The 57,671-nt window shown below is 62.2% G+C and carries 33 protein-coding genes, 4 tRNA genes and 1 riboswitch (1 of these 38 cut by a window edge); of the genes, 28 read left to right on the plus strand and 9 right to left on the minus strand.

Annotated features, from left to right (window positions below; translation table 11 throughout):
* Window positions 1-122: 122 nt before the first annotated feature.
* The gene (locus tag JZY06_RS04620; RefSeq protein WP_207118655.1) at window positions 123-1,301 is read left to right on the plus strand and encodes a glycosyltransferase family 4 protein; all 1,179 of its coding nucleotides are present in this window, start codon (window positions 123-125) and stop codon (window positions 1,299-1,301) included.
* 30 nt (window positions 1,302-1,331) lie between these two features.
* Window positions 1,332-2,024 carry a demethylmenaquinone methyltransferase gene (locus JZY06_RS04625; protein WP_207118657.1) on the plus strand — a complete coding sequence of 231 codons (693 nt, stop codon included), beginning with the start codon at window positions 1,332-1,334 and terminating at the stop codon, window positions 2,022-2,024.
* 27 nt (window positions 2,025-2,051) lie between these two features.
* On the opposite strand, the gene JZY06_RS04630 is transcribed toward JZY06_RS04625, so the two are convergent.
* On the minus strand, window positions 2,052-3,389 hold the full coding sequence (locus tag JZY06_RS04630; protein WP_207118659.1) for a geranylgeranyl reductase family protein: 1,338 nt from the start codon (window positions 3,387-3,389) through the stop codon (window positions 2,052-2,054).
* A 430-nt stretch (window positions 3,390-3,819) separates the two neighbouring features.
* Here JZY06_RS04630 and JZY06_RS04635 point away from each other — a divergent pair, with 430 nt between their 5' ends.
* From JZY06_RS04635 to JZY06_RS04690, 12 genes are all read left to right on the plus strand, one after another.
* The gene (locus JZY06_RS04635; protein ID WP_207118661.1) at window positions 3,820-4,857 is read left to right on the plus strand and encodes a polyprenyl synthetase family protein; all 1,038 of its coding nucleotides are present in this window, start codon (window positions 3,820-3,822) and stop codon (window positions 4,855-4,857) included.
* 102 nt (window positions 4,858-4,959) lie between these two features.
* Window positions 4,960-5,044: transfer RNA gene (locus JZY06_RS04640), tRNA-Tyr, on the plus strand.
* A gap of 543 nt (window positions 5,045-5,587) precedes the next feature.
* A tRNA-Thr gene (locus JZY06_RS04645) sits at window positions 5,588-5,660 on the plus strand.
* Window positions 5,661-5,702: 42 nt separating this feature from the next.
* Window positions 5,703-5,774: transfer RNA gene (locus JZY06_RS04650), tRNA-Met, on the plus strand.
* Between the two features lie 157 nt (window positions 5,775-5,931).
* Window positions 5,932-6,004 (plus strand) — tRNA-Trp (locus tag JZY06_RS04655).
* An 89-nt stretch (window positions 6,005-6,093) separates the two neighbouring features.
* A complete protein-coding gene (gene secE / locus JZY06_RS04660; protein ID WP_207118663.1) occupies window positions 6,094-6,441 on the plus strand; it encodes a preprotein translocase subunit SecE in 348 nt (115 codons plus the stop codon).
* A 334-nt stretch (window positions 6,442-6,775) separates the two neighbouring features.
* Window positions 6,776-7,771 (plus strand): transcription termination/antitermination protein NusG, encoded by a 996-nt coding sequence (gene nusG, locus JZY06_RS04665; RefSeq protein ID WP_207118665.1) that lies wholly within the window; start codon window positions 6,776-6,778, stop codon window positions 7,769-7,771.
* A gap of 246 nt (window positions 7,772-8,017) precedes the next feature.
* Window positions 8,018-11,281 carry a hypothetical protein gene (locus JZY06_RS12550; RefSeq protein WP_207118667.1) on the plus strand — a complete coding sequence of 1,088 codons (3,264 nt, stop codon included), beginning with the start codon at window positions 8,018-8,020 and terminating at the stop codon, window positions 11,279-11,281.
* Between the two features lie 318 nt (window positions 11,282-11,599).
* Window positions 11,600-12,031 carry a 50S ribosomal protein L11 gene (gene rplK, locus JZY06_RS04675; RefSeq protein WP_207118669.1) on the plus strand — a complete coding sequence of 144 codons (432 nt, stop codon included), beginning with the start codon at window positions 11,600-11,602 and terminating at the stop codon, window positions 12,029-12,031.
* 195 nt (window positions 12,032-12,226) lie between these two features.
* On the plus strand, window positions 12,227-12,931 hold the full coding sequence (rplA, locus tag JZY06_RS04680; protein ID WP_207118671.1) for a 50S ribosomal protein L1: 705 nt from the start codon (window positions 12,227-12,229) through the stop codon (window positions 12,929-12,931).
* Window positions 12,932-13,165: 234 nt separating this feature from the next.
* Complete coding sequence (locus tag JZY06_RS04685; RefSeq protein WP_207118673.1) at window positions 13,166-14,161, plus strand: GIY-YIG nuclease family protein; 996 nt, start codon at window positions 13,166-13,168, stop codon at window positions 14,159-14,161.
* 94 nt (window positions 14,162-14,255) lie between these two features.
* On the plus strand, window positions 14,256-14,516 hold the full coding sequence (locus tag JZY06_RS04690; protein ID WP_330617156.1) for a hypothetical protein: 261 nt from the start codon (window positions 14,256-14,258) through the stop codon (window positions 14,514-14,516).
* 328 nt (window positions 14,517-14,844) lie between these two features.
* On the opposite strand, the gene JZY06_RS04695 is transcribed toward JZY06_RS04690, so the two are convergent.
* The 4 genes from JZY06_RS04695 to JZY06_RS04710 form a co-directional block, all read right to left on the minus strand.
* Window positions 14,845-15,696 carry an ABC transporter ATP-binding protein gene (locus JZY06_RS04695; protein WP_207118676.1) on the minus strand — a complete coding sequence of 284 codons (852 nt, stop codon included), beginning with the start codon at window positions 15,694-15,696 and terminating at the stop codon, window positions 14,845-14,847.
* Between the two features lie 106 nt (window positions 15,697-15,802).
* On the minus strand, window positions 15,803-16,888 hold the full coding sequence (locus JZY06_RS04700; protein ID WP_330617121.1) for a FecCD family ABC transporter permease: 1,086 nt from the start codon (window positions 16,886-16,888) through the stop codon (window positions 15,803-15,805).
* Between the two features lie 85 nt (window positions 16,889-16,973).
* Window positions 16,974-18,023: a FecCD family ABC transporter permease gene (locus tag JZY06_RS04705; protein ID WP_207118678.1), complete on the minus strand. Its 1,050-nt coding sequence runs from the start codon at window positions 18,021-18,023 to the stop codon at window positions 16,974-16,976.
* 213 nt (window positions 18,024-18,236) lie between these two features.
* Window positions 18,237-19,304: an ABC transporter substrate-binding protein gene (locus JZY06_RS04710; RefSeq protein WP_207118680.1), complete on the minus strand. Its 1,068-nt coding sequence runs from the start codon at window positions 19,302-19,304 to the stop codon at window positions 18,237-18,239.
* A gap of 1,614 nt (window positions 19,305-20,918) precedes the next feature.
* Between JZY06_RS04710 and JZY06_RS04715 the strand changes: the two genes are divergently transcribed.
* On the plus strand, window positions 20,919-30,842 hold the full coding sequence (locus tag JZY06_RS04715) for a hypothetical protein (RefSeq protein WP_207118682.1): 9,924 nt from the start codon (window positions 20,919-20,921) through the stop codon (window positions 30,840-30,842).
* 561 nt (window positions 30,843-31,403) lie between these two features.
* Here the strand turns inward: JZY06_RS04715 and bcp are convergent.
* Window positions 31,404-31,898 (minus strand): thioredoxin-dependent thiol peroxidase, encoded by a 495-nt coding sequence (bcp, locus tag JZY06_RS04720; RefSeq protein WP_207118684.1) that lies wholly within the window; start codon window positions 31,896-31,898, stop codon window positions 31,404-31,406.
* A gap of 380 nt (window positions 31,899-32,278) precedes the next feature.
* Between bcp and rplJ the strand changes: the two genes are divergently transcribed.
* From rplJ to fusA, 12 genes are all read left to right on the plus strand, one after another.
* Window positions 32,279-32,797, plus strand: coding sequence for a 50S ribosomal protein L10 (gene rplJ / locus JZY06_RS04725; protein ID WP_207118685.1), 519 nt, complete (start codon window positions 32,279-32,281; stop codon window positions 32,795-32,797).
* A gap of 176 nt (window positions 32,798-32,973) precedes the next feature.
* Entirely contained in the window at window positions 32,974-33,360 is a 387-nt protein-coding gene (gene rplL / locus JZY06_RS04730; RefSeq protein ID WP_207118687.1) for a 50S ribosomal protein L7/L12, read from the plus strand.
* 282 nt (window positions 33,361-33,642) lie between these two features.
* Window positions 33,643-34,329: a hypothetical protein gene (locus JZY06_RS04735; protein ID WP_207118689.1), complete on the plus strand. Its 687-nt coding sequence runs from the start codon at window positions 33,643-33,645 to the stop codon at window positions 34,327-34,329.
* A gap of 189 nt (window positions 34,330-34,518) precedes the next feature.
* Window positions 34,519-35,487, plus strand: a complete 969-nt coding sequence (locus tag JZY06_RS04740; protein WP_207118691.1) for a porin PorA family protein — start codon at window positions 34,519-34,521, stop codon at window positions 35,485-35,487.
* Window positions 35,488-36,031: 544 nt separating this feature from the next.
* On the plus strand, window positions 36,032-39,526 hold the full coding sequence (rpoB, locus tag JZY06_RS04745; RefSeq protein ID WP_207278747.1) for a DNA-directed RNA polymerase subunit beta: 3,495 nt from the start codon (window positions 36,032-36,034) through the stop codon (window positions 39,524-39,526).
* 253 nt (window positions 39,527-39,779) lie between these two features.
* Window positions 39,780-43,784 carry a DNA-directed RNA polymerase subunit beta' gene (locus JZY06_RS04750; protein ID WP_207118693.1) on the plus strand — a complete coding sequence of 1,335 codons (4,005 nt, stop codon included), beginning with the start codon at window positions 39,780-39,782 and terminating at the stop codon, window positions 43,782-43,784.
* Between the two features lie 301 nt (window positions 43,785-44,085).
* Complete coding sequence (locus JZY06_RS04755; RefSeq protein ID WP_207118695.1) at window positions 44,086-45,213, plus strand: oxidoreductase; 1,128 nt, start codon at window positions 44,086-44,088, stop codon at window positions 45,211-45,213.
* A gap of 353 nt (window positions 45,214-45,566) precedes the next feature.
* Window positions 45,567-46,952 carry a PAS domain-containing protein gene (locus tag JZY06_RS04760; protein WP_207118697.1) on the plus strand — a complete coding sequence of 462 codons (1,386 nt, stop codon included), beginning with the start codon at window positions 45,567-45,569 and terminating at the stop codon, window positions 46,950-46,952.
* 418 nt (window positions 46,953-47,370) lie between these two features.
* Window positions 47,371-48,015, plus strand: coding sequence for a hypothetical protein (locus JZY06_RS04765; RefSeq protein WP_207118699.1), 645 nt, complete (start codon window positions 47,371-47,373; stop codon window positions 48,013-48,015).
* A 580-nt stretch (window positions 48,016-48,595) separates the two neighbouring features.
* Window positions 48,596-48,967, plus strand: coding sequence for a 30S ribosomal protein S12 (gene rpsL / locus JZY06_RS04770; protein WP_112768809.1), 372 nt, complete (start codon window positions 48,596-48,598; stop codon window positions 48,965-48,967).
* Between the two features lie 6 nt (window positions 48,968-48,973).
* Window positions 48,974-49,441 carry a 30S ribosomal protein S7 gene (gene rpsG, locus JZY06_RS04775; RefSeq protein ID WP_207118701.1) on the plus strand — a complete coding sequence of 156 codons (468 nt, stop codon included), beginning with the start codon at window positions 48,974-48,976 and terminating at the stop codon, window positions 49,439-49,441.
* Between the two features lie 354 nt (window positions 49,442-49,795).
* Window positions 49,796-51,919, plus strand: coding sequence for an elongation factor G (gene fusA, locus JZY06_RS04780; protein WP_207118703.1), 2,124 nt, complete (start codon window positions 49,796-49,798; stop codon window positions 51,917-51,919).
* Between the two features lie 142 nt (window positions 51,920-52,061).
* Here the strand turns inward: fusA and JZY06_RS04785 are convergent, their stop codons facing one another.
* Entirely contained in the window at window positions 52,062-53,156 is a 1,095-nt protein-coding gene (locus JZY06_RS04785; protein ID WP_207118705.1) for an ABC transporter substrate-binding protein, read from the minus strand.
* 24 nt (window positions 53,157-53,180) lie between these two features.
* Complete coding sequence (locus JZY06_RS04790) at window positions 53,181-53,942, minus strand: ABC transporter permease (RefSeq protein WP_207118707.1); 762 nt, start codon at window positions 53,940-53,942, stop codon at window positions 53,181-53,183.
* A 282-nt stretch (window positions 53,943-54,224) separates the two neighbouring features.
* Window positions 54,225-54,351, minus strand: a riboswitch (FMN riboswitch).
* A 501-nt stretch (window positions 54,352-54,852) separates the two neighbouring features.
* Between JZY06_RS04790 and tuf the strand changes: the two genes are divergently transcribed.
* Window positions 54,853-56,046, plus strand: coding sequence for an elongation factor Tu (gene tuf / locus JZY06_RS04795; protein ID WP_207118709.1), 1,194 nt, complete (start codon window positions 54,853-54,855; stop codon window positions 56,044-56,046).
* A gap of 571 nt (window positions 56,047-56,617) precedes the next feature.
* Here the strand turns inward: tuf and JZY06_RS04800 are convergent.
* On the minus strand, window positions 56,618-57,671 hold the final stretch of the coding sequence (locus JZY06_RS04800) for a CAP domain-containing protein (protein ID WP_207118711.1). 1,061 nt of this gene lie beyond the right edge of the window; only the last 1,054 of its 2,115 coding nucleotides appear in the window; its start codon lies beyond the right edge, outside the window; it ends in the stop codon at window positions 56,618-56,620.

Raw genomic sequence — 57,671 nt, forward strand, 5'->3', positions numbered from 1 at the left:
CCGCCGCGGCTGCCGCCGCCTGGGCGCTGATCACCGCCGCCCGGCGGCGGTGGGGGAAAAGTTCAGCAAAACGTCACTGATCAGATGGGTTGCCGTCATATGCGGCAGGAAGGATGGGCAGCATGAAAGTCGCCATCATCGCGGAATCATTTTTGCCCAACATCAACGGGGTCACCGGATCGGTGCTGAAAGTGCTCGACCACCTGGCCGCCCACGGCGACCGGGCGGTGGTCATCGCCCCGGCGGCCCGGCAGGGCGAAAAACAGCACACCCACTACCGGGGTTTTCCGATTGTGCGGGTCCCGGCGGTGATGGTTCCCCGCATCGATTCGCTTCCGGTGGGGGTGCCGGTACCGGCGATTATCCGGGTGCTGAAAAGCTTCGGCCCCGACATCGTGCACCTGGCAAGCCCCTTTGTGCTGGGCGGGGCGGGTGCTTTGGCCGCCCGGCAGCTCAAACTGCCCAGCGTGGCTGTCTACCAGACCGATGTGGCCGGTTTCGCCACCCAGTACCGGCTGTCGGCACTGGTCAACGCCGCCTGGGAATGGACCCGGGTGGTCCACAATGCCGCCACCGTGACCCTGGCGCCATCCACCCCGGCGCAGCAGGCCCTGGCCGCCCACGGAGTGCAGAGAATCCACCGCTGGGGGCGCGGGGTGGATACCGAGCTGTTTAGCCCGGACAAACGCTGTGCTGCGCTGCGCCGCAGCTGGACCCGGGGCACAGCAGAGACCGTGGTCGGATTCGTCGGGCGGCTGGCGGCGGAAAAAAAGGTCCACCGGCTCGCGGCGATCGACGCCGATGACCGCTACCAGCTGGTTATTGTCGGCGACGGGCCGAAAAAAGACGAGCTGGCCGCCCAGCTTCCCGGGGCAGTGTTCACCGGGGCGCTGTCCGGGGAAAAGCTGGCCCGTGCCTACGCCAGCTTCGATGTGTTCTGCCACCCCGGGGAGCACGAAACCTTCTGCCAGACCATCCAGGAGGCCCAGGCCAGCGGGGTGCCGGTGATCGGGCCGAACGCCGGGGGGCCGATCGACCTGATCGCGGGCACCGGCACCGGCCTGCTGCTGGATCCGGACAGCTACGGCGACCGCATCATCGGTGCCGTGGACACTGTCACCGCCGACCGTGCGGCCATGTCGGCGGCCTGTCTCGAGCGTATCGCCACCTGCACCTGGCCACAGGTGACCGGTCGGCTGCGGGGATACTATTCGCAGGCCATTGCCGCCCACGCGGATGCCGCGGCCGGCCGCAGGTGGGGCAAACGCCGCCCCGGCTTGGGGATCCTCAGCTTACGGTGACCGGTGGTTGTGGGGTAGACTACCGGGCTTGTGGCCACCGCTGATCTTGACAAAAACCCCGCCGATGTAGCCCGCATGTTCGACGAAGTCGGCCGGCGCTACGACATCGCCAACACTGTGCTGTCGTTGGGGATGGACGCCCGCTGGCGCAGAAAATCAGCGGCCCGGCTCAACGTCTGCCCCGGTGAGGTGATTGTTGACCTGGCCGCCGGTACCGCCGTGTCCACCGAGGCGATCAAAGAAGAGGGCGCCTTCCCGGTGGCGGTTGATTTCTCCCGGGGGATGCTGGCGGCCGGGCACATGCGCGATGTGGTCAAAGTCTGCGGCGACGGGATGAACCTGCCCTTCGGCGATGACACCTTCGACGCGGTGACCATCAGTTTCGGGCTGCGCAACTTCCAGTCGCTGCCCGCCGCCCTGGAAGAGATGCTGCGGGTGACCAAACCCGGCGGCCGGGTGGTGATCACCGAATTTTCCACCCCCACCAACCGGGTGTTCGCGAAAGTCTACGACCTGTATCTGTCCCTGGTGCTGACCAATGCGGCCACCATCGTCTCCTCCGACCCGGAGGCCTACGTCTATCTCGCCGAATCCATCAGGGCCTGGCCCGACCAGGAGGAGCTGGCCCACGCCATGTGGCAGGCCGGGTGGATCGATGTCGGCTGGCAGAACCTCACCGGCGGCATCACCGCCATCCACTCCGGGAAAAAACCCGCCGCATAACCCCCGGCGCACAGCCGGTTGCCCCCGCTAGGTTGTGTCCCACAGCTGACGGCCCCCGGTCAGCGCGACAGCGCCGCGCCCGGCGGCCCGCCACACCCGGGAGACAATGTCCCGGTCCGCTTCGTCGACCAGGTTGCCCATCAGCCGGGCGGCGGTGGACATCACCGGCTGTGCCTGCGGGCCGCGCATCGCCAGCGGGCCGGTGAGGGGAAGAAACCTCGGGTGTGTCAGCGCCCGGGCCAGCAGCCGCGCCAGGGTGAACGCCCGCCCGTAGGTGGCGCCCAGCAGGGCCGGCCACGACCCGGTGAACCCGGCGCCCGGTTGCCCGTCGAGCAGGCGCACCGCCAGCTCGGCGGTCTCCAGGGCGTAGTCGATGCCCTCCCCGTTGAGCGGGTTGACGCAGGCCGCCGCATCACCGATCAGCATCCAGTTGTCTCCCGCAACATTGCTGACCGCCCCACCCATCGGCAGCAGGGCGCTGGTTGTGGCGGTCAACTCCCCGAGCCGCCAGTCGGCGCTGCAGCGCGCGGCGTAGCCGCGCAACAGCGCGGTGGTGTTCACCCCGGCCGGACGGTCCGCCGTCGACAGCGCACCACAGCCGATGTTGACATGCCCGTCCTCCCCGCCCAGCGGGAAGATCCATCCGTAGCCGGGATGAACCGTGCCGGTGTCATCGGTGAGTTCCAGATGGGAGTGAATCCACGGCTCTGCCGCCCGGCCGGTGGCGGCATAGGCCCTGGCGGCGGTGCCGAACACCTGCTCCCGGTGCCAGATGCGGCCCAGTTTTTTGCCCACCGGTGAGCGCACCCCGTCGGCGACAATGACATATTTCGGCCGGACCGTCACCGGGGGGGACCCGGGCCCTGGAACCACCGCCCCGGGCACCGGGCTTCCCGGCAGCTGTGTTTCGGGCCGGGGGCTGTGCGGCAGGAGCGTGACCCCGCTGACCGCACCGCCGGTAACTGTCACCTCGGCGGCTTTGAACCCGCAGGCCATCTGCACCCCGTCGCGGGCGGCCGCCCCGGCGGCAAGCAGGGCGTCCAGGCGGCTGCGCCGCATGGCCGACCCGATCGGCGGGAAGGCGGCCGACTCCGGCCAGGCGGCGGTGATGTGGCCGCCGAAACCGTGCAGCTTCAGCCCGTTGGAGCGGTAGCCGTCACCGATGGCGTCCCCGACACCCAGCTTCCCCAGCTGGGCCATCGCCCGCGGGGTCAGCCCGTCGCCGCAGGTTTTGTCCCGCGGGAACACCGCCGCATCAACGGCCAGAACCGCGTACCCGCGGTCGGCGGCCAGGGCGGCCGCGGCGGAACCGGCGGGGCCGCATCCGATAACGAGAATCTCCGGGTCGGCAATCAGGTGGGTCACGGGGTGTCATTGTGGCAGCTGCCCGCCGGGCAGTACCACCCCGGGGTGTGCCACCGGATGCTGGCAACTTGTAAGGTTGATGCGGGAATGCACGCCGCCTGCGGGTTGACGGGCACCGCCGCCGGTGGTCCACACCACCGGATGCGTGACCGGTTGTTCGGTGTGACCAGGATGAATTCCCCGCGGCCGTCCTCTGTGCGGCCGGTGGGGCCACCACCACAGCCCGCGGCGCGGCCTGCGGTGCGGGTACACCACCTGTGGTGCGGTATCGTGCTTTACCGTTGAGGATTTTTCGTTATCTTTCCCGCCGGGTTTTTCCCGGCCCACCGCAGACACAGCGTCACCCGCCACGACCACCGGCTGCGGCCCCGGGCCGAACACTATCCCGGCTTTTCCCGCACGTCCGACAATCAGTGAGGTCGACCACGGCATGAGTAACGGCAGGCCCCGTCCCGGGCGAAGGGACCCAGACGTCCACGGCCCGGACCGCCCCAGCATCGGCTTTGACGACCCTGCTCTCCAGCAGGCCGTCACCGCCGGCATCGACGCCGTCGAAGAGCTGATCATCGCCGAGATCTCCGGCGGAAAAGACTTCATCACCGACAAAGTCCGCCACCTGGTTCACGCCGGCGGCAAACGCTTCCGGCCCATGTTCGCCATGCTGGCCAGCCAATTCGGTGACAATCCCTGCTGCGAGGAAGTGGTGCAGGCTGCGGTGGTGGTGGAACTGACCCACCTGGCCACCCTCTACCACGACGATGTGATGGATGAAGCCGACAAACGCCGCGGCGTGGTCTCCGCCAACGCCCGGTGGAACAATTCGGTGGCCATCCTGGCCGGCGACTACCTGCTCAGCTGCTGCTCCCGGATCATGGCCCGGCTGGGCAAACCCACCGTGGAACATTTCGCCCACACCTTCGGCGAACTGGTCACCGGACAGATGCGGGAAACCATCGGCCCCGGCGACGGCGACACAATCGAGCACTACATGAACGTCATCCGGGAAAAAACCGGGGTTCTCATCGGCTCTGCCGGATACCTGGGCGCCCTGCACTCGGGGGCGGATGAGCGCACCGTTGACGCGCTGCAGAAACTCGGCATGGAAATCGGCATCGTCTTCCAGATCGTCGACGACATCATCGACATCTGGTCCGATACCGAACAGTCCGGCAAAGTGCCCGGCACCGACCTGAAAGAGGGCGTGTTCACCCTGCCGGTGCTCTACGCCCTGGCCGACGAGTCCCCGGCAGGTGACGCCCTGCGCGCCACCCTCACCGGGCCGGTGGCCGACGAGGATGTCGATGAGGTGCTGGCCCTGATCAAACAGACCAACGGCCGGGACAAAGCACTCGAGGTGGTGCGCTCCGCCATGGCGGAAGCCACCAACCAGCTTGACCGGCTGCCCGACCTGCCCGCCAAGCAGGCGCTGCAGTCGGTGATGGCCTACACGGTCTCCCGGGTAGGGTAAAAACAGCCCTTGTCCAGCCGGTTTGCTTTTCGGCACCGGTGTCATAGTAAAGTGTTTAACCGCACCGCACCACGCAGTTTCGCACTGCCTGGTCGACTGCACGCCAGGTTGCCCGAGCGGCCAAAGGGAGCGGATTGTAAATCCGTCGGCTTCGCCTACGTAGGTTCGAATCCTTCACCTGGCACCACATCACCGCCGCCGTGAACCCCACAGGGTTCCCGGCGGCGGTTGTGTTTTCTCCGGTCCCCGCCGCACACCAGTCTTTCCGGGGGCGGGACAGGGGCACACGGGGACGTATCACCCCCGGCACCACCCCACGGGCCCGCCCGGCTGCCGGGCCCCTCCCGGCGGCCACACGCACAGCGCCGCACAGACCGCACCCGCGCCCCGGTTCCGCCGACACGGCCACCACACGCCCGGAACGCGTGCGCGCCCCGCCGCGGCAGTGTGAGCGGCCGGACAACCACACCACACCGCAGCCCTGAGTGGCCCGCGGGCCTGCGGGCGGGGTCGCGGAGCGTTGTGCCGGTTGTGGCCCCGGGGGCTGCGGCAGGAGGGGACACAGGGATCCGGCAAGATGGATTCGCTGCCGTGCGGGGGTAAAAAAACCCTTTGTGAGCTGCTGATTTGTGTTCGTGTGGTTGCCGGGTTAATCTTTTCAAGGCTTCAACGGAAAGCAACGCCGGATAAACATCGCAATTTATCCGGAACAGTTTTTCTTTGTGGCTGTGCCCCCTTAGCTCAGTCGGCAGAGCGTTTCCATGGTAAGGAAAAGGTCGACAGTTCGATTCTGTCAGGGGGCTCTGTTGCTATGATCACCCATATCGCCGGTGTTTATGGCGCATGGCGGTGTAGCTCAGTGGTAGAGCAAGCGACTCATAATCGCTGTGTCGAGAGTTCAATTCTCTCCATCGCTACGGGATAAGAAAAGTTCCGCCGCCGTCACCCACAGTGGCGGCGGCGGAGACATTTCTCCCGACAACCGGGCACCCTCCGGCCGGGTGGTGGACAACCACCCCGCCCGTTTTGGTAGTCTTGTCCGGGTACTGCCGGTGGCAACACCGCGGTGTCAATAGGGGCGTAGCTCAATTGGTAGAGCATCGGTCTCCAAAACCGAAGGTTGCAGGTTCAAGTCCTGTCGCCCCTGCAGTCTCCCCCTCCCGCGGGTTCTTTCCACAAAGAGCCGCGGGCGGGGTCGAGAGAAAAGTACAGCAATGTTTTGCGTGAAGGAGAGCCGTGGCCGACGAACACAAGCCAGAACCGGTGGGAGCCGCACGCCCCGCCGGTAAACGGCAGGTCTCCGGTGTGTCCACCACATCCTCCGACGCCTACACCGCCAAAAATGCGGTCCCGGCCGCGAAAGCCGCCGAAGAAGAAAAAGAAAAGTCCCTCGGCAAACGCGCCGTCGACTACATTCCGGAAACTGTGCAGGAAATGCGCAAGGTCATCTGGCCGACCGCCCGCCAGATGGTCGTCTACACGCTGATCGTGTTCGCCTTCCTGATCATCCTCACCGCACTGGTGTGGGGCGTGGACACCTTGACCGGTATCGGCGTCGAGAAAGTCCTCACGATCAACAAGTAGGACCCGCGGCCCGCGCGGCGCAGAGGCAGGCACAACCCGCACCGTGTTTGCGGATGACCCGCACCGGCCACTACAATCAGCGACACACAAACTTCTCCCGTCTGACCCGCCGGTCAGGCGGGATAAATTTTTGACCCACTCCCGGTAGTAGCATGGGAATTCGATGCACGGTGTGCGCCGCCGGCACGTGAGCACCTCACGTCACGTGGCTTCCGGCCGCGGGAGCAGACCATCCGGCCCGCGCACAACCACCCTCCGACGGTCACCACACCACCGGCTATTTGATTCACCCGGCGCCCGGGACCGGGACGCCTGACATGGAAAGCAAGCGAAGATGAGCGACGAGACAACCGACGAGACCACCAGCACCACGATCCGAACCGGTGATGCCACCCACCAGCTTGACGAGCAGCCCGTGCAGGACGCCGATATCGCGATCGCCGGCAACGACAATCCGAAAACCGACGCCGCCGAGGAAGTCAAAGAAGAAATCGCCGGGGCCGACCAGTCCGCCGAATCGTCCGACGGCCCGGCCGACTCCGGCAGTGAAGCGGCCACCGACGGGGCAGCTGACGCCGCCGCTGACGCCGGGAAATCCGAGGTGCAGAAAGCCGCGGAAGCACTCGGTGATGTCAGCGAGGAAGACAAAGCCATGGAGGACTACAAAAAACGCCTCCGGGAGTTCATGCGGGAGCTGCGGCGCCTTCCCGGCACCTGGTACATCATCCAGTGCTACTCCGGCTACGAGAACAAGGTGAAAACCAACCTCGACATGCGCGCCCAGACCCTGGAGGTGGAAGATTCCATCTTCGACGTGGTGGTGCCGATTGAAGAGGTCATGGAAATCCGTGACGGCAAACGCAAACTGGTCAAACGCAAACTGCTGCCCGGCTACGTTTTGGTGCGCATGGACATCAACGACCGATCCTGGTCGGTGGTGCGCGACACCCCCGGTGTGACCAGCTTCGTCGGCAATGAGGGCCACCCCACCCCGGTCAAGCCCCGCGATGTGGCGAAATTCCTCATGCCGCAGGAAACCACCCCGGTCGAGGGCGGGGAAACCGACGGCGACGGCGCCGACAAGGCCCCGAAGAAGAAAGCCTCCGGCGACCAGGTGGTCGCCCAGCCGCAGACCGCCGCCAAACAGCAGATCGAAGTCGATTTCCAGGTGGGCGAAGCCGTCACCATTCTCACCGGCCCGCTGGCCAGCGTGTCGGCCACGATCTCCGAGATCGATGCCGAAAACGGCAAGCTGAAAGCCCTGGTGAGTATCTTCGGCCGTGAAACCCCGGTCGATTTGACCTTCGACCAGGTCGAAAAGATCAACTAGGTTTCCCCTTTTTCCGGGCACCCGCCCGGGAGGACAATATAAACAATCCGCGTATCCCGGCCGGGGTGCAGGCGGCGGTGGCGCCCCGGCGTGCCGTGACATCCCGGCCGGGATTTTTCCATCCCCCCACAACACCCTGCTGCGGGGCCGGAGCCCCGGCAGGACGCCACCTGCGGGGTGCGGATCCGCGGGGTGCGGGTGGCCGACCCGCCTGCGCAACCGTCGCATGCGTGCGATGATGGAACAGTGACACGCACCATTGTGGGCAAGAACCTTCGCCGCCGCATGATCGCTTTTTCCGCCGCGGTGGCCACCGCCGCGGCACTGTCGGTGGCGGCACCACCGTCGGGCCTGGCCGACCCGGGGGAGGACAGTCGGCTGTTTGTCACCGCAAGCGGCGGACTGGAACCCGGATCGGTGCACTGGCTGGACTTCGGTGCCCTGGGCGAGAGCCGTTTTTCACGTCTGGCCGCCGGGGAGGACATCACGCTGCGGCATCCCATCGGGGCCGGCCGGGTGGTGACGATGAACCTGTCGCTGCACCAGAACATCTCCCCGGCACCGCGGCTGTCGGCCAGCCACACCCCGCTGTACGGGGCTTTCGGGGCGCCGCGCTACCACGGCGACGGCTACAACTACCGGCTGGCGGACAACACGACAGTGGCCCTGGGCTATGTGCCGGGATCCGGCGGCCAGCCCTATGACACCCGGCTGGATATCACCGGCATCGGCATTGAAACCGCCGGCGGCACCCCGGTTCACAGCGGCTATTCCCTGGTGGTCGCCGATGCGGAACAGTTTTCCGATGCACAGGACCGCTTCGGTGTGTCCACCACGTTTTTCCGGCCGCCGGACGATCCCGCTTCAGTGGTGCCGGTCGTCGACTACGGGCTGCTGCAAACCGCTGTCGCCCAGCCGGCACTGGCCCCCGGGGCCACCGGTATCCCGGCGACAAACCCCGCCACCTGCCACCGGGAGCATCACGGCGCCACCATGGCCTGCCGCGGCACCGCGGGGGTGGGCTCCAAGGTTGTTCTCGCCCACCACCCGCGGCAGCTCAGCGTGTCACTGGCCACCACCGCCGGGGCGCCGAACTCCATTGCCGTCGGGATCATGCTGCCCCAGGCTGTCGGGACAGTCACCTCCGCCCCGGATCCGTCGGGAACCGTCACCGATGGTGTCGTGCTGCGCATCGGCGGGGCCGACGGTTTCGCGGACACGCAGACAATCAGCACCCCGGCCCCGGGGCAGACAGCCACCGCGGCCCGCCGTGAGGTGGCTGCCCCCGGCCGGGAAGTGGTGTGGACCAGCTGGCCGAAAAACGACGCGGGCGGACTCTACGACGTGAACTGGACCTGCAACCGCATCACCCCCCGGGCCGACGGTGGTTTTTCCCGCCGCCTGTTGCGGGCCGAACCCGAAAAGATCGCCGCCCCCGGCGGTGCGCCCGGGTATGCCAGCCGGGTCAGTTTCCCGCAGCCGGACGGGGAGGCTTTCATCGACTGCACCGCCGAGTGGACAATGACCCCCATCGCCGCCCCGCGGGCGCGGCTGGCGCCACACACCGGCGGGCCGCTCACCGGGCAGCTGGTTGTCAGTGACATTGACCCGCGGGTGCGCGTGATCGAGGTGAATACGACATATGGCGACGGGACAACCGTTCCCGCCCGGATCACCGCCACCGGCGACGGCTGGGTTGCCGGCAACCCGTCGGTCTGGACTGTCACCGGGGAAGCCAACCGGGTTGTTGTGTCCCCGGCCGACCAGGCGGCGCTGCGGCGTCTTGACGGGGCGCAAAGCACTGTTACTGTCGGCCGCCCGGACGATACTGCCGTCATTCCGGCGATCACCGACGGGCCTTTGGTGTGGAACACCCGCTTCGACAATGCCGACCCGCTTGTTCCCCCCGCCACCATCCTCGGGGTTTTTGCTCCCGGGCAGTTGAGCGCGGAAGAGAAAAAAGCCGTGGCCGCAGCGGTGGCCCAGGCCAACCCGGCGGTTGACCGCGGGTCGATTGCCGTGGCCGACAACGGCCGTGTCACCGTCACCTACCCTGATGGCACCAGCAACAGTCTCGCCGCCGAGCTGACGGTCACCGAAGCCCCGCTTCCGGTCCCCAGGATTGCGCGCACCCCGCAGTACCGGGACCGGGAAGTCATTGTTGAACCGGTGGCCCCGGGGCTTTTCCGGCCGGGCCAGATTGTTACCGTCACCACCGGAACCAGGGTCTACACCCACCCTGTCAGCGCCCGGGAAGCCCGCGACCAGCGGGTCAGTGTGGCCACCGAGGCACTGCTGGAAGGCCTGGTGGTTGAAGTCAGTGTCAGCGACGGTGCTGAAGCCGCCGCCGGGGCGACGGCCACGGTGCCGGTGCGCCCGCTGGCCGCCGCAGCCGTCGACCCGGCGCAGGCGGTGGCCGGGCGCACCACCGTGACAGTGACACCGGCACGCGGCACGCATTTTTTGCCCGGGGACCTGGTGGCCGTCACTGTCGGTGACACCACCTTCGGCCCGCGGGAGGTCTCCCGGGAGCAGGCGGAACGCGGCAGCCTGGAGATGACCGTCGATCCGCTGCGCGGCGGTGACCGCATCGTCGCCACCACCACCCGGCCCGGCAGAACCGCCACCACCGGCAGGCCGGTGCGTGTCCCGCGGGCCGTCGCCCCGCCCCGGCCGGTCATTGTCACCACCCCGGTGGCCGGCACCACCACCCTGCTGATCGTGCCCGCCGCCGGCGGGGCTTTCGCCGCCGGCGACACCCTGACGGTGACCATGGGCGGGCGGGAACTACCGGTGCACACCATCACCGCCGGGGAGGCGGCCGCACGATTTGTCGACTACGTCCTGGACACACCGATGGTCGCGGGGACCGCCGCCTACGCCACCGTCTCACGCAACGGCACCCCCTCCGCCCGCGGAAATGCGGTGGCTGTCCCGCAGACCCTGCCCGATGTGCTGGCCACCCCGGTCATCGCCGCCCCGGTGAACGCCCGGCAGACCACGGTGACCATTCACCCGGAAGCCACCCGCTATTTCCATCCCGGCGATGTGCTGCTGATGTCCGCCGACGGCCTGGACTACCAGCACACGGTGTCGGCGGAAGAATCCCGCCGCCGGACAGTGGTGATCAACCTGGGCATGCCGATCAACCCCGGGGAAACCATCAGGGTCATCAACACCCGCAGCGGGAAAGCAGCCGTGACCGGTGCCCCCGTGCGGGTGACGGGCAGCGGGCTGATCGATCCGCAAGACACCGGCGGCACCGCGCCGGGGACACCCGCCCACCACCGGCCGGCAGACAATGAAAACCAGCGCACACAGCGGGAGGGTTCGGACGGGAAAACCATCACCCGCGCAACCCTGCTGGAGGCAGTGCTTCTGGCAGTGCTGCCGGTCACCTGGCTGGTGGCGTCACTGATCGGCGCCTGGGCCCCGCGGCTGGCCCGCGGCGGGACGATCACCCTGCCGGTACCGCCGCAGGCCGCCCGTGCGCCGGGCCTGGAACGGTAATTTGTCCACCACGCCGCGGTGCGGTATTCTGACTGGTCGCGTGTGAAAACCACCGGTATGACCGGGCGGGAATGAGCACGCTGTCACTGTCAACACATCCCCGGTGGCCGGATACACGCGAGTTTTCGCTGTTCCCCGGCATCCGGACGGCGTACGGGAGCACGTACCCGGTTCACGTGTTGTCGCCTCTGTGCCCTGCCGCCCGGCCTGTACGGTCGGCCCCCGGGCACGCGGCGACTGCCGCCGGGTCTGTTTCTTTGCACTTTTCATACGGACATCGATCCCCGTGCGCCGGTAACCAGGAAGAGGTTTCATTCGATGCCCCCGAAGAAGAAAAAAGTCACCGGTCTGATCAAGCTGCAGATCCAGGCGGGACAGGCCAACCCGGCCCCGCCGGTCGGCCCCGCCCTGGGTGCCCATGGTGTCAACATCATGGAATTCTGCAAGGCCTACAACGCCGCCACCGAAAGCCAGCGCGGCAACGTGGTCCCGGTTGAAATCACCGTCTATGAAGACCGGTCCTTCGACTTCAAACTGAAGACCCCGCCGGCCGCCAAGCTGCTGCTGAAAGCCGCCGGCATCCCGAAGGGTTCCGGTGTCCCACACACCCAGAAAGTCGGCGCCGTGACCTGGGACCAGTGCCGTGAGATCGCCCAGACGAAGATGGAAGACCTCAACGCCAACGACGTTGAGGCCGGGGCCAAGATCATCGCCGGTACCGCCCGTTCCATGGGCATCACCGTCAAGTAAGACACCCGTGGCCGGTGGACCCCGGCGACTGCCGCGGCATTGTCGCCGGCAGGTCCCGGTCAACTCCCCGGCCACCACAGTGGGAGGGCCAGCTTCGGCCCGCACCACGATTTCCTCCCCGCCGGATGACACACACCAGCTGATGCCGGTGTTGTCCGGCGGGCAGACCAATCATCGAGAAATAAGGAAAACACCATGAGCAAACGTTCCAAGGCTTACCGCGCCGCCGCCGAGAAAATCGACGAAGGCCGCCTGTACACCCCCTCCCAGGCCGCGAAACTGGTCAAAGAGACCTCCTGCACCTCCTACGACGGCACCGTCGATGTGGCCATCCGCCTCGGCGTGGATCCCCGCAAAGCCGACCAGCTGGTCCGCGGCACCGTCTCCCTGCCCAACGGCACCGGTAAAACCGTGCGTGTCGTGGTCTTCGCCGCCGGTGAAAAAGCCACCCAGGCTGAGCAGGCCGGCGCCGACATGGTGGGCACCGACGAACTGGTGGAAAAGATCCAGGGCGGCTGGACCGACTTCGATGCCGCCATCGCCACCCCGGACCAGATGGCCAAGGTTGGTCGTGTGGCCCGTATCCTCGGCCCCCGTGGCCTGATGCCGAACCCGAAGACCGGCACCGTGACCATGGATGTCGCCAAAGCCGTCGAGGAAATCAAGGGCGGCAAGATCGCCTTCCGCGTCGACAAGGCCGCTAACCTGCACGCCATCCTCGGCAAATGCTCCTTCGAGGCCAAAGCCATCGCCGAGAACTACCAGGCTCTCATCGATGAGCTGATGCGTCTGAAGCCGTCGTCGTCGAAGGGCACCTACATCAAGAAGGTCACCTTCGCCGCGACCTCCGGCCCCGGCATCCCGGTTGACCCGAAGGCTGCCCTGGACGACGAGGACTAAAATCTTCACCTGAACCAAAAAACCGGGACCGGCCCAATAACCAGTCCCCGGTAAAAAACAGGTGCGGCGGCACCGCCTACGGCAGATTCTGCTGGCAGGTGGTGCCGCCGCTTTTCCTTGCTCGAAAAACAGTCACGGCCAAGAGCACCTTTCTACAATCGACCAATACAAGGGCGCTGAACAACCGAATCAACGCGCCCGTCGCCACCAATTCGTCCCGGGAGGGCAAACACCATGGATTCATCCGGGGGAGTTCCTGTTCTGCGTTTTTACAACTGGAAGATGGAACCCGGGGTGAGCCTGTCGGCGGTGATACCGGAAGACATCACAAACTGCGGAATCTATGTTCTTGTCTTCGCCGATGACAGTGTCTACATCGGGCAGACAGTGTCATTGAAAGCCCGCATCGCCACCCACATCAGACACTGGGATGACCCGATTAGCGCCGTGCTTTTTGCACCCGTCGCAAAAGACGACCTTGATCAAACCGAACGCGACGTCATTGCCAGATACGTCGCCGACGGGGTGAAACTACGCAATATTGATCTGGTCACCCTGCCGCTGCGCTCAACCGCCCTCGACCTGCTGGTGGATCCTCAAGTTCAGGCTGAATGGCTGGCCGGCCAGACAGGCCCACTGGTCATCGGGGACAGGGGAAAAATCGCGCAGCAGCGTGAGCGTACCCGCCCCAAGTACGAGCACCTTAAGCAATCGGACAGCTATGACGACGTGGTGGAAGCCGCCACCGCCTTCATCAGAACATGCATCCCCTGGCCGCATGTGACAGAAGGCCGACTGTGGACCGTGACCAGCATGGCCAGCACCGGAAAATGCCGTGACTGGCACCGCCTGCTGGTGGTCAACATCAACAATGTGGAGGTCCTTGTGTTGGGAGAAACCCTGCAGGAAGACGGCAGCTGGTCGGCGGATGGCTTTATGAATGTTGCGCTTTCACCGGAACTGGAAAATGATCCGGATCTGGATGCTGAGCGTGCTGACACATACCGCAGTACCGGGGAAGTAACCCGGATATGGCTGGCCGATCCCCGCTGGGTCGTGGAGCTTATGGAAGATCCGGAGATCGTGCATGCTGCCCGCACCCTGTCGATCGGATTGCTGCGCAAAGGCCGCGGCATGTTCTCTCGGTTCCACGACTACAACGTGGCGGACGATATTTTCCGGCGGCTTGATGAATACATGCCGAGGGATCAATATCCTGCCGGGAGATAGCCGCCAGAAAAACCTGCACAACGAAAAAGACGGGCTTGCTTGAATAAAAGGACAATGGGAGCAGCCGTCAGGGGCACAACACCTTCCACAACAAATCCACCCAGAAAATGTCGGTTTGGCCCGAAGCGAATTCGATGTCATCGTCGACAAGGCCGCTAACCTGCACGCCATCCTCGGCAAATGCTCCTTCGAGGCCAAAGCCATCGCCGAGAACTACCAGGCTCTTATCGATGAGCTGATGCGTCTGAAGCCGTCGTCGTCGAAGGGCACCTACATCAAGAAGGTCACCTTCGCCGCGACCTCCGGCCCCGGCATCCCGGTTGACCCGAAGGCTGCCCTGGACGACGAGGACTAGCACCCGCGGCGGGATCCTGGCCAAGCGTGGTTTTGCATGAAACCACCGGCAGCCGGAAAAGCCCGCACAGTTTCACCCCACGGCGCCATCTGATCCGATCACCATTTTCTCACCGGATCAGATGGCGTCGTTTCGTTGTCTTGTCCCCGGTTCGAACCGGGAAGGGAAAAACGGAGCAGACCCTTTTCCCCGTGGCGCCCCGGGAGGGAAAAACAACCCGCCGGCCGGTCGTGTCCGGCACCGTAAAAAACCGCCGCGGACAAGGAAAAAAATCATCCCGTGGCGCTAGAACACTGCACCCCGGCCCGGACTCCCGGACCCGGCCGTGTCACCCGGTGGTGGTGCGGCAGCGTCCCACCGGAACGATCAGCGGCCGATCCGAGACCGGGTCGTCGATGACCCGGCTGGTCAGGCCGAAAACATCAGACAGCAATTCGGGGGTGATGATCTCCGCCGGATCGCCCTGGGCCACGATAGCGCCATTTTTCATCACCACCAGATGATCCGAGTAGCGGCAGGCCAAACCGAGGTCGTGGAGCACCATCACCACGGTGCGCTGCTGCTGCCGGTGCAGGGTATCGACCAGGTCGAGAACATCAACGGAATGCGCCAGATCCAGGTAGGTTGTCGGTTCATCAAGGACAAGGATATCGGTGTCCTGGGCCAGCGCCATGGCAATCCACACCCGCTGCCGTTGCCCGCCGGACAGCGAATCGATGCGCCGCTCACTCAAATCGGTGACACCGGTACGGGCCAGCGCCTGGGCGACAACCTCCCCGTCGTCACCCGCCCACTGTCTCATCCAGCTGCGGTAGGGATGGCGGCCCATGGCCACCAGATCAGCGACAATTGTTCCTTCCGGCGCCACCGGGTTTTGCGGAAGAACACCGATTGCTCTGGCCAACCGCCGTGATGATGTCTTCGTCAGTGCCACACCATCAAGCTCCACCTGGCCGCGGGTGACCGGCAGCAGTCGGCACAGGGCTTTGAGCAACGTGGATTTGCCGCAGCCGTTCGGGCCGATGATGGTGGTGACCTGTCCCGGTGGAATATCAAGACTCAAATCGTCAATGACCTGCGTATCCCGGTAGCCGACCGAGATGTGGCGCGCCCGCAGACCAGTGGCGGGTTGCTGGGGGTGATCAGTGCTGCGGTGGTGGCCGGTGGAGGAGATACCCATGGCAGTCGTTGTTGATCCTTCCGGGGAAAAGGTCCCGTTTTGGGGTGGGCACGCGGGTGCGGTGGTTGTCGGTCAACCGTGGCGCGCGGGCGCTCGGACAGTGTTTTCAAACAGTGATTTTTTTGTTGGCGGCCACAATCAGACCCAGCAGGAAAGGCCCGCCGATAGCGGAGGTCGCGACACCAACCGGCAGTGTCCACGGCAGCACGGTAGAGGTCACCACATCCGCGGTTATCAGGATGAAAGCACCGGTGACCGCACCGGCGATCACCGGCGGGGTGGGGGATTTCGTCATCAGCCGTGCCAGCTGTGGTGCCACGAATGCCACAAACCCAATGGGGCCGGCGGCCGCGACTGTGGCAGAGGTCATGGCAATTGCCGCCAGGAGCAGGATTGTTTGGCTCAGATCGACACGAACGCCCAACGCGACTGAAATATCCCGCCCCAAGTGGAGGGCTTTGAGATCGAAAGCGGCCCAGGCCACCACAACAAAGCAGATGGAAACCACGCCCGCCAGCGGGTAGAGGTGCTCAAAGCCGCGGCCGTTGAGGGAACCGGTCATCCACACGGCAGCTTGCTCCGCCCGGTTGAGTTCCGCGATGATCAGCAGCCAGGTGATCACTGCGCCCAGGCATGCGTTGACCCCGATACCGATGAGAACAAGCCGGAAAGTATCAACCCCGTTTTTCAGTGCCAGCAGATAGATCACAGCGGCTGTGGACAAGCCCCCCAGCAACGCGGCGGCGGGAACCCCGACATTGATGCCCATGACGGTGACGGTGCTGCCACCAAGAACAATGACCGCCACTGCCGCGGCCGACGACCCCATCGAGATTCCCAGGATGTCGGGGCTGGCCAACCCGTTGCGGGCTATCGACTGGGTCAATGCCCCGGCAGCCCCGAGAGCCAGTCCAATGACAAGGGCGACCAATACTCTCGCCAGCCGCCATTTCACAACGATGGTGCGCGCCATCTCGTCGCCGCCGCCGGTGAGAACCTCGATCACCTGGCCGGGGCTGAGCGGGTAATCGCCCCGGGCGAGGGCCACGATCATCGCGGCAGCAACAGCGGCAAGCAAACAACATGTTGTGGCCACCGCCCACCGCCTCACCCGCATGGTGGGGGCGACAAAGACGATGTCGCCCGGCCGGGGGAGTACGGTGTCCGGCGTTTTCTTCCCGGAAGCCGCCACTGCGCAGGAGTCACCATCTGCCGTTGACCGGGGTGTTGCCTGCGATCGGCCGGCGCGGCTGCGGGTGCTGAAAAAAGCGGACATATCAGATATTCACCAGCTTCCGGCGGCGTACGAGGGCAATGAAAAACGGGGCACCGACGAAAGCGAGAACAATACCAACCTGAAGTTCACCGGGGCGGACCACGACTCTGCCGACAATATCGGCCGCCAGTACCAGCATTGCCCCCGCCGCCGCCGAGTAGGGAAGCACCCAGCGGTAATCGGGTCCGGTCACCGCACGAACAGCATGGGGAACCATCAGTCCCAGGAAAGCTATCGGACCAGATGCTGCTGTCGCCGCACCGGTGAGAACAGTGATAGCAAGAAAACCGACGGCACGGGCCCGGGCAACATTGATCCCCAGCCCGGTGGCTGTGTCAGCCCCTACCGCCAAAAGATTCAGCACCGGCCCCTGCGAGAGACCGAGGACAAGCCCGACACAGATGAAAGGCAGCACTGTCGCGGTGATCCCCAGGTCACGTCCTGTCACCGATCCCGCGTTCCAAAAACGCAGCGTGTCCAGGGAGGCCTGGTCACGCAAAATAATGGCCGTCGACACGGAACCGAAAAAAGCACTGAGCGCGGCACCCGCCAGGATGAGGCTGAGGGGATTGGCGCTTCCGCCCCCGATGGAGGCAATGAAGAAAACAATCGCGGCACCAATGCCGGCACCGATCAGCGCCGCCCACACATAGGTGTGGATGCTTCCCGCCCGGAACAGGTAAACCGAAATAACCACCGCCAGCGCAGCGCCCGCGCTGATTCCCAGCATGCCCGGATCCGCCAGAGGATTCCGGGTGTGCCCCTGGGCCAGCGCACCGGCCAACCCCACAGCCGAACCCACCACCACCGCCAGCACAGTGCGGGGAAGGCGCTGATCCCAGACAATAATGGCGGTTTCCGTGGTCGATGATCCCAGTGCCGCCACCGCCTCGAAGACTTCATCATGCGGGGTGGGCCTGGCGCCCACCGCCAAAGACAGCAGGCACAAACCGGCAATGATGACGGTGACAGCGACGAGTCCGGATAGACGGTGGCGCAGCCGGGTGGATTGTCCACCGTTGGCCGATGGGACGGTGACGGTGGTGGTCACGCAGATTCATCCCCTTCTGAAGGCGGCAATGAGACGAGAAAACAAACTCTGTGTGTAAAAAACCGTCCCGTATCCTGCGTCCGGCCCAAGCCGGGTGATCGTGGGTTTTAAGACAGGATCGGTATGGCGGTGAGCGGTCGATGGCGGAAAAACCCTGCCACCGGGGCATCAAGCCAAGCCCCGGCGGCATGCTCCGGGAGGTGGGCGGGTGGTTTAGCTCTCGCGGTGATTGTCGACATCGAACATGTCGGCCACATCATCGAGAAGCAGCGGAGCGGCCAGCGGTGAAACATTCATGTACCAGACACGGTCCCAGACCGGTTTTTTCTCACCCGCGAGGTTGTTCCACAGGCGTCCTTCCATGACCGGTGCAACCGCTTCCTGCCATGCGGGGTAGCGGTCGGAGTCTTGCTTGGGGGACATGTAGAGAATCAGATCCGCATCGATATCGCCGACGGTTTCTTCGGAGAAATCGGTGAAGATGTCCTCTGGCTTGTCGGCCGGGGCAATCTGGTTGTCCGGGCGGGGAAGACCGATGTCTTTGATCAAGGAACCGGGGAAGGAAGTATCGCGGAACATGCGCATGTTCGGTGCCAGCCGCACAATCGACACAGTTGGCATATCGCCCTTGGCGCGGATATCGTCGCCGATTGCGTGGGCGCGGTTGACGATGGTGTCGAGCACCTCTTGCGCTTTGTCCTGCTTGCCCAGGGCCTGACCGGTGAGCAGCAGATTATCGCGCCATGTCGTGCCGGCTTTTTCCGAGTAGACGGTGGGGGCGATCTCGCTGAGTTTGTCGTAGTAGTCCTTGGAGCGGTAATCGCTGGACAAAATCAAGTCGGGACGCAGCGCGGCAACCATTTCCAGATTGGGTTGCTTGACATCTCCGATATCAACGGCATCGGCGACAAGTTTTTTCTGCTCTTCAGTGGCGTAGGGCGGAATACCCGAGCCGTTGAAGGAGGCGTAGCCCACCAGGGAATCGTCGCCAAGGGCGATGATGTTTTCCAAATAGCTGTTGTCCAGGACAACGACGCGTTCGGGTTTAGCCGGAATGGTGGTGGTTCCCCGGAAATGCTCGATGGTGACGGGGAACGCGGAAGTCGTCGCGGAGCTGTCGGACTGTGTGTTCTGCTCTGCGGCTGAGGTGACAGCCTCGGCGGACGATGCAGCAGAGGAGCCTGCTGCGGAATCGGCCGGGTCCTCAGCAGACGAGCAGGCTGCGAGAGCAGACAGACCCAGGGCGGAGGCGGCGGCAAAAGCTACCAGTTTTATACGCATTGTCTTCTCCTTGTATGGGATTGGGGGAAGGCGGAAATGAATGAATTAGCGAAGCGAAGCCTGACCGGCTGCGTCGCAAACTCCGGCTAATCTACTGGTGACATGCGCTGCAGTCAAAGCTTTCCCTTAGTTTTAGGGCTCTGTGGGTTTTCAATATTAAGAAATCTCTTTTGTGGTGTGTGATCCTTGAGGGCGGGAATTCCGACGGTGCCCAGTGGATTTATCCCCGCAGGAAGACTCTTCACGCCGGGGGTGAACTTTATGAGGCGAACCCGGTCAAAGAAATACGTGATAAATATCACCTGCCGGTGGACCGGTTGCTCGGGTGTTCCAGTATGGCGGTCTGATGTCGAGTGTTTAGGTAAGGCATTGCCCTTTTATTCAACAATCCGGTTCCGGTTCCGGTTCCCCGGGCCACGGTGCATGGGGCCTCTCGACTGCCCGCCGAGAGTTAGCAGCACGCCCGATCCACCCTCCTGATGCGGAAGGCGGGAAAAGAACGTCTGTTTTCAAACGACGGGGTGTTTCCCTCTGGTGGGAGTAGAGGCGTCAACGCCGGTCAATCCGTCCTGTCAAAAGCGGTCGAATGATCGGTGCGGCTCGCAGCACAACAGGCGCGTCGTCTGTGGCACACCACATGGTTGACGCCGCGGTGTGGTCGACGATGCGGTCAGGGCAGATGAACACCCCTCCGCTTCCAGCCTGCAGACTGAAAGTTTCTCGATGTGATGTACCGGGTAGCGGCAGGCGCGCGGGAGCACCTGCCCGGAAGCGGGAATCCCAACCAGCGGTCATGGGTTCCCGGCCGGTCACGGGTGATGCCGCGACATACCGCGAGTCGCCGCCGGGGAGCGCGCCGGGGCAGGCGGGGCGTTTCCTGACAGCCGACAAAGTGGATGGCTGCTCCTGGCCTGCCGGAAGCGGGGGGAAGTGGGGCCGCGGATTGCCGGGGCGGCTGCTGGCTACTGCGGGCAAGTTGTGGCCGAGGCCAGCATCGATTGGGAACGGTTCGGAAAAACCCGTGCGGGGCATCCGTGAGTCCGGCTGCACTCGGGTGATGCGTACCGATGGCGTGTGTCCTGGGGCAATCACCACGGGTGCGTCAAGGGGGCTCGGCAGTAAAAAAGACTGGCCACAGTTGTGGCTCATGATGGAGCTGCCATGGGCACACCGCTATCGGCTGCCGCAGGGTTAAAAAAAGAATTAAAAAAATTAAAAAGTCTGTACCGGGGGTAGGTGGGGGTGCTATTTGGGGTTTAAAGTCTTGGGGTGGTGAATATTTCGTGCACAGTTTATCCGATGAGGGTGCTTTGCGGAATGATTATATATGTGCAGTTGAGCCGTCATGAAAACGGTTTCCACTGTGGTCGACACCTTGACTGGAAGTGTTTTGCACGGGAATCAATCTGAATTTGTGATACCAATACGCAGCGTATTTTCATCTGTTCAAAAGCTGTATCAAAGATTAAAGGCACCCCCCAAGGGGGGAGTTGTTCGGTTTGTGGAACAAGAAAGCCGTGGTCGGGGACCTGCCGTCGCAGATACGTCGTGACGTGGTTTGTTGTCGCTGGAAGAGGCAATAAACTGTGGAACGTTGATAGGCAGGGTTGAACCGTGCTGCAAAAGATTCCGCGTGACCGTTCCACCGGTGATCGGGGATCTGCTGCAGGAGGATACATTTCACCACCTGCTGTTAGTTTGAATGAGGAGAAAATCGTGTCAAGCCCCAAAAATATAGATGCAGGATCGCTAGGAAAGCGACTTCTTTGTCTGCTCACGGCTGCTGTCGTGGCGGTTGCTGGAATGGTGACCGGGATTGTTCCCGGGGCGGGCGCGCTGATGCCCCGGGCTCACGCCGCTTCGAGTTTCGCAGACTCTAACGGTTCGGGGCTGAAGTTGGTCCTTGGTGAGGGCGGACAGACCTACGGGCAGATTTATTGGATTGACTGGACAGCCCTGAATGAAGGGAATCTTCTCCAAAGGCTAACTGACAATGAGGTGGTTTCCTTAGAGTTCAACTTCGGAAACGCCGCCACGCTTACCGCGGACCTGGACTTTAAGGAAAGCACGCAACTCGAAGGAAAAACCACGAGAGGGGGAGCCAAACCCCTCAAGGGTGCGCATCCGCATCTTTACGGCGGCTTCGGGGCCCCGCAGATTATTACGGACAACCGAAATGCACAACCATGGGCGTACCGCTACCCGAACCGCAAAAAGTTGTACCCGGATCCCTCGTACACCGATGCGGGTCCGCTGAACTATTACTACAAAACCCCGGAAGGTACAGCTGTTGCGCTGGGTTTTGACCCCAAAGTTGATTATTCCCCCGACTACTCGCTGAACGTGAACCTGAAAAATATTAATGTCAGGTCATCGGGGGGCGGGGGCCAGGACTATACCGTTGTATTCAGTGATGCCGAGCAGTTTTCCGATAAGAAAAAAGATGAGTTCGGTATCGAGGTCGGGGAGAACGACCCGTACAAGCCATACAAGTTCGGCCTGTTGAAAACAGCCAATGCGACACCGGAAAATAAAAAAGTAACCGCTCTTGATGATGTCTCCTGTGGGGGTTTCGGGGAACGAAAAGTTACCTGTCGTGTGTCGCCGCAGGGGAGGCCTGCGCCTGCTGCGGTGATGTTAGCTGCATTTAAGCCGACGTCTTTCCGGGCGTTCATGAAAGGCGATAAGCCCAACAACATGGCAATTGGTTTCGTACTGCCATTTTCAAGTGGTACAACGATTGTTGATCATGTGGATGCTGCAACCGGACGGGAAGTTGATGAAAAGACAGAGTTCGATCTGTCAATTAAAGCATCGCGTGACGATGAGGCTGAAACATTTGGTGTCACAGACGGACCCGGTAAGCCTGTGGTCGGAACCCGGGAATCTCTTCAGGTGTCCAACGAGCCGATCACCTGGAAATCATCGGCCAGGAAGCCCATACACAAGAATTACTACCCGGAGTGGACTTGTCACGCATACAGTTATCCCACCGATCCGGCTGTGGTCACAGCCGACAAACTCGGACAGTTCACTGAGAGGGAAGTTGTTGTCAGTGAGGAACGTGATTTCGGCGACGATGCGTACAGCTCCACCGTGCAAATTGTAAAAGACCCGAGCGTGGCCTATTACTCCTGTGACGTTGTCTGGCATGCCTTTGAGTTGAAGCCCCCGTCACTGGAAAAGATCACTTCCGGCGAAAAAGACACCGGTATCAAAGTCTCGGGGATCGGTGACTATGCGGAAAAAGTTACGGTCACGGTCGACGATAAACAAGTCGTTCTGACCAGGGCTGACGACGGTTGGATGACTCCGGACGGTGACTTCCGGGTGACGACCAATGAGGATGGAACTGTCGAGCTGGAAATTGTGGAAAGCGCCCGCAAGAAGTACGACAAGAAGGTCTTTAAAGCGACGCAAGACAGGTTCATCGACAACCGTGACCTCACCAGCGACGATTCGAATGAGGTAGTTCTTGACACGGTTCCGGACAATCAGATTTCTGTGGTTGATCCGGCAATAACGCCAGTGCTTGATCCGCAGAGGTTGACCGACGCTGAAAAAGCGGCTGTCAAAAAAGCGATCGAGGATGCCAATGCAGGCAATTTCCCGCCGGAGACCACCGTCAAGGTTGGCGATAAAGGTAAGGTGACCATCACTTACCCGGATGACACCCGCAATGAGCTGGCCCCGGAAAAGACCATCACGCCTATTCCGCTGGCCACTCCCACCGTTCCTGAGACTCCCGCGGCAGGTACCAGAGAAATTGAGATCGGTCGTGGTGACGGTACTCCTTATCGAAAAGGTGACAAGGTCACCCTCACCATCACGGATGCTGACGGCAAAAATCCGCGAACCATTGAAAAAGATATTAGTGAGACCGATGTCGTCAATGGCAAAGTGGTCATTCAGGTCACCGACAACGACGGCAAGCCCCTGCAGCCCGGTCAGAGAATCCAGGCCAAAAACGAGCGCGGGTCACTCGGTGCTACCAACAGTGACGTTGGGGTTGTGCCCCACATGCCGACTCCGGTGTTGAAACAGCCGGAAGTTGGGGACACTGTTGCGAAAATCGCGAAGCCTGCGGAGGGTACTCCTGAGTATAAGGCCGGTGACAGCATTACCATCACTGTGACAAATGAAGATGGTAAGGAAGTTGCCGTCACGCTTCCGAATTTGAGCACCGCTCAGGCCGAAAAAGCCAATCGCGGTGAACTTACCATTTCCTTGGTTGACGATGATGGCGAGCCTTTTGTTGTCAGTCCCAGCGCGACGATGACAGTTTCTGCTCAACGCAGCGAGACAACAAAAAAAGGGGAAAACAAAATTACCAAGCCCTTGGCTAGGCCTGTGGTACCCGAAGTCACATCCGGCGCCGAAGACGGTAAAGGTCTCCCGATTAGGATCACACCTGAGCAAGGTAAAAAATTCCGCCCCGGTGATGTCGTTGAGATTTTCGTGACCAAACCCGATGGTGATGGAGCTGTCAAGGTTCAGCACACAATTACCGAAGACGAAGAAGGCGGTTTCGATTTTGTTCCGCTCAAGCCGCTTGAACCGGAAACGACTGTAAAAGCGGACAACACCCGCGCTAACGGCAACATCCGTAAAGAGGGAAAAGAAGAAATAGTTCCTGCTCTGGTGAAACCCCAGATCACCAATCCTGACTTTGGTGAAAAACGGTCGGTTATTTTGAGCAAGGCCAACGGATCCCCTGATTTTGTTGCAGGTGACACGATTGAAATAACCACCCCGCTGTTTGATGATGAGGGGCAGCCGATCGTCGAAGATGGTGTTCCGGTCCACGGCGTATTGGGGGAGATTGCTCTCACCGCCGAGAACGCGAAGGCTGCCAATGAGGGTGGTGTCAAAATGGAGATCGGGGATATCTTTCCCGGTCAAACGATCACCGTCTTGGCTGTCCGTGCTTCTACTCTGAGCATCGGAAAATCTCAGACTGCACCGGACTTGGCCGCACCGCACGTCGAGCCGATCAAAGCCGGGCAAACTTCGGTGAAGATTCGGCCGGAAGACAATGAGCACGCCCCGTACAGGGAGGGCGATATTGTCAAGATCACAGAGACGATCCCGTCCAATGACCCGGATGCGGAATCGGGAAACAAGCCGCGCTATCACACGATCACCAAAGCTGAAGCTGACAAGGGGTTCTTTACCTATACTCCCGAGAAGCCTTTCGAACCGGGATCAAAGGTTTCGGTTTTCAACTCCAGGCATCAGCTTTACCGCGATGGCAACACAGTTGAGGTTCTTGCACTGTCTGCGCCGGTTCTTGCCCCGATCGATTTCGGCAAAGATGTGAACGTGACGGTCAGGCCGGTTGCGGACTCGGAGAAATACCAGACCGGCGACTCAATAACAGTGACCGTCGTCGACGCAGAGGGTAACCCTGTCAAGGACGACAACGGCCAGCCGCGGAAAGAGACAATCAAGATCACTGATGAGAATCGTAAAGCCGCCAATGATGCCGACAAAGGCCTCACCTTCAAATTCGGGGAGATAAAGCCGGGCGAGACTCTGCGTGTCTCCAATACCCGCGGAACCAGGGAGACGACAGGCAACGATCGGACGGCGCCGAAGTTGGCGACACCGGTGATTGTCTCCGCCAAGGCCGGCGATACGGCAGTCGAGGTCAATGACACAACCAACGACAAGGTTTTCTACCGTCTTGGTGACGAAGTCACCATTGTGGTGGAAAAAGCTAATAAAGAGAAAGTGACCTACAGTCACACAATCGATAAGAACGATATTGCGGAAAGGATTGATCACAACACCTTCACTTTCGAGCTGAAAGACAAGGAAGGTAACCCGGTGAAACTTGAGCCGGGCGATACACTGGTTCCGACCAATAAAGCCAATGACTTCGAGGCTCAGGGAGATCGGGTAAAGATCCCGGACCTGACGACACCGCATATTGCCGACGTTGAGGTGGGTGACGAAGCCACCACGGTTGCCCGTGAAGAAGGGGCGCCGAAGTTTGTGGCAGGCGATGAGATCGCTGTTACTGTCACGTATCCAGATGGCACTAAGGACACGTTCACCCGCACTCTCAAAACCGCCCAGGAGATTGAGGCCGCCAACGATCCCAGCCGCGGTGTGACAGTTCCGGTCGATAAACTCGGCCCGGAGGCGACCGTTAAGGTCTCTGTGTCCCGCAACGGAACACAGTCGAAAGATGGTAACTCGGTCGAAACAAAGCCGCTTTTCGCTCCGAAGCTGGCGCAGCCGAGTGCTGGAGATACTGCAGTCCGTGTTAAACCCGCAGCTGATAAACCCTTCCGTGAAGGGGATGAGCTGGAATTCACCATTGGTGACAGGACCATCACGCACGAGATCTCCAAGAAAGGCTTGGAGAAGACAGACCCCGACGGCTTCTTCCCTGTCGAACTTGTTGACGGTGAGAACGTGATCATGCTTGCTCCGGGTGACACCATCACGGTGAAAAACACCCGGAAAGGTTTCTTCACAGAAGCCGATTCCAAGTCGATCGCCGAACTCGCGGTGCCCCACATCAATGACATCGAGGTTGGCGACAAGTCTGTCACGGTGACAAAAGCCGACGGATCGCCCGACTACGTGAAAAACGACATTATTGAGATCGTGAAAGCCGACGAGAACGGGAAACCTGTTCCCGACGGTGAGGGCTTCCCCGTCGTGGTGGCTCTGAAGCGCCTCGAAAACGACGATGAGGTCAAACGAGCCAATAGTGGCTCCGGTATCACCATCGATGTTGAGAAACTGGCCCCTGACACCCATCTGTTTGTCGAGACGACGCGTGGCCCCGCAATCAACGAGGGAAATCGGGTTTCCACCAAACCTCTTGCCGCACCGGTTGTGCAACAGCCTGCGGCCGGGGACCGGTTCGTCAGGATCGGCCGCACCGGAGATACTCCCTACCGCGCCGGTGATGTGGTCAAGGTCAAGGTCAATGGTAAGCAGACAATCGAGCATGAAGTCAGTGCCACCGACATTGCGGGTTTTGCCACGAATGGCTTCTTCGAGCTGAATCTTCCCGAAGATCAGGTTCTCTCCCCGGACGACAAAGTCACAGTGACAAATAACCGTTCCGGTTTCACAGGCGGCTCTGATGAAAAGCGTATTCCTGCGCTGGTCAATCCGGTCATCGATCCTATTGAGGTCGGAACCCAAACCGTCACTGTTAAAAAGGCTGATCAGTCGCCGGACTACGTCATTGATGATGTGATCCGTGTGGCGAAGCTTGATGCTGAAGGCAACCCCGTCGTCATAGACGGCAAGGAAGTCGTCTTCGAGAAGAAGATCACCAACCAGGCTGAGGCCGACCAGGCCAACAGTCCCAAAGGCATCACAGTTGATGTCAACGGCATCGGTCCGAATACGGTTCTCGAAGTCGCGGCAACCCGTGGCGGAGCCACCAATACGAACAACCGGGTCGCTACCCAGCCTTTGGCAGCCCCGGATGTTCCAGCGGTGAAAGCTGGAACTGGCCCCATCGCCATCACTCCCGTCAAGGATGATGAAGGAAATGTGGTGGCTCCGTTCCGGGAGAACGATGTCATTGAAGTGACATTCAGCTACCCTGCGTCCGACAATGGCAAGCCCCGTACCGAAACAGTGCCGCACACAGTCACCAAAGAAGAGGCCGAATCCGGCATCGTTGAGGTGACGCCGAACACCGGCCTTGAACCGGGTTCGACTGTGCGCGCAACCAACACCCGGCTTGGCGGTACCTACGAGTCAGCCTCCGATGTTGAAACTGTCGCCCCGCTCGCAGTACCGGCGGTCACGAGACCGGACTTCGGTGAAAACCAGTCCGTCACCGTCGGCAAGGCCCCCAACTCGCCTGATTTTGTGGAGGGCGACATTGTTAGGGTGACGGTCAAGGGTGTTGCCGGTCAGCCGGACCGTGTGGAAGAACGGACCCTCACCGGTGCTGATGTTCAAGCCGCCAATGACGGCACATTTGTTGTCGAGTTGGACAAGATTGCTCCCGAGCAGAAGATTTCGGTCACCGCCACGCGTGGAACCAGCACCAAGGGCGGCAACGAGGCTGTTGCTCCGGGACTCGCCACGCCCGTGGTCCCGGAATTGACTGCAGGCAATGACGTCACCATCACCGCTCATCCCACAGCGGACTTCCGTGAGGGGGATGTGGTGACTGTGACTGTCACGAATCCCGACAAGTCAGTACAGACAATCGAACACACCATCACCGCTGAGGAAGCCAAAGCCAACGCTTTCACCCTTGAGCAGGGAGAAGGAACGGACCGGATCAACACTCCGCTTGCGGCCGGTTCGAAAGTCCAGGCCACCAACAGGCGTTCCGGCTTCGAACGTATCGGCAAAGAACAGTCGCTTGAACCGCTGACCACTCCGGTGATCAACCAGCCGGAGGTCAACGACCGCCAGCTGGTGGTTGGCAGAAAGCCGGATGCCCCGGCATATGTCGCCGGTGACAAGATTGTGGTGACCGTGGGTGGCCAAACCTACGAGAAAACTCTCGAATCACCTGCAGATATTGACGCCGCCAATAACGCCACGCTGACGATTCCGCTTGATAAAGCTGTTGCTCCCGGTGATACGGCCACTGTCCGTGTGACCCGTGACGGCTCAACCAACAAGGGTGATGATCAACTCGTTCCAAAGCTTGCCGCACCGGCGATTGAAGGCGCGGTCGAGGCCGGTCAGCGTCGTGTTCCCGTGGTGGTCAACGACACCATTGAGTTTCGGCAGGGCGACGTTATCAAGGTGACCGTCACAGACAAGGATGGCGGCAAGGTAGTCGAAGAGCATGAAGTGACGGCCGAGGAAGCCGCAGCCGGCAGACTCACGGTCATGCTTGACCGGGCTTTGCAGCCGGAAGATACCGTTTCCGTTGACAACACCCGCGGCGATGACTTCTCAACGGGCGGTAACTCGGCTGTTGTTCCGAAGCCGAAGCCACTGGCTGAACCTGTGATCGCCGTGCCGATCAGCAAGGGGGACAAGTCCGTCCTGTTGACCCCCGCAGACAAACTGAACGCTCCCTTCCAGCCCGGCGATGTCATTCGGGTGACCATCGGGGACAAGAGCTACGAGCATGAGGTCACACCGGATGAGGCCCGGACCGGCTCGGTCGTCATCACCCCCGAGATTCCGCTCGCAGCCGGTGACACCGTGGCACCGGTCAACACCCGGGCAGGCATGGACGAGGTTCCCGGACAACCCGAGTCCGTTCCCTACCCCCTGGCACAACCGTTGATCACCAGCAGTCCCCTCGTCGATGACAATGAAATCGTCGTGACGCCGGTTGACCCCGAGATTGCTTTCCGTGAAGGCGATGTCCTGGTGATCACCGTCAATGAGACACCGGTTGAGCATGTCATTTCTGAACAGGAAGCCAAAACAGGTGAGGTTGCATTAACCACTGGCACGTCCTTCGCGGACGGTGATGTCATCAGCGTCACCAATACCCGTGGCGATGACTCAGTCCGGGGCAATACTGTTACGGTTCAGGGAAAGAAGGCAATCCCCCCGATTGCTGTTCCGAAGATCATCACCGATCCCGGTGTTGACACCACGGAGCTGACTGTCCAACCCGCAAAAGACAATTTCATCGAAGGTGAAATCATCACCGTCACCATCGACGGCAAAGCGTACGAGCACACGGTGACCGCGGAAGACGCGGAATCCGGAGTTGTCACCGTCACGGTCGATCCGATGAAACCCGGTCAGAGGGCATCCGTGAGCAATACGCGACAGGGATTCGCGCCGGTCAACGGCAACGATGTCACAGTCGACGTGCCACTGGCACGCCCCCTGATCACCACAGTTCCGGTCGACGGCACTGACGCTGTCACCATCACTCCGGTGGAAGGGGAACAGTTCGTGGCTGGGGACACACTGGTGATCACGCAATCCAACGGTGATCCGATCAACCATGTCATTACCGCTGAAGAAGCGGCGGATGGCAGCGTCTATGTGGAAACCTCGGAACTTACTTACGGCGATACCGTGACAGTCGCGAACACCCGTGGCGAGGGCAATACCGAGGACACCAAGCGCCTCGGCAATACAGTCACGGTTGCGTACCCGCCGCTGGCCCGGCCGGTGATCACCACCGACCCCGTTGCCGGAACGCAACAACTGTCCGTCGAGACGGCCCCCGGGCAGAGGCTCCTCAAAGGTGACCTCATCACGATCACCATCGGTGATAAAAAATACGGGCACGAGGTCACTGAACAGGATGTCAAAAAGGCGGCCATTGTCATTGACGTTGCAGCCATGTCCCCGGGACAGATGGCCACGGTGACCAACAGTCGCGGCGAGCAGACTATCGGTGGAAATAAAGTGGAAGTACCGGTACAGCCTCTGGCCACGCCGTACATCACCACGACCGTTACCGAAGGAACCAGTGTGCTAACGGTTGTTCCCGCCGATGACAAGCCCTTTGTTGCAGGGGATACGCTCACAGTCATCGTCGGCGACACAACCCACACCCACGTGGTGTCTCTGGAAGAAGCCGATGCTGACTCCGCGACGATCCCGATTGACCCGATGGAACCGGGTGACTCGGCCACTGTCACCAACTCCCGGGACGGTCTTGCGGAGACCGAGGGCAACACGGTGTCCGTGCCGAAGCAGATTCCGTTGGCGACGCCGAAGATTGTCACTGATCCGGTCATCGACACCTCTGAACTGGAGGTTGTTCCGGATGGTGACGAACCCTTCAACGCCGGTGACACGATTGTGATCACTATCGGTGACAAGCGCTACATCCATGTTGTGACGGGGGCCGAAGCTGAAGCCGGTTCCGTGCGCATCGGAGTCGATCCGATGGCTGCGGAGCAGACTGCAGTTGTGTTCAACTCCCGTCCCGGTGTCCCGCAGGTCGACGGCAATCAGGTGTCGACCCCCAAGCCTGAGCCGCTGCCGTTGGCGAAACCGAAGATTGTCACCGATGTCAAAAATGGCACTGCGAAGTTGGAGATTGTTCCGGCTGATTCAGCGGTCCCGTTCGTGGTGGGTGACGTTTTGACGATCACTGCCCAGGGACACGTATTCACGCACATCGTGACTGCGGCTGAAGCGGCAGTCAACAGTGTTGTGTTCGCCCTTCCGCAAGGCATGACGGCCGGCGACAAAGCCAGTGTCATCAACTCCAGGGCAGATAAGGTTGTCGACGGCAACGAGGTCGAGGTCCCGGTTGAAAAGCCGGAACCGAAACCCGCACCGAAACGGGAAGAATCCTCGTCCGCCGGATCTGTGCTCCCCTGGTTGATCGGTGTCCCGCTGGTGGGCGGAGGTATCGCATGGATGGCCCAGCAGTTCGGCCACCAGGCCCCTGCCCCCGCTCCGGTGGCTCCCGAGACTGCCCCCGCGCCGGAAGCACCGGCAAAAGGCATTGTCAAAGATGCCCCGATTGACCGCGACAAGCCGGTCACCGGGATACTCGCCCAGACAGGCGCCAACGTGCTCGGCCTGGGAATCATTGCCCTGCTGATGGTGATCGTCGGCGCGCTGTTGATCATCCGCCGCCGCACGTCCACCGACGGGGTGTGAAAGCCAGTGACAACTCAATAATGGGCAGGTGGGCCGGGTGAAAACCCGGCCCACCGCCGGCGGGCCGTCTGCCCTCCCAAGGAAAACACTGAGGTGATTTCCGGGAAAGAGCAGAAGGCCCGCTTTCTTTTTTCGCGCGCAGACCTCGAAGTTCACGGCTCTTGCCCACCGGAATCGGCGCTGCCCCGACAAAGCCCCACACGGCACCCCCTTGCCTGAACCGGTGACAGGGCGCGCCACCACTTCGTCGTCGGTCCGGCGCAGAAAAAACACAGGCTCCGGGGCCTTCGGCGCAACAGACACGGCCCAACCGGTGAGCTGGTGGGGAGTCACTCATGGTCGGCAGCACCATCATGAGCCGGGTCCGGCGGCGGTGGTTGACTCTTTGCGGCGCAGTTTTAATCCCGGGGTCCCACACCTGGCCGGAGTGCGGGCTGTGCGGGGTTGGTGCACAATTCAAAAAAAGACCGCAGCCTGTATTCGGCTGCGGTCTTTGTTGCCCCGGGCGTGTGCGGCCCAATTTTTTCCGGAGCGTGGTGGACCCACCACCACTTTTGGCTTCTATGAGTTGTCGTCAACCCCCAGAGTCTTTAACACACGGGCCACATGGCCGGTGGCCTTGACGTTGTACATGGCGTGCTCGATGACACCTTCTTTGTCGATGACGAACGTGGAGCGGATAACACCCTGAACAACCCTGCCGTAGTTCTTCTTCTCGCCGAAAGCACCCCAGGCCGCCATGGTTTGTTTGGTCGGGTCACTGAGCAAAGTGAAACCCAGACTGTGGTTGGCGTTGAAGGACTCCAGTTTTTCCGGCTTGTCGGGGGAGACCCCGACCACTGTGTAGCCGTGGCCGGTCAAAGCCGACAGATTATCCCGGAAGTCACAGGACTCTTTCGTGCAGCCGGGGGTTTCGGCCTTCGGGTAGAAATAGACGATGACGCGTTCACCGGTGTGGTCGGCCAGAGTGAAGCTGTTGCCCTGCTGGTCAACAAGAACCAGATCGGGGGCTTTGTCGCCCGGTTGAAGGCGGATGGTTTCTTGTGTCTCGCTCATGGGGCAAGTCTAGTGGGTCGATGGAAATCCGCGTTTTGTTGCGTATCCTTCCCGACCACGCTATAGTTCCACCTCGGACTTAAAAAGGAACACGTCTAGCACGTGTTTTCCGACCAAGTTTCACCGAAGACCGTCGGTTATCCGCACACAATCCGTGCGGGTCGAAGGTTCCCCGGGGCAAGCGGGGAACAACCCACGCAGGAGACACTTGGCGCAACCCCACACTTTTGTGGATGTTCGTGCCCCGTGCTTCTGCACGGGGTTGTGGTGTTTATGCAGTGTTTTGCCCTACCGGGCGATACTGCGGCGCACCGTGACCCCGGCGGACGACAACAAATACACGAATACGGTTTTTCAAGGAAGGAGGCGAGGTTAGACAAATGGCAAACCCCAAAAATGCAGAGTCTTTGGCACAGCTGAAGGAACTTTTCGACAACAACCACACTGTCGTGCTCACTGAGTACCGTGGCCTGTCTGTTGCAAAGATCACCGAGCTGCGTCGCGCTCTTGGTGCCGATGTGACCTACGCCGTCGCCAAGAACACCATGATCAAGATCGCGGCCAAGGAAGCTGGTGTCGAGGGACTCGACGACCACCTGACCGGTCCGACCGCTGTGGCGTTCATCTCCGGCGAGGCTGTTGACGCGGCCAAAGCGATGAAGGAATTCGGCAAAGACAACAAGGCCTTCATCATCAAGGGCGGCTACATGGACGGTGAAGCCCTCACCGCCGAGCAGGTTGCCGCCATCGCCGAGCTCGACAACCGGGAGACCACCCTCGCGAAACTCGCGGGTGCGCTTCAGGGAAGCCTGTCCAAGGCTGCCGGTCTGTTCAACGCTCCCGCCTCGCAGGTTGCCCGTCTGTCGGCTGCCCTGCAGGAGAAAAAGGAAGCAGCCTAACAGCCCCGCTTTCGGTGGGTGCCCGATCGGGCACACACCGCAACCGACAACTTATTTGTCGCACAACGAACATCACCGCTTGTCCGGTTGACACACATCTTTTCTCACCCACGGTGAGTCCCGGGTCTTACCCGGGGTCCGGACAAGAGTAAAAAAACACGAAAGGAAACGCCACCATGGCTAAGTACAGCAACGATGAACTCATCGAGGCCTTCAAGGAAATGACCCTCATCGAACTCTCCGAGTTCGTGAAACTGTTCGAGGAGACCTTCGACGTCACCGCCGCCGCCCCGGTTGCTGCTGTTGCCGCTGCCGGCCCCGCCGGCGATGCTGCCGCTGAGGAAGAAAAAGACGAGTTCGACGTCATCATCGAAGACGCCGGCGCCAAGAAGATCGGTGTCATTAAGGTCGTCCGCGAGATCGACTCCAGCCTGGGCCTGAAAGACGCCAAGGAACTGGTCGAGTCCGCCCCCAAGGCCATCCTGGAAGGTGCTTCCAAGGAGGACGCCGAGGCTGCCAAGGCCAAGCTGGAAGAAGCTGGCGCCAAGGTCACCCTCAAGTAGGACCTTCAGCCGCGCCTGCGCCCGGCCCGCCGGTGCGCCCTGTGCGGCAGTAGCCTGAGTTTTCACCACAACACCCCGCTTCCCCTTATCCGGGACCGATCGGCGACAACGCCGTCGGCCCGACCGGGCGGCGGGGTGTTGTCGTCTTTTTAAGCTTCCAGCCCCGGGGCCTTATTGTTAATACAACGTCACAATCACCGTGGCGGTTTGAAAACCCGCCTGCCAGCATCCCGCGGCAACGCCCCGCTGTCCCGGGACCGGGTGTGAGGAACCTTGTCCATGATGTCGCTACTGCAAGCCACCGCCGTCGGCCCCGACCCCTATGCGCCGATGCTCATGATCATCGGCCTGTTTCTGGGGGTTGCCTTTCTGGTCATCACCTTCCTGGTGTGGCTGGACAAAGGGCTGTTGAACTTCACCGGCACCTCCTACGCCGACACCGACCTGGCGCCGCCGTCACTGATCACCGCCGTCGATGAGATGGTCCAGGAGAACCTGGGTGCGGTCTTTGCCGGGGAAGATCTGCTCCGCAGGTGGCAGGAAGTCAAACACCCGGTTGATTCCTCCAAGCCCTTCCACCGCCAGCAGCAGCATCCGGGAAGAACCCAGGTGCAGTCGTTTTGGGGGTATGTCACCGGGATCGGTTTGCTCGAGCAGGGCGATGGGCAGGCCATCGAGGCGGTGGCCACAGCACTGCGGGCCGATATCGCGGCTTTTGTCGCCGATCACCCCGACGACCCGCGGGCAGCCCGGGCATCGGTGATCGCCGAAGCCGCCGACCGGGCGGGGCTGAAACCGAAACCGCAGCGGGCCACGGTCTTGTTCGGGGCGGCCAAAGCCTGGCAGCAGCTGTTGGGCGGCAGCCCCAGCGATCCGGAGGCCCTCGACGAATCGGTCCGCGCCACCCCCATGATCTATCCGGTGCGTGCCCTGGGCGGATTTGTGCCCTACCGCGCCCGGGTGCGCTAGACACGGGGCAAGCACCACTGCCCCGGGGTTTGACCGGCACCACCGGTTTAAAAGACCGGCTGTCCCCGGCAGGGGAGAGGTGGTGAGGTGGGCCGTGCCGGCTGGGGCGCATCCGTGGGTGGGACGGGTGCTTGCCCGGGCACACCGCAGTGTCGGACACTGCCGGCAGCTACCGCTAGACTTGTCCGCATGTTGCCCAAATCGCGCCTGTTTGCGGTGCTCCTGCTCGGGGTGGGAGTGGCGCTTGTCACCGCCGCCATCCTGGCCGGCTGGTTCATGCACAGCGACTCCCGCATGCAACTGTCCCCCGCCCGGTCGACGATGACCCTGGTCGACAATGATGCCACTGTCTATGATCCGGTGGCCGGAACTTCCGACAAACACCAGCAGGTGGTGATGCAGCGGCATGTCACCATCACTGATCCGGTGTCGCCGACATCGGCGGCGGTGCGTATCGGCTACGCCTGGCTGAAAGGCAACGGCGACCCGGCTGGGCTGTTGGATGCCTCGATCTGGAGCTACCACATCAACCGGATCAGCGGCATGCAGGAATCGGACACGGTGATTGCCTCCGTCCCCGGTTTCCCGCCCAGCCAGCACGATTTTCAGGCACTTTCCATCCATTTCCCGTCGAACCCGGACACCGACACCCTGCCGGTGCTCGATCCGTTCCTGCGGGCGGCCTTCCCGGCCAACCGCACCGCAACCGTCGAACAGGGCGGGCGGACAATCGACACCTGGCACCAGGTGATCCGCGATGAAATCGTGGCCGAACACTATGCCGCGACGGGCAACACCCTGACCCTTCCCGCCGGCCCGGCGCTGAAACACTATTCGGCCGTCAGGGATCTTCAGGTCGACCGGCAAAGCGGCATCATCATTGCCGAAACCGTGCACATCACCGAAAAATATGTGCCGGTTGACGGCGGGGATCCGGTCACCGGACTCGACTTCCGGGCCACCACCCCGACGGCGGAACGCTCCGAGATGGCCAACCGGGCGGCCCTGGTCCCCACCGGACAGGGTTTTTCCGCCACCCGGATCCTGCTGGGGGCCGGCGGCTGTGTACTGATCATCGTCGGTGGTATCGGGGTGTTCGGGGCCTTCGGGCGCCTCCCGGAAGCCGGGCGGAAGAAAACCGGGACCCGGAAAAAATAGCCGGCGGCGAGAAATTTTTCCGGCGTTGCGCGCACATCCGGACACCGGCCACGGTAGAGTCGGCGGGCGGTGGACGTAAGGCGGGGGTAGGCAGGGACCCAATTGACGTGTCCCTGTTTTCGGTATATGCTGCTAGTTTGCGCTGGAATCCGTGTGCACGCCCGTAGACGGACACGCACACTGATCCACTTTCGCTGCAGGTCACAACCGTAATCTGGGGCGAAGTGGGCACGGCTTGGCCTGTGTGCACCGGCTCCTGTTGTTGGTACCACCCACTGTATACCGAGAGCACCCCGCTCCATTTTTCATGAAGCGTTCGGGTGCCGGGTTGTGCTGTGTCGTGTTGCCGGTTGCGGGGGAATCGGTGGACAACAGTTTTTCTAGGGCCAGGTAAAAAACTGTGGCACCGTCCGATACGGACCGTGGTACGTGGGATTCCGGCGGTCGACCCATTGCTCACATGAAGCGGTCAGCGGTCATCTGGTACGACCGGTCGCGGGAGAAATACCCGGATCGGCTGCCCGGTACCGTTAAGCCGCCTGAGGTGCTGGAAGGACGCATCTTGGCAGTCTCCCGCCAGACCAAGTCAACGCCCGACATCCCCGGATCCCCTAAGCGGTACTCTTTTGCAAAGATTACCGAACCCATTGAGGTCCCGGGACTGCTTGATCTCCAATTAGAATCATTCGCCTGGCTCATCGGCACGCCCCAGTGGCGCGAGAAGATGAAGGCCGAAAAAGGCGACGACGCCCGGATCACCTCCGGGCTGGAAGACATTCTGGATGAGCTTTCGCCCATCCACGACTACTCCAACAATATGCAGCTCACCTTGTCCGAGCCGCGTTTCGAAGACGTGAAAAACACGATCGACGAATGCAAGGACAAGGACATCAACTACTCGGCGCCGCTGTATGTGACCGCCGAGTTCATCAACAACGAAACCCAGGAGATCAAGTCCCAGACCGTCTTCATCGGCGATTTCCCGATGATGACCGACAAGGGCACCTTCATTGTCAACGGTACCGAGCGTGTCGTTGTCTCCCAGCTGGTTCGTTCCCCGGGCGTCTACTTCGACGAGACCATCGACAAATCCACCGAGCGCCCCCTGCACTCGGTGAAGGTGATCCCGTCGCGCGGCGCATGGCTGGAATTCGACGTCGACAAGCGCGACACCGTCGGTGTGCGCATCGACCGGAAACGCCGCCAGCCGGTGACCGTGCTTTTGAAGGCACTGGGCTGGACCACCGAGCAGATCACGGAGCGCTTCGGGTTCTCCGGGCTGATGATGACCACCCTGGAAAATGACGGTGTGTCCAACACCGACGAAGCCCTGCTCGAGGTGTACCGCAAGCAGCGTCCCGGTGAGCAGCCGACCAGGGATCTGGCACAGTCGCTGCTGGACAATGCGTTCTTCCGCGCCAAGCGCTACGACCTGGCCAAGGTCGGCCGCTACAAGGTCAACCGCAAACTGGGTCTGGGCGGTGACCACGACGGTGTGATGACTCTGACCGAGGAAGACATCGCCACCACCATCGAATACCTGGTGCGCCTGCACGACGGTGAAACCACCATGACCTCACCCAACGGTGTGGAAATCCCGGTGGAAACCGACGATATCGACCACTTCGGCAACCGTCGCCTGCGCACCGTGGGCGAACTGATCCAAAACCAGGTCCGGGTCGGCCTGTCGCGTATGGAACGTGTCGTGCGGGAACGCATGACCACCCAGGACGCCGAGTCGATCACCCCGACCTCGCTGATCAACGTCCGGCCCGTCTCCGCTGCCATCCGTGAATTCTTCGGCACCTCGCAGCTGTCGCAGTTTATGGACCAGAACAACTCGCTGTCGGGACTGACCCACAAGCGCCGTCTGTCGGCCCTGGGTCCGGGCGGTCTGTCGCGTGAACGCGCCGGCATCGAGGTCCGTGACGTGCACCCCTCGCACTACGGCCGCATGTGCCCGATTGAAACACCGGAAGGCCCGAACATCGGCCTGATCGGTTCCCTGTCCTCCTACGCGCGGGTCAATGCCTTCGGTTTCATTGAAACCCCCTACCGCAAGGTTGTCGACCGTCAGCTGACCGACCAGATCGATTACCTGACCGCCGACCAGGAAGACAACTTCAACGTCGCCCAGGCCAACACCGAGTTCGACGCCAACGGCCGTCTCACCGAGGACCGTGTCGTGGTGCGCACCAAGGGCGGCAACATCGAGGTTGTCCGCGCCGAGGACATCAACTACATGGATATCTCCCCGCGCCAGATGGTGTCGGTGGGTACCGCCATGATTCCCTTCCTCGAGCACGACGACGCCAACCGTGCCCTGATGGGCGCCAACATGCAGAAGCAGGCTGTGCCGCTGGTGCGTTCCGAGTCGCCGTATGTCGGCACCGGTATGGAACTGCGTGCCGCCTACGACGCCGGGGATCTGATCATCTCCAAGAAGGCCGGCGTGGTGGAAAACCTCGCCGCCGACTTCATCACCATCATGGGCGACGACGGTATCCGCGACACCTACATGCTGCGCAAATTCCAGCGCACCAACCAGGGCACCTGCTACAACCAGGTTCCGCTGGTGGAACTTGGCCAGCGTGTTGAAGAAGGCCAGGTTCTCGCCGACGGCCCGGGCACCAAAAACGGTGAAATGGCCCTCGGCCGCAACCTGCTGGTCGCTTTCATGCCGTGGGAAGGCCACAACTACGAAGACGCCATCATCTTGAACCAGCGTCTGGTGGAAGAGGACATCCTCACCTCCATCCACATCGAGGAACACGAGATCGATGCCCGCGACACCAAACTCGGTGCCGAGGAAATCACCCGTGAAATCCCCAACGTGTCGGAAGAAGTCTTAAAAGACCTCGACGAGCGCGGTATCGTCCGCATCGGTGCCGACGTGCGTGACGGCGACATTCTGGTCGGTAAAGTCACCCCGAAGGGTGAAACGGAACTGACCCCCGAAGAACGCCTGCTGCGCGCCATCTTCGGGGAAAAGTCCCGCGAAGTGCGTGACACCTCCATGAAGGTGCCGCACGGTGAAACCGGCAAAGTCATCGGTGTCCGCCGGTTTGCCCGCGAGGACGACGATGATCTGGCCGCCGGCGTCAACGAGATGATCCGCGTCTACGTTGCCCAGAAGCGCAAAATCCAGGACGGCGACAAGCTGGCCGGACGCCACGGCAACAAGGGTGTTGTCGGCAAGATTCTCCCCCAGGAGGACATGCCGTTCATGCCCGATGGAACACCCGTCGACATCATCTTGAACACCCACGGTGTGCCGCGCCGCATGAACATCGGCCAGGTGCTGGAAACCCACCTCGGCTGGCTGGCCGCCGCCGGCTGGCATGTCGATCCGGATGACCCGAAAAACGCCGAACTGGTCAAGACCCTGCCCGAGGAGCTCTACGATGTTCCCCCGCAGTCACTGACCTCCACCCCGGTGTTCGACGGTGCCTCCAACGAGGAACTGGCCGGACTTCTGGCCAACTCGCTGCCCAACCGTGACGGTGACGTCATGGTCGACGGCAACGGTAAATCGACGCTGATCGACGGCCGCTCCGGGGAACCTTTCCCCTACCCGGTCGCCGTCGGCTACATGTACATCCTCAAGCTGCACCACCTGGTCGACGAGAAGATCCACGCCCGCTCCACCGGCCCCTACTCGATGATCACCCAGCAGCCGCTGGGCGGTAAAGCACAGTTCGGCGGCCAGCGTTTCGGTGAGATGGAAGTGTGGGCCATGCAGGCCTACGGCGCCGCCTACACCCTGCAGGAACTGCTGACCATCAAATCCGACGACGTGGTCGGACGTGTCAAGGTCTACGAGGCCATCGTCAAGGGCGAGAACATCCCCGATCCGGGTATCCCCGAATCCTTCAAGGTGCTTCTCAAGGAACTCCAGTCACTGTGCCTGAACGTGGAGGTTCTCTCCGCGGACGGCACCCCGATGGAACTGGGCGCCGACGACGACGATTTCGACCAGGGCGCTTCGCTGGGCATCAACCTCTCCCGCGACGAACGCTCCGACGCCGATATCGCATAGCGCTTCCGGCGAAGAAGAAACGCCAACGGTCATCCGGCGGTGTGCACCACACCGCCGGATGGCACACCCAATGTGATGACTGCCGTCGCCACCACCGACGGCACCATCGATGTGAAAACAAATAAACGCACATAACCGACACTCCCGCACACAGTGCCAGGGCACAACACAGGGACCGCACCTTCTTTTCCGTGAGGTTGTCCATGAGCCGCCCGCACCACTGTGACAAGGGGGGAAGGGATTTTTAACCACCGTGCTCGACGTCAACTTCTTCGACGAGCTCCGTATCGGCCTTGCCACCGCCGAGGACATCCGCCGCTGGTCCAAGGGCGAAGTCAAAAAACCGGAGACCATCAACTACCGAACCTTAAAGCCCGAGAAGGACGGCCTGTTCTGCGAACGCATCTTCGGCCCCACCAGGGACTGGGAGTGCGCCTGCGGCAAATACAAGCGTGTCCGCTACAAGGGCATCATCTGTGAACGCTGCGGCGTCGAGGTCACCAAATCGAAGGTGCGCCGCGAACGCATGGGCCACATTGAGCTGGCCGCACCGGTCACCCACATCTGGTACTTCAAGGGCGTGCCCTCACGCCTGGGCTACCTTCTGGATCTGGCGCCGAAGGATCTGGAACGGATCATCTACTTCGCGGCCAACATCATCACCTCCGTCGATGATGAGGCCCGCCACAACGACCTGACGACTCTGGAAGCCGAAATGCTGCTGGAGAAAAAGGACGTGGAGGCCGACTGCGAATCCGACATCGCCGACCGCGCCCAGAAACTCGAGGAAGACCTCGCGGAACTGGAAGCCAAGGGGGCGAAAGCCGATGCCAAGCGCAAGGTGCAAAACGCCGCCGACAAAGAGATGCAGCACATCCGCGAGCGTGCGGAGCGGGAAATCGACCGGCTGGACGAGGTGTGGAACACCTTCGTCAAGCTGGCCCCGAAGCAGATGATCATCGACGAGAACCTCTACTCGGAGCTGGTCGACCGCTACGAGGACTACTTCACCGGCGGCATGGGGGCGGAAGCCATCCAAACCCTGATCCGCAACTTCGATCTTGATGCCGAGGCCGATGAACTGCGCCAGATCATCAACGAGGGCAAAGGCCAGAAGAAGATGCGGGCGCTCAAACGCCTGAAGGTTGTCGCCGCTTTCCAGCGGTCCGGCAACGATCCGGCCGGCATGGTCCTGGACTGCATCCCGGTCATCCCCCCGGAGCTGCGCCCCATGGTGCAGCTCGACGGCGGCCGTTTCGCGACCTCCGACCTCAACGACCTGTACCGCCGGGTGATCAACCGCAACAACCGGCTCAAGCGCATGATCGATCTGGGCGCCCCGGAGATCATCGTCAACAACGAAAAACGCATGCTGCAGGAATCCGTGGACGCGCTGTTCGACAACGGCCGTCGCGGCCGTCCGGTCACCGGTCCCGGCAACCGCAGCCTGAAGTCGCTGTCTGATCTGCTCAAAGGCAAGCAGGGCCGTTTCCGCCAGAACCTGCTCGGCAAGCGCGTCGACTACTCGGGCCGCTCGGTGATTATCGTCGGTCCGCAGCTGCGCCTGCATGAATGCGGTCTGCCGAAGCTGATGGCCCTGGAGCTGTTCAAGCCTTTCGTCATGAAAGGCCTGGTGCAGAAGAAAGTCGCCCAGAACATCAAGTCGGCCAAGCGCATGGTCGAACGCCACCACCCCGAGGTGTGGTCGGTGCTGGAAGAAGTCATCTCCCAGCATCCGGTGATGCTCAACCGTGCCCCCACCCTGCACCGGCTGGGCATCCAGGCCTTCGAGCCGGTGCTGGTCGAGGGTAAAGCCATCCAGCTGCACCCGCTGGCCTGTGAGGCCTTCAACGCCGACTTCGACGGCGACCAGATGGCCGTTCACCTGCCGCTGTCGGCGGAAGCCCAGGCGGAAGCCCGCGTGCTGATGCTGGCCAGCAACAACATTCTCTCGCCCGCCTCCGGTAAACCGCTGGCCATGCCGCGTCTGGACATGGTCACCGGCCTGTACTTTTTGACCTTGGCGAAAAACGCCGACGAGTTCGGTGGCCAGGGTGCCTACCAGCCGGCCACCGACGACGGCCCCGCCACGGGCGTGTACTCCTCGGTCGCGGAAGCCATCATGGCCTACGACCGTGGTGTGCTGGGCCTGCAGGCACCGATCAAGGTGCGCATCACCCACCTGCGTCCCCCGGCCGACATTGAGGCCGAGTACTACCCGGACGGCTGGAACAAGGGCGATGTGTGGATGGCCGACACCACTCTCGGCCGGATCATGTTCAACGATCTCCTGCCGTGGAACTACCCGTATCTGGAAGGTGTCATGGTCCGCAAGGGCGGCGGCACCAACAAGATTCTGCTCGGCGATGTGATCAACGACCTGGCCGCGCGCTACCCGATGATCACCGTCGCCCAGACCATGGACAAGATGAAAGACGCCGGGTTCTACTGGGCCACCCGCTCCGGTGTCACCATCACCATGTCCGACGTGCTGGTGCTGCCGAACAAGCAGGAAATCCTCGAACAGTACGAAGAGACCGCCCGGTCGATCGAAATCAAGTACTGGGAAGAGGGCAAGCTCACCCGCCAGGAACGCTACGACCGGCTGGTCGAGCTGTGGAAGGAAGCCACCGACAAGGTCGGTAACGCCCTGGAAGAGATGTACCCGGATGACAACCCGATCCCGATGATCGTGAAGTCGGGTGCCGCCGGCAACATGCGCCAGATCTGGACCCTGGCCGGCATGAAGGGCATGGTCGTCAACTCCAAGGGTGAATACATCACCCGCCCGATCAAGACCTCCTTCCGTGAGGGCCTGTCGGTTCTGGAGTACTTCAACAACTCCCACGGTTCCCGCAAGGGCCTGGCCGATACCGCGCTGCGTACCGCCGACTCCGGTTACCTGACCCGTCGTCTGGTGGATGTGGCCCAGGACGTCATTGTCCGGGAAGAGGATTGCGAGACCCGGCAGGGCATCAAGGTGCCGCTGGCGGTGCCGCTGATCGGCGCCGACGGTCAACCCCTCGGTTTCCGCCGCCACGACCTGATCGAAACCTCGGCCACCGGCCGGGTGCTGGCCATCGACGCCACCGACAAAGACGGCACCGTGGTGCTGGAAGCCGGTACCGAACTCGGCGAGTTGGAAATCGACGCCCTCGTCGATGCCGGCTGCGAGCAGGTCAAGCTGCGCAGTGTGCTGACCTGCCAGACCCCCACCGGTGTCTGCGCCAAGTGCTACGGCCGTTCCATGGCCACCGGCAAACAGGTCGATATCGGTGAAGCGGTCGGTATTGTCGCCGCCCAGTCGATTGGTGAGCCCGGTACCCAGCTGACCATGCGTACCTTCCACCAGGGTGGTGTCGGTGGCGACATCACCGGTGGTCTGCCGCGTGTGCAGGAGCTGTTCGAGGCCCGCGTGCCGAAGAACAAAGCCCCGATTGCCTCTGTGTCCGGCACCGTGAAACTGGAGGACGAGGGCAACTTCTGGACTCTGACGATCACCCCGGATGACGGCGGCGACGATGTTGTCTACGAGAAGCTGTCCAAGCGCCAGGGCCTGGCCGCCAAGAAGGTTCCCTCCGATTCCAACCCGGAAGTCACCTTTGAGCGCCCCATCCAGGACGGCGACCATGTCGAGTTGGGCGAACGCCTGCTGCGTGGACCGGCTGACCCGCACGACGTGCTGGAAATCCAGGGCCGTCGCGGAGTGGAACAGCACCTGATCGACGAGGTTCAGGCCGTCTACCGCGCCCAGGGTGTGGCCATCCACGACAAGCACATCGAGATCATTATCCGCCAGATGCTGCGCCGCGGCACCGTCATCGAATCCGGTTCCACCGAATTCCTGCCCGGTACCCTGGTCGATTTGGCGGAAGCCAAGGCCGCCAACGCGGAAGCCCGCAAAGCCGGCCTGGAGATCGCCGAACTGCGCAGCGAAATCATGGGTATCACCAAGGCATCGCTGGCCACCGAATCGTGGCTGTCGGCCGCTTCCTTCCAGGAGACCACCAGGGTGCTCACCGATGCGGCGATCAACCGCCGTTCCGACAAGCTGATCGGCCTGAAGGAAAACGTCATCATCGGTAAGCTGATCCCGGCCGGTACCGGTATTTCCCGCTACCGCAATATCGCGGTCAAGCCCACCGAGCGGGCGCGCAACGCCTCCTACCCGGTGCCGAGCTTCGTGGATTCCGTCTACGGCGAGGACTACCCGGAATTCACCGGTGCCGCTGTGCCGCTGGATGACTTCGGCAACTAAACCCCCGGCGGCTGCACCCTTCGGGTGACAAGCCGGGAACAACTCCATCACCTTCATATCCCGGGGACCAGTCCCCGCCGCGTCCTGCCTGAAAAAACAAGACCGCGGCGGGCGGCCGGTCCCCGGGATTTTTGTGCGCCGGATGGCTTTCCGTCCGCCGCAGCCCGGTAGCCGGTGCGGCCGGCCCCGGTGGCCGCCATGCCCCGGGAGGGACGTGCCTCCCGGGGCGGTACTACGGTGGAGACAGGACTGGAGAAAACCACCCGTTGCCGTTGTCCACTGAACAAGGAGAGCAGTTGTTATGGCCGGTCACCGCAGCATATTCGATCCCGTCGTGCTGACAGGGGCGGACCGTGACGTCACGGTCAACAACCGGATGTTTGTGGCGCCGATGTGCATGTACTCCTGCCCCCGCCGGGACGGTGTCCCCACCGATTTTCACCTGGTGCATCTGGGCCAGTTCGCCGGGGGCGGCTTCGGGCTGGTGATGACCGAGGCCTGTGCCGTGGATCCCGTGGGCCGGATTTCACCGCTGGACCTGGGCCTGTGGGACACCGGCGACAACGACACGGACCGGGCGATGATTGCCGCCCACCGGCGAATTGTCGACCAGGTGCATTCCCGGGGTGCGGCCATCGGTGTGCAGCTGTCGCATGCGGGCGGCAAAGCGGGCAGCACCCCCAGTCTTCCCGGGGTGGACAAAGGCTGGGTGCCGGTTTCCGACGGGGGCTGGAAGACCGTGGCACCCAGTGCCGCAGGCGACCGCAGCATGAACGCTCCGACGGCGCTTGATGAACCCGGCCAGCGAAAGATCATCGGCCAGTTCCGCCGGGCCGCCGAGCTGGCCGCCGAATGCGGCTACGACGTGGTGCAGATTCACGGCGCCCACGGCTATCTCATCCACGAATACCTCTCACCGCTGGCCAATAAACGGACCGACAACTTCGGTGGGGACCTGGGAAACCGGATGCGTTTCCCGCTGCAGATCGCCCGCGCGGTGCGGGAGGGTTTTTCCGGGCCGGTGGGCTTGCGGGTCTCGGCCACCGATTGGGTGGACGGCGGGATCACCCCGGACGACAACGCGGAATTCGCGGCCCGGGTCGATGAGGCGATCGGTCTGGCGTGGCTGGATGTGTCCACCGGCGGGCTGACCGGCGCCGACCCGGTACCGACCGGACCCGGTTACCAGGTTCCGGTGGCCAGGACCATTGCCCGCAAGCTGGACGACCGCAGTATCCTCGTCAGCGCTGTGGGAATAATCACAACAGGTCACCAGGCGGAGACCATTGTCGCCGACGGGGTGATCGGGGCGGTCAGTATTGGGCGTGCAGCCTTGCGGGACCCACTGTGGCCGCTGACCGCGGGGCGCGAACTGGGCGTGGACCGCTCCCGGCTCGGTTTCCCCGCGCAGTACCACAAAGCCTTTTAGGGACGGTTTCCCCGAATCGTGGTGGAAAGGATTCGTCACGGAATCGATGCAAGGGCTAAACTGGGGGCGCAAGCTTTGCGAAAAATTTCCGTATTATAGCTGTATATCCTTCTTCCTTTTCCGGTGTGAGTGCACCGCCCAACGCTCGGCGTTACCGGTGGTGCCGGGCACGTCCGCGAAAGGGGGATCAGCAACCAGTACCCAGATTTCAATCACCTGTGTCCCGGTGACAGCCCGGGGCACCACAATGTGCGTGCGTCAGCGTAACCGTCCGCCGTCCCCGGTCCAGTCGCGTCCGGGGCATTCGGAGCGGATTATCCGGTTTGCTCCGGCGCACAGTGAAAGGCCAATCAATGCCAACCGTCGAACCCACCGGTGCGACCCATGAGGTCGGCCTCGAGGAGATGTTCTTTTCCACCACCGATGCAAAGGGTGTGATCCGCGAATCGAACGACGTGTTCGTGCGTTTGTCGCGTTTCCCCCTGGACGAGTTGGTCGGTGCGCCGCACAACTGCATCCGCCACCCGGAAATGCCCGGTGGTGCTTTTTACGGCATGTGGGTTCTTCTGCAGTCGGGTAAACCGTTTGCCGCATATGTGCGCAACCTCGCCAAAGACGGCTCGGAATACGATGTGTTCGCCACCATCACCCCCATGCCCAACGGCGACTACCTGTCGGTGCGTACCCGGGTGTCCTGCCCGGAACTATTCGAGGCCGCCTGCGGCATCTACGCCGATGTGCGCGCCAAAGAACGGGAACTCATGGCCGCCGGAGCCAACCGGCACGAGGCCGCGGTGGAAGGGTTCAACCTGGTCACCGAAGCCATCCAGGGGCTGGGGTTCCAGTCTTACGAGGAATTCCAGTGGGCTGTGCTGCCGGAAGAGATCCTGGCCCGCCAGGCCGAGACCGGCCCGCTGCCGCAGCCGAAACACATCGAACCCGGCCCGATGGAAACCATCCACGAAGCCGTCGATGCCATTGCCGCCCGCCTGGGTGACTGGATGGATGCGTTAACCGCCGTTGATGATCTGTCGAATTCACTGCACAAAGCCGGGCGCACCATGCGCCGGGAGATGGAATCAGCCGAAGAAGTCACCGCCCACCTGACGGCCCGGGCCAACAGTGATGAAGGACTTCCGCAGGAAACCCTCATGCCGCTGCAGGTGTGGACCCAGATGCGCAAAGTCGCCGCCCCCCGCCTGGAGAAACTGTTCGGGCAGCTGGAGGAATTCGACCAGTTCACCGCGCGGACGAAGTTCTCCATTGCGCTGTGCCGCCTGCAGACGGAAATGATGGCCCGCTTTGTCACGGAACTGTCCGACGGGGGAATCAAAAAGCGTGGCGCGGTGGCACTGGAAGCCCTCGCCATTGCCTTCGGCTATGTCATGGCTGAAATGGACGAGTTGGCCGACACCTACAACAAGAAAGCCAAAGACGTCGCCGCCACCATCGCCGGTGTCGCCGACCTGATGGGCATTCCCCAGCAGGTCATGGTGGAGTGGCGCCGCGACCACGAAAAAGACGGTGAACGTCTGGGCGGCACCATGGGTGAGCTTCTGCAGGAAGTCAACCGCTCGATCATCCGCGCCGAGGAAGCCCTCGATTCGCTGCGCCGCTGCTCGGCTGCCGCCGGGGATGCCACCGCCGTCGACAACACCGCGGCGATCACCGAACGCATCAAATCCATTGAGATCAATGCCGGTGAGCTGATCAGAAAACACGACGCCGACAACGCTTAAAACCTTCAAAGAACCCTTCCGAAAACTGCACTGACACCACTGCTGTCCCCACCGGTTGTCACCGGCGGGGCAGCAGTGGTCGTCGTTTTTTTGTGCACTTCCGCGGTCCTTTCCCGGCGGGGAAAACCGGGACAACAACGATTCCCGGCAGGGGAAAACCGGGCCTACACCCGTCCCCGGGAGTTGTGGGCGCCGTCGGTTTTCGGCGGTGGTCGCGGCCAAAAAAACATCTGCCGCCGACGGGCAAACGCCATGGGTCACCCCGGTCCGGGCACGGGGCAGCCGACCGCCGGGTCTGTCCTTCTGCTTCCGGTAGCGGCGCCGCTAGCGGTGCCGGCCGTGACAGCAGGGCCGGAAGCCGGTAGCGTTGACTGGACTTTCAATCAGCCCGATGTTCCCGATACAGGTGGAGGCCCCCATGACAACACGACGCAGACGAATCCTTGCGGCCACAGCCGCCGCGGCGACCCTGGCCGCGGGACTGGCGGCCCCGGCCGCCGCCGATGAAGCGAAAGTCAACCAGGCGATTTCCCGGGTGAACAACCTGGCTGCCCTGGCTCCTTTCGCACCGTGTTCAACCGTGCGTGACAAATTCAACGACTATGGCGGCCAGGGCCTGGCGCGCACCCGGGGGGATCTGGAGGCACGCTCAGGCGGGGTGATCAACAGCCAGGTCGCCTCGCTGCGCCGCCAGGCCGGTGGACTCACCGGCGGCCAGGAGGCCCGCTACCGGACGGCACTGAACAATGCCGCGTCAGTGGCGATTTCCCGGGCAGTGGCCTGCGGGGTGGTGGGCGGTTCCCCGGCCGTCACCGGCCCGGCCGCGGCCCCGGCCCCGGCCCCGGCACCTGCGCCCGCCCCACAGAACACCGCCCCGGCACCGGCACCGGCACCCGCCCCGCAGAACACCGCCCCGGCCCCGGCCCCGGCCCCGGCGCCGACACCGGCACCCGCGCCGGGTACCACCCTGATTCCCAATCCGCTGGATCCCGCCCACCCGTTCATCCTTCCCTTCCCGCTGCCGCCGCAGGTCGCCGCCTTTTCCTCCGGAAGGGTCGGCTAGCCGCCGACAACCCGCCCGGGGCGGGCGGCCGGTGGGTGCCGCACGCCCCGGGCGGTGAAGTCGGCCACCCGGCCGCTGACGCTGGCACAGGCGTCGTTTACCGGCCCTGACATGCGGGATCGCGGGGCTGCGGGGCTGCGGGGGGATTTGTCAACTGTCCCGGACTCGTGTACGTTAGACGCTTGGTCCCACGTCAGTATGGTGGGAGTCCGATCCACCCCGGTAGGCCAGCGAGAGCGGCTGACTGGGTTCGACCTGTCTCGACAACGGTTCACCCCGTCGTCGACTGTCGGCAGGCCGTGTGGAAGCGGACATGACAACAGCATTGTCTTCGAGACTTTTCGGCGCGGCAGGTCACGCGCACACGGCCGTTTTCTCACTCTCGGCTGCGTGACCGTATGACGGCTTACCGCTCGCGCCGCCCACCCCACCCGCACCCGGTGCCGGTCACCCTTCGATGTTTTCTTGTCAATCGGTGTGATCCGGTTTCAGCCGTCGGTGACAGCCCGGGATTCCTGTGGCCGGGGAGGATAGCTCGCAAGGTTTTGTTTCATCACAACGAACAAGGAAGAAACGGTTTATGCCCACAATCCAGCAGCTGGTCCGCAAGGGCCGCCACGACAAGACCGCCAAGGTCAAAACTGCGGCGCTGAAAGGCTCCCCGCAGCGTCGTGGCGTGTGCACCCGTGTGTACACCACCACCCCGAAGAAGCCGAACTCGGCTCTGCGTAAAGTCGCCCGTGTCCGCCTGACCTCCGGTATCGAGGTCTCGGCCTACATCCCCGGTGAAGGCCACAACCTGCAGGAGCACTCCATGGTGCTCGTGCGCGGCGGCCGTGTGAAGGACCTTCCCGGTGTCCGCTACAAGATCATCCGCGGCTCCCTCGACACCCAGGGTGTCAAAGACCGCAAGCAGGCCCGTTCCCGCTACGGCGCGAAGAAGGAGAAGTAATCACCCATGCGTAAGAGCAGAGCTCCCCAGCGTCCGGTCATCAAAGATCCGGTCTACAACTCCGAAATCGTCACCCAGCTGGTCAACAAGGTCCTGCTGGACGGCAAGAAGTCGACCGCCGAGCGCATCGTCTACAGCGCGCTTGAAATCTGCCGCGAAAAGACCGGCACCGATCCGGTCGGCACCCTCGAAAAAGCCCTGGGCAACGTCAAGCCCGAGCTGGAGGTCCGTTCCCGCCGCGTCGGTGGCGCCACCTACCAGGTTCCGGTGCAGGTCCGTCCGGGCCGTGCCAACACCCTGGCACTGCGGTGGCTGGTCACCTTCACCCGCCAGCGCCGTGAAAAGACCATGACCGAACGTCTGGCCAACGAAATCCTCGATGCCTCCAACGGCCTCGGTGCTTCCGTCAAGCGCCGCGAGGACACCCACAAGATGGCCGAGGCCAACCGCGCCTTCGCCCACTACCGCTGGTAGTTTCCACAGAAAAGGGTCTCCCGCAGGACGCAGTCGCACTTTTTTCGCACTCGCCCCGTGAGGGGCCCTTCACTGTAGCGCCGGGGCGGTGGTTTTCCGCCCCGGCTCACGGCGCACCATCTCCGGTGCCCGCGCCCCGGCTGCACGCCGGGCGCCAACCGAATATCCTTGGGAACCGACCGGTCGGCGGGGCATGCCAGGTGCATGCCCCCGGCGCACGGTCCTCCCGCACGCGGGATGATCCGGTTGAACCGGAGTCTAAAACCTAAGAAAACAACACACATTCTTCGGCCCAAGCCCGGCCCTGTTCATGTGGCGGGTGGCCGACAACAACCAACATGTTTGGGGTACACAGTGGCACAAGAAGTGCTTACCGACCTGAATAAGGTCCGCAATATCGGCATCATGGCCCACATCGATGCCGGCAAGACCACCGCTACCGAGCGCATCCTCTTCTACACGGGTATCAACCGCAAAGTCGGCGAAACCCACGACGGCCAGTCCACCACCGACTGGATGGAGCAGGAAAAAGAGCGCGGCATCACCATTACCTCCGCCGCCGTGACCTGTTTCTGGGAGGGCAACCAGATCAACATCATCGACACGCCCGGCCACGTCGACTTCACCGTTGAGGTCGAGCGGTCCCTGCGCGTGCTCGACGGTGCCGTCGCCGTGTTCGACGGCAAAGAGGGTGTTGAACCCCAGTCCGAGCAGGTGTGGCGCCAGGCCACCAAGTACGACGTTCCCCGTATCTGCTTCGTCAACAAGATGGACAAGCTGGGCGCGGACTTCTACTACACCGTCAAGACCATTGTTGACCGGCTCAACGCCAAGCCGCTGGTCATGCAGCTGCCGATCGGCGCCGAAGATGACTTCGACGGCGTTGTCGACCTGCTGAACATGCGGGCGATCACCTGGCGCGGCAAGGTTGACGTCGGTGCCGCCCCCACCTACGAAGAGATTCCGGACGACCTGAAGGACAAGGCCGCCGAGTACCGCGAGAAGCTGCTCGAGACGGTTGCCGAGTCCGATGAAGAACTGATGGAAAAGTACTTCGGCGGCGAGGAAATCACCCTCGACGAGATCAAGAAGGCCATCCGCAAGATGACCATCAACTCCGAGGTCTACCCGGTTCTGTGTGGCTCCGCCTACAAGAACAAGGGTGTGCAGCCGTTGCTGGACGCCATCATCGACTACCTGCCGACCCCCATGGACGTCGGTGTGGTCCACGGCCACGCCGTCGGTGACGAGTCCACCGAAATGACCCGCAAGCCCTCGAAGGAAGAGCCTTTCTCGGCTCTGGCGTTCAAGATCGCCGCCCACCCCTTCTTCGGCAAGCTGACCTTCGTGCGCGTCTACTCCGGCCGTGTCGAGCCGGGCAACCAGGTGCAAAACTCCACCAAGGACAAAAAAGAGCGCATCGGCAAGCTGTTCCAGATGCACGCCAACAAGGAAAACCCGGTGGAAGAGGCCCTCGCCGGCCACATCTACGCCTTCATCGGCCTGAAAGACACCACCACCGGTGACACCCTGTGTGACATCCAGAACCCGATCATCCTGGAGTCCATGGACTTCCCGGATCCGGTGATCCAGGTCGCCATCGAGCCGAAGTCGAAAGCCGACCAGGAGAAGCTGTCCCTGGCCATCCAGAAGCTGGCCGAAGAGGACCCGACCTTCACCGTCAAGCTGGACGAGGAAACCGGCCAGACCGTCATCGGCGGCATGGGCGAGCTGCACCTCGATGTGCTGGTCGACCGCATGAAGCGCGAATTCAAGGTCGAGGCCAACGTCGGCGCCCCGCAGGTCGCCTACCGTGAGACCATCCGCAAGCCGGTCGAGAAACTGGAATACACCCACAAAAAGCAGACCGGTGGTTCCGGCCAGTTCGCCAAGGTCATCATTGCCCTGGAGCCCTACAACCCGGATCCGGAAACCCTCGAAGAGGGCGAAAGCGCAACCTACAAGTTCGAAAACGCCGTCACCGGTGGCCGCATCCCGAAGGAATACATTCCTTCCGTCGATGCCGGTATCCAGGACGCGATGCAGTACGGCTACCTGGCCGGCTTCCCGCTGGTCAACATCAAGGCCACCCTGCTCGACGGCCAGTACCACGAGGTCGACTCGTCTGAAATGGCCTTCAAGATCGCCGGTACCCAGGCGCTGAAAGAAGCGGTCGCCAAGGCAAAGCCTGCGCTGCTCGAGCCGATCATGCTCGTCGAGATCATCACCCCCGAGGAATACATGGGTGACGTGATCGGCGACGTCAACGCCCGCCGTGGCCAGGTCCACTCCATGGAAGACCGGGCCGGCGCGAAGCTGGTCAAGGCCAAGGTGCCGCTGTCGTCGATGTTCGGCTACGTCGGTGACCTGCGTTCCAAGACCCAGGGCCGCGCCAACTACTCGATGTTCTTCGACTCCTACGCAGAGGTTCCCACCTCTGTCGGCCAGGAGATCATCGCCGAGCGCAACGGCCAGTAGCCGGCTGCCCGATATCACCCAGCCACCTCCCGCCGGGCGGCACAGCCCGGCGGGGCGGGGGCAGGCGTGAGAAAAAACCGGGAGAACCACACTGTGGTCCTCCCGGTTTTTTGATGCGCTTTTTTACAAAGCCGTGCCCCGGCTAGCCGCAGAACTCATCGGTGAACAACTCACTGCCGTCGATCTGGGGGGACAGGCCGATGGCCTTCAGTTCGGCCACCATCGCCTCGGCATTGTCTGCCGTCAGCTCACGGCAGGAGTCAAGCGAGGCGGGAAAAAGCCCCACGGTGGCATCCATGGTCGCTTCCGCCGCCCGGCGCTGCGTTTTATCCGACAGCTCGGGCACGAGTTTCGCGGTCGCCGCAACCCCCGCAGACGGGTCGTCCGCTAAATCCCGGTAGGCGCGAAACACCCCGGATACCAGTTGTGTCAGCTGCTCCGGGTGGTCGGCGGCAAAAGCTTTGGTCGTCACCAGGCTGGCACTTCTCAACGCCTTCACCTCAGGGGTGATCACCGTGACCGGCAGATCGTTGAGCTTGAACTGCACGGCGTCATTGTTGATGAATCCGACGACCGCATCAACTTTGCCGGTCGACAGGGCGGCCTGCTGGGTGTAGCCGATCTCCTGCAGGGTGATGTCATCGACGGTCATACCCGCCGAGCGCAGGCCCGCCAGCAACCCGTACCAGCCCTCACCGTAGTGGCCGGGAATCCCGACTGTTTTCCCTTTCAGATCGGCCATGGTGGCAATACCGGAGGCTTGTGTGGCGATCACCGCCACCGGGTATTTCTCGTAGTAGGGGGCGATCACGACAAGCTCATCAGATTTCGCCGCCGCCGCCTCATCGGCGCCGGCGACAACCACCTGCTCCCGGCCCGCCAGCAGCGCGGTGAACAGTCCCTCCGACTGCCCGTGGTGGCGCAAGGTGACCTCCCCGCCGACGTAGCCGGCCTGCGTGGCCACATACATCGGGGAGAACTGAACATTGGGAATATAGGTCAAACCAACAGTCAGCGGGACGGCTTTCCGGCTCTGTGCGGTTGTCTCCCCGGCCGGGGAGACAGCCGGTGCCTTATCCCCGGGTGCGGGGCTTTGCGCGGCGGCTGCCGCGGTTGACGGCACATCGGGGTGCCGGTCGTGCGGGTCCTCACCCGGCGAGCAGGCCGCGACGGTGGCGGCGGCAAGGGTGAGTGCACAGGCAAACACGGCGGTGTGTGTTCTGAAGGATTTCTGCATGGGTTGAAACGTCCTTTGCGGTTGTCAGCGGAGCGCCCTGATCGTTTGTGAATGGCGCTCGATGGCGGCGATGCTGGCGAAAGCGAGTGCAGCCAGGAAACACAGCACCGTGACAGTGGAAAACAACCCGGTCATGTCCGCGGCCGCGGACTGCAGGGACAGCCTTGCGCCAAGCCCCTGCCCACCCATAACAAACTCGCCGACCACGGCCCCGATCACCGACAGGGTGAAACCATTGCGCAGACCGGCAAGCAGAGCCGGAAGCGCCAACGGTGCCTCGATCAAGGCCAGAAGCGTCAATCCGCCGGCACCATCCAGGCGGGCAGCCTCAATGACGTCAGCGGGAAGCGATTTCAGCCCCAGCACCGTGTTGACGAGAATCGGGAAAAACACCATCAGTGCACACAGCACCGAGATAGCCACCAGGCCGTACCCGATCCAGATCACCAGCAGCGGGGCGATGGCCACCGAGGGGATTGCCTGGGACACAGACACCAGCGGCGCACAGGCTGCTGACAGCCAGGCGTTTTTGTAAATGAGATATGCCAGGGGCAACGCGAACAAGGTTCCGAAAACACAGCCCAGAAGGCTCTCGGCGAAAGTGTGCCAGACAGAATTCCAGAACAGCGGGTTGGTTACATCGTTTACCAGCCGCAATCCGACAGCCAGGGGAGAGGGCAGCAGGGCCTGGTTGCCGACAATGAGGGCGCCTGACGCCCAGAGTGCCACCAGGCCGACAAGACCGGCCGTCGAGGCCAGTTGCCGCTTGATTCCGAAAAGCTCCATGGAGAAAGTCACACGTTGTCTCTGGCACCGGGAAATCAAGCGCGGCCTTCCCCGCGGCCCCGGCCAACCGGATACCCGGTGGCCAACAGCCAAACGGCCAATCGCGGCACCGACAACCCGGCGGTACCTTCCCCGGTGGAAAAAACCGGTGCGGCAACGACAATGATCGGGTTCAAGCGGCTTGCGGGAAAAATCCCGCAACCCGCCCGACGCGGTGACCGACTGACGCGGCCGGACAACAACCGCTCCAGCGGATCCGGCCAACAGAAGGGCGTGCGCCCAATCGTGCTCCTACCATCCGGACTTTCACCGTCGGTTCCGGAATTTCACCGAATCAACCACGTCCATGGGGACGCGGGTCGCGGACTATCACCGCCGGTTCAGACTTTCACTGACCCCGGTGCACGACTGCACTGCCGACAATCCTAGCGCATGCACCGCCGCAGCAGGCGCCAACGGGTGGATTGTCCGGTGGCGCAACAGCAGCTGAACAATGATCCGGCAGTTCGCTAAACCACAGGTCACACCGGTAGTGGGGGAGGGCACGGCAAAGCTATCGGCGAACACGGGACCGGCTGGATGGCCAAACGGCGCGCCGGGCGGTAGGCTAGCCGGTACTGCCGACTGAGAAGTGGTATCCCGCGCGGGCTGAAGCCCCCGGGTCAACCACTGGCGCGGCCGCTGCCCCAAGGGATCCGTTTTCCACGGTTACCGCAGCTGGAGCCGTATTTCAGGTGGGGTGGGTGTGCGGAGTTTGAAAAACTCCGGCCTTACCCCTACTATGCATTAGTTGGCACATTTTTCTTAAATGGCCGCGGCTTGAGTGTGCCAATTTTTTCTCATGCCGCGGAACAACCACCAAAAGTGGCTGCGAAAGTCGTAGCCACCTGAACGTCCAGGAGGACATACAGTGGCAAAGGCGAAGTTCGAGCGTACAAAGCCGCACGTCAACATCGGTACTATCGGTCACGTCGACCACGGCAAGACCACGACGACCGCAGCCATCACCAAGGTTCTGGCTGAGCAGTACCCGGAACTGAACAAGGAAACCGCGTTCGACTCCATCGACAAGGCTCCCGAGGAGAAGGAGCGCGGTATTACGATTAACATCGCGCACGTCGAGTACCAGACCGAGAAGCGTCACTACGCACACGTGGACGCCCCCGGCCACGCCGACTACATCAAGAACATGATCACCGGTGCTGCCCAGATGGACGGCGCTATTCTCGTTGTCGCCGCCACCGACGGCCCGATGCCCCAGACCCGTGAGCACGTGCTGCTCGCCCGCCAGGTCGGCGTCCCCTACATCCTGGTCGCCCTGAACAAGTGTGACTCCCCCGATGTCGATGACGAGATCATCGAGCTGGTCGAGATGGAAGTCCGTGAGCTTCTTGCCGAGCAGGAGTTCGACGAGGAAGCCCCGATCATCCAGATCTCCGCTCTGAAGGCTCTGGAAGGCGATCCGAAGTGGGTCGAGTCCATCGTCGAACTGATGAAGGCCTGCGACGAGTCCATCCCGGACCCGGTCCGCGAGCTGGACAAGCCCTTCCTGATGCCGATCGAGGACATCTTCACCATCACCGGTCGTGGCACCGTCGTCACCGGTCGTGTCGAGCGCGGCGAACTCAAGGTCAACGAAGAGGTCGAAATCCTCGGTATCCGCGAGAAGTCCCAGCGCACCACCGTCACCTCCATCGAGATGTTCAACAAGTTCCTGGACTCCGCTGAGGCCGGCGACAACGCCGCCCTGCTGCTGCGTGGCCTGAAGCGCGACGATGTTGAGCGTGGCCAGATTGTGGCCAAGCCCGGCGCTTACACCCCCCACACCGAGTTCGAAGGCTCCGTCTACATCCTGTCCAAGGATGAGGGCGGCCGCCACACCCCGTTCTTCGACAACTACCGCCCGCAGTTCTACTTCCGCACCACCGACGTTACCGGTGTTGTGAAGCTGCCTGAGGGCACCGAGATGGTTATGCCCGGCGACAACGTCGACATGGCCGTCACCCTGATCCAGCCCGTCGCCATGGACGAAGGCCTGCGCTTCGCTATCCGCGAAGGTGGCCGCACCGTCGGCGCCGGTCGTGTCACCAAGATCACCAAGTAATCACTTGGCGTTCTGACAGACCTTAAAACACCCCCTACCAGCCACAACGGCGGGTAGGGGGTGTTTTGTTTTTTCGAAATACCGCAGAAATTCCGCCGGTAGTAGCTCGCAAGAAAAGCCCTGCCCCGTGGCATGCAGATGCCCGCCCGGAACCGAATTGTCAATGATTCCTGTCGGGCGGTAGGGCACACCATGTGGTGGCCATGACAGGCCAGACAGAGTCAGCGGTGCACACCTCCACTGTGCTGGGGTCGGCGAGGAATTGTCAGGCTGGGAAGGACGTCTACCGGCTTAGCGAATCCACGCAAAGTCCACGAGAGGACGGTTCCGCTTGCGGGGCGGCCGTGTTGACGGTGGCCGGTAATCCACGCCTCGAGTTGGCTGACGTGGTTGGCCGGTTGTGGCGCCTTTAACGGGGGTCGGATACGCCGTGCGGCGGGAGAAAGGGGGCTGTCGGCGTTCGAAGGGTGGTTTGTGGATCCGAGCGGGTCTCTTCTACTCCGCAGACGGTACAAAAGGACCGGGTTACGTCTTGCCGGCAAGACGTAACCCGGTGGTGAGCTGGCAACTTCTACTCCGTGTAGTTTTTCCAGTTCGGATTGATCGCGGGGGTGCGGTCACTGTTGAGGAAGTTGATGACGTTGATCAACTTGCCGGAGCGGGCGTCGATGGCGAAGCCGATACCGATCTGCTTCAAGCTCGGATTCAGGATGGCCTCCCGGTGGTGGGGCGAGTAGAGGTAGTCCGCGATAATGATTTCGGGCTTGATTGTCTCCGGGCCTGCGCCGACCGGCAAGTAGGAGTCATCCATGACTTCGCCCTCCTGATCGCCGTAGATGAATTCTTCAGCGGTCTGGTGGCGTTTGACGCCCTTCACGAGTCGTTGGAGAGCCCAATCCTGTGCATCAGCGGTCAGATTCTGGCTGACGACGGTGACCTCGGGAACCCCTGCCTGCCGCCTGATCTTGTTCAGCTGCTTGAGGAGTCGTTCACGGGCTTCGTCGAAACGGACATTGATATCGCGTTGAGACTCTGCGGCGGTCGGAAGGCTGAACGCACCGCAATAATTGACCCGGCCGGCCGTTGCTCCTTCTTTGTCGTATTTGGCGTTCTTCTTGGGTTCAGGGAATTCCTTGAAATCGCAGGGACCGGAACCCTGGCCATCATCGAGTCGAATGGATATGTAGAACGACAGCTTCTTGCCGTCGTCTACGGGCGCCAGGCCGATGCCGACGAACTTGTTGACATCGTTGCCCATCACCTTCGGCAGCGACTCGTGGTAGCTGGACAAAAGAGTAGCGATGAGGGTCTCGGCGGGGTAGCTGCCGGTGTTGAGTACATCATCACCGGGTGCGTGGAGTTCCAAGCCGGCGTGCGGGAAGACGTAGGTCGGGGATGTCCGGTTCGGATGGGCGGCAAGATCCTGGACTGATGCCGAGAGCGTGCTGTCCTCGGTGATCGATCCCGGCCAGTTGTAATGTTCGGCAGCTTCACGGAACTGTTTTAAGACTTCCCTGCGCATGTCGGCCAGAAGCTTTTTGTTCTCCTCCTTGGTGCGCTCACCGCTGGTGATGTCCCTGATACCGGGGCAGTTAAAGGGGCTGTAACCTGTCCAGTCGCTTCTG

It is taken from the genome of Corynebacterium mendelii (assembly GCF_017307055.1).
Taxonomy (GTDB): domain Bacteria; phylum Actinomycetota; class Actinomycetes; order Mycobacteriales; family Mycobacteriaceae; genus Corynebacterium; species Corynebacterium mendelii.

Coding starts and splice junctions, on each gene's coding strand:
- rplJ (WP_207118685.1), top strand. CDS start 32,279: ATGGCAAACCCCAAAAATGCAGAGTCTTTGGCACAGCTGAAGGAACTT.
- rpsL (WP_112768809.1), top strand. CDS start 48,596: ATGCCCACAATCCAGCAGCTGGTCCGCAAGGGCCGCCACGACAAGACC.
- JZY06_RS04635 (WP_207118661.1), top strand. CDS start 3,820: ATGAGTAACGGCAGGCCCCGTCCCGGGCGAAGGGACCCAGACGTCCAC.
- JZY06_RS04765 (WP_207118699.1), top strand. CDS start 47,371: ATGACAACACGACGCAGACGAATCCTTGCGGCCACAGCCGCCGCGGCG.
- JZY06_RS04755 (WP_207118695.1), top strand. CDS start 44,086: ATGGCCGGTCACCGCAGCATATTCGATCCCGTCGTGCTGACAGGGGCG.
- JZY06_RS04760 (WP_207118697.1), top strand. CDS start 45,567: ATGCCAACCGTCGAACCCACCGGTGCGACCCATGAGGTCGGCCTCGAG.
- JZY06_RS04785 (WP_207118705.1), bottom strand. CDS start 53,156: ATGCAGAAATCCTTCAGAACACACACCGCCGTGTTTGCCTGTGCACTC.
- nusG (WP_207118665.1), top strand. CDS start 6,776: ATGAGCGACGAGACAACCGACGAGACCACCAGCACCACGATCCGAACC.
- rplA (WP_207118671.1), top strand. CDS start 12,227: ATGAGCAAACGTTCCAAGGCTTACCGCGCCGCCGCCGAGAAAATCGAC.
- JZY06_RS04740 (WP_207118691.1), top strand. CDS start 34,519: ATGTTGCCCAAATCGCGCCTGTTTGCGGTGCTCCTGCTCGGGGTGGGA.
- JZY06_RS04685 (WP_207118673.1), top strand. CDS start 13,166: ATGGATTCATCCGGGGGAGTTCCTGTTCTGCGTTTTTACAACTGGAAG.
- bcp (WP_207118684.1), bottom strand. CDS start 31,898: ATGAGCGAGACACAAGAAACCATCCGCCTTCAACCGGGCGACAAAGCC.
- JZY06_RS04735 (WP_207118689.1), top strand. CDS start 33,643: ATGTCGCTACTGCAAGCCACCGCCGTCGGCCCCGACCCCTATGCGCCG.
- JZY06_RS04620 (WP_207118655.1), top strand. CDS start 123: ATGAAAGTCGCCATCATCGCGGAATCATTTTTGCCCAACATCAACGGG.
- JZY06_RS04710 (WP_207118680.1), bottom strand. CDS start 19,304: ATGCGTATAAAACTGGTAGCTTTTGCCGCCGCCTCCGCCCTGGGTCTG.
- JZY06_RS04790 (WP_207118707.1), bottom strand. CDS start 53,942: ATGGAGCTTTTCGGAATCAAGCGGCAACTGGCCTCGACGGCCGGTCTT.
- rpsG (WP_207118701.1), top strand. CDS start 48,974: ATGCGTAAGAGCAGAGCTCCCCAGCGTCCGGTCATCAAAGATCCGGTC.
- JZY06_RS04695 (WP_207118676.1), bottom strand. CDS start 15,696: ATGGGTATCTCCTCCACCGGCCACCACCGCAGCACTGATCACCCCCAG.
- rplK (WP_207118669.1), top strand. CDS start 11,600: ATGCCCCCGAAGAAGAAAAAAGTCACCGGTCTGATCAAGCTGCAGATC.
- rplL (WP_207118687.1), top strand. CDS start 32,974: ATGGCTAAGTACAGCAACGATGAACTCATCGAGGCCTTCAAGGAAATG.